Below are 54,903 nucleotides of genomic sequence, written 5' to 3' on the forward strand. Positions count from 1 at the left end.
CAGGCTCAGCGCGAGCGCGACGACGAGCACCGTCGCGCACCACACCATGACGCCGGTAGCCGGGTCGGTCATGGGACCACATCCCTCGTGCGGTAGTCGTATGGTGATCGACTGAGCACCGTCCGTTGATCACCGTCGCGAAGGACCGTCCCACAAGACGCGTCTTGCGGACAACGCAATGCGGCCTGCGTCCGGTATGTTGACCCGTATGGATGATCTCGGGTGTGGTGTCATCCGCGTGGCAGACTTCCTCCGCCGGTGATCACTGCTGTGGAGGTCCGCAACATGACGAAACGACCAGGTCCGAGCGTTCGTCGTCGACAGCTCGGCGCGATGTTGCGTCAGCTCCGCCAGGACTCCGGCAAGACGACGCGCGACGTGGCCGAATGGCTCGACATCGGCGACTCCGCCGTGAGCAAGATCGAGAAGGCGCGAACCACGATCAAGGCGCAGACGATCAGGGCGCTGTGCCAGCTCTACGACACGGACGCGAGTACAACGGACACGCTGCTGCGTATCGCGAAGGAATCGAACGAACGCGGCTGGTGGGCGGCATACCGCGACACGCTTCCGGAGTGGGCGCGCCAGCTCGTTGGGCTTGAAGCTGACGCGCTCCACCTCTGGAATTACGAAGCCGAATTCATTCCAGGGCTGTTGCAGACGCCTGCGTATGTTCGTGCGCTGATGCGGGCCAATCGTCCAGATATGGCGGAGGGCGATATAGAGAGGCAGGTCACGCTACGTCGAGAGCGGCAAGAGCGCCTTGGCGGGAGTCAGCCGCCGTGTCTGCACTTCTTCCTGAACGAAGCTGTGATCAGGCGTCCCATCGGTGATTCCGCCGTGTTCCGCGAGCAACTCGCACATCTCGTCGAAGCATCGAAGCTTGATCACATCACGCTGCGGATCGTACCGTTCTCCGCCGGGCCGCATCCGGCAATGTCCGGCTCGTTCGTGATGATGCAATTTCCGGATGAGGATGCTCCCGCCTTCGCGTTTGTGGAGAACTTGCGGGGCGCGGTTTACCAGGAAGATCCCGGTGACATCGAGCGCTATACGGTCGTGGTCGACGCACTTGACCGGCTCTCGTTGAGTTCGGAGGACACACGCGAGATGCTGGTCAAGACGGTCGATGTTCAGTGAGGCGAACCAGCAGGAGGGGGCGCATGATGCCCGCGCAGAGCTACAACGGATGGCGGAAGGCCCGCCGGTCGAACGAGTACGGCGGCAACTGCGTCGAGGTTGGCTTCGCCGACGAAGGCCGCGCCGTCCGCGACACCAAGCAGGTAGGTGATCCGAGCCGCCCGGTCCTGGAGTTCAGCGGTGCCGCGTTCGCGGCGTTCCTGGGCGGGGTGAAGTCGGGCGAGTTCGGCTGAACAGCGGTCAAGGCTCAGGCAGGCGTCCCCGTCTCCGTCCGGAGGCGGGGACGCTTCGTCATGGTTGAGTCGCGCGAACTGGTGCGGGAGGCTCGGCTCAAGGTGGAAGCCCGGCGACGCGGGCGGAGGAGAGGGGTACGCGATGCCCGAACAGTCCTACAGCCGTTGGCGCAAGTCCAGCCGATCCGGCCAGACCGGCGGCAACTGCGTCGAAGTCGGCTTCGCCGGTGAGGGCCGCGCCGTCCGCGACACGAAGCAAGCGGCCGCCTCGGACCGCCCCGTGCTTGAGTTCAGCGTTGCTGCGTTCGCGGCGTTCCTGGGCCGGGTGAAGTCCGGCGAGCTTGGCTGAGCACGGTCGACCACCGCTAGCGCCCGTCTCTGTCCGGAGGTGGGGACGCTTCGTCATGGTTGAGCGGCGCGAACTGATGCGGGAGGCTCGGCTCTAGGTGAGAGCCCGGTGACGCGGGCGGAGGAGAGGGGTACGCGATGCCCGGACAGCACTACAGCGAGTGGCGCAAATCCAGCCGTTCTGGTTCCAACGGCGGTAACTGCGTCGAGGTTGGCTTCGCCGGTGAGGGCCGCGCCGTCCGCGACACGAAGCAAGCGGCCGCCTCGGACCGCCCCGTGCTTGAGTTCAGCGTTGCTGCGTTCGCGGCGTTCCTGGGCCGGGTGAAGTCCGGCGAGCGGCTGTACCAACGCTGACGTCCCGGTCTTCGTCCTGAGGCGGGACGCTTCGTCCTGGTTGAGTCGCGCGACCTGTTGCGGGAGGCTCGGCTAAGGCGAACGCTCGGCGAAGCAGGCGTACGAGAGGTGCACGTGATGCCTGAACAGTTCTACAGCCATTGGCGCAAGGCCACTCGATCCAACAACCAGGGCGGGAACTGCGTCGAGGTCGGCTTCGCCGTGACCGGCCGTGCCGTCCGCGACACCAAGCAGGTAGGTGACCCGAGCCGCCCGGTCCTTGAGTTCAGCGGTGCGGCGTTCGCGGCGTTCCTGGGCCGGGTGAAGTCGGGCGAGCTCGGCTGAGCACACCGCGGAACAGCGCCCCCGCTTCCGTCGTGGAGGTGGGGGCGCTCGTGTCTGCTCCCGGCCGTGCGGTGACGTCGCGAGTACTCCGCTCCGGAGTTCCGGGGAGGGACCGGGCCGTCACGGCGTCCGGTTGGCGACCGCGGTGACCGTGCAGTGGCCGAGGGGACCGCTGGTGTCGTGCACGGTGCAGTCGCCGACCGCCACGCCGTCCTCGCTGATGTGCCCGGCCGCCTCCAGGCCGATCGCCTCGCCCTGCGGCGACCGGCCGAGCACCAGCGTGTAGTCGGCGTTGATGAACTCCAGCCCGCGGTCGCCGAAGTGGGCCAGCGGGCTGGCGAAGTCGGCGGCCAGCGCGGCCCGGACGAACGGGGACGTCGGTTCGCCGTCGACCAGCGGGTGCCGCTCGCGGAGCCAGGCGCGGCGGACCCGCCCGTCGTCCCAGGTCGACGGGACGCCCGCGTCGTCGAGCAACCACGCGTCGAACGGCACCGGCCATTCCCCGTGGCGCCGCGGCGCCGGGCCCAGCTCGTCCGGGGTGGGGGCGTCCCACGCCGGGGTGGCCCGCACCGCGCCGGCGGGTTGTCCGGTGCGGCGCAGCAGGACCGCGCTGGCGCGGGCGACGGGCCTGCCCCCGGCGTAGGCGGTGGCGTCAGCGACCCGGATGCGCCTGCCGTCGCGGACCCGCTCGCTGTCCACCCGCACCGGCACCATCCCGGTGTTGCGGAACAGGTCCACGGTCAACCGGGTGAAGTGCAGCTCCGGGTCGCCGTGCGCGCGTTCCAGCTCGCGGGCCAGCAACCCGCCGAGCAGGCGGCCGTGCAGCATCTCCGGCGCCCACGGGCTGTTCGCGTGCGCGGCGGGCACCAAGTGCTCCGCCTCGGCGGTGAAGAACGCCACCGCGTCGTCGGTTCCGGCCATCGGTCCTCCTCCTGCGCCCGTCGCCTGGACGATAGGCCGTGGGACCGGGAAGATCCAGAGCCGGTCAGCCCCGCGGGGTCACCGTCGTCTCCGGGTCGGCCTGCTCCGGCCCGGCCTCGGCCCAGCCGTCGCGCATCAGCAGCACCGCGATCCCGGCGGTCCGGAGCTCGGTCGGTTCGCCGGTGAGCAGCCCGGCCAGGTCCTCCAGCCCGGGGTTGTGGCCGATGAGCAGCGCGGTCATCGCGGTGCTCGGCAGCGCGCGGACCACCTGGAGGAGCTGTTCGGGCGAGGCGGCGTAGATCCGCTCGTCGTAGTCCACCTGCGGTGCGGCCGGGATCTCCGGGTGTGCCAGCCGCCAGGTCTGCTGGGCGCGCACCGCCGTGGAGCAGCGCACCACCTCGATCGCCGGGTCGTGCTGCGCCAGCCAGCGGCCGGCCGCCGCGGCGTCGGTCCGGCCGCGGTCGGTCAGCGGCCGGTCGACGTCGGCCACGTCGCGCGGCCACGCGGCCTTCGCGTGGCGGAGGAGCACCAGCCTGCGCTGCGGATCGGTCATCGCGGGTCACCCCGGGTCGTGCGGACGGCGTCGTCGTCCCCCACCGTACGGCGTCCACCGCTGCCGGGCGCGTCCGGCCGATTGAGTCGGCGAAGCTCTCACCCCGGCCCCGATTCCGTATTGGACAGCTCGCGTCCCGCGGTGGAAGCGTGCGTTCCCGGAACGACGCGGGAAAGGGCTGCCACCATGAACTTCGCCGATCCGGACCCGGCGCTGCGACCGCTGCTGGCCCGCTACGCCGACGTGGCGCGGGTGGAACCGGTGCTGCGCGACGTCGGCGCGGTGGCCGCCGGGGAACTCGACGAGCTGGCCGCGGTGGCCGAGGCGAACCCGCCGGAGCTGCGGCAGTACGACCCGCGCGGCGAGCGCATCGACGAGGTGCGGTACCACCCCGCCTACGCCGAGATGTCCCGGCTGGCCTTCGAGCGCTTCGGGTTCGCCGCGATGTCGCACCGCAGCGGCGTGCACGGCTGGCCGACGCCGGTGCCGCACGTGGTGAAGTACGCCCTGTCCTACGTGTTCGTGCAGGCCGAGTTCGGGCTGTTCTGCCCGGTGTCGATGACCGACTCGGCGGCCCGGGTGTTGCGCCGCTTCGGCGGCGGCGAGTTCGGCGCCGAGATCGACGGGCTCACCGCCACCCGGTACCCGGACCTGCGCACCGGGGCGATGTTCATGACCGAGCAGCAGGGCGGCAGCGACGTCGGGCGCACCGCCACCGAGGCGGTGCGCCGGGACGGGCGCTGGGTGCTGCGCGGCCGGAAGTGGTTCGCCTCCAACGTCGACGCCGACGTCGTGCTCACCCTGGCGCGCGTCCCCGGCGGCGCGTCCGGAACGCGCGGTCTCGGCATGTTCCTGGTCCCGAAGCGGCGGCCGGGCGGTGGCCGCAACGGCATCCGCATCGACCGGCTCAAGGACAAGATGGGCAGCCGGTCGATGGCCAGCGGCGAGGTGACCCTGGAGGACGCCGTCGCGACGCCGGTCGGCGAGCTCTCCCGCGGGTTCCTCCAGATGGCCGAGATGGTCAACGTCTCCCGGCTGTCCAACGCGATGCGCGCCGTGGCGCTGATGCGGCGGGCGGTGCACGAATCCACCGCCCACACCCGGGAGCGGGTGGCCTTCGGCGCCCCGCTGTTCGACCAGCCGCTGATGCGCGCCACCCTGCTGCCGATGCTGCTGGTCGCCGAAGCCGGTCTGGGCCTGGTGCTGGAGGCCGCCGCGGAGCTCGACCGCGCCGACGCCGGGGACGAGCGGGCGCGGCGGCTGATCCGGGTGCTCACCCCGATCGCCAAGCACCACCTGTGCAAGGCGGCGCGCACGGTGACCGGCGAGGCGATGGAGGTGCGCGGCGGCAACGGCTACATCGAGGACTGGATCAACCCGAGGCTGGTGCGCGACGCCCACCTCGGCTCGATCTGGGAGGGTTCCAGCAACGTCATCGCGCTGGACGTGCTGCGCTGCGTGCGCAAGGACGCCGCGCACGAGCTGCTCGCCGACACCGCCCGGGACAAGCTCGCCGGACTCGCCGATCCGCACGTGGCCGCGGCCGCCGAGCGGCTGCTGCCCGCGGTGGCGCGGTTGCGCGCCGAGGGCGCGGCCCTGCTGTCCGGCGGCGAGGAGCACGCCCAGGCCGCTTGCGGCGGGTTCACCACCCGCGCGGCGACCACGCTGATGGCCGCGCTGCTGCTGGAGCAGGCCGACCACGAGGCCCGCACCGGGCTGGGCTACCGCAAGCTGCTGGTCGCCACCGCCTACCTCCGCCACCTCGACGGGGACCCGGCCCCGGAGGTGCTGCCGCTGCTGGAGGTCCTCGTCGACGGCGGGCCGGTCGCCGCCGAGGACCTCGTCTGATCGCGGACTACGGCGCCGGGGCCATCGCGGTGAGCGCGGTGAAGTGGTCGTCGAGCAACCGCTTGCCCCGGCGGGACGGCCCCTGCCGGGACGTGCGCGCGGTGCCGTAGACCAGCCCGATCCCGGCGATCAGGGTGCCGATCCGCTCGGCCTCGTAGCGCAGGTCCGTCGTCCCCGGGAGCTCGCCGTCGGCGACGGCCTGGGCGAGCAGCGCGCCGAGCGACCGGCGCCACTCGTCCCAGCCCGTCGTGAGCCCGGACGGGGCGTCGGCTTCCACCCAGAACGCCAGCCAGACCCGCCAGATCGCCATGCCCTCGGCGCCGGTGGGCAGCAGCGCGAGCGCGTGCCGGTGCGCGGCGGTGAGCCCGCGCAGCCGCCCGACCGCCTTCTCGGTGCGCGCGAGCGCCAGCGCGTTGTTGTGGCGCAGCACCGCGTCCAGCACGGCGCCCTTGTCCTCGAAGTAGTGGGTGACCGCGCCGGTGGTCACGCCCGCCTCCGCCGCGACCGCCCGCAGCGTGGTGGCGCGCAGACCGTGCGCGGCCACCAGCCGCCGAGCTGCTTCGACGAGGTCCTGGCGGCGCTGCTCGTCCCGGATCTGCTTCGGCATCGCACTCCCGCATTCGTGCCCGAATCCTTGTGCCCGTAACGAATGGTACGCAACACTCGTTATGGATCGGACAGCACCGGCCTCGACGATGAGGAGTGCGCGGATGAGCCGAGCGACGCCGACGCATCGCGGCCCGCTGGCCGATGCCCTGGCGCAGGTGGGCGCGCTGCTGGACTTCGCGGTGCGCACCGCACTGGCCGTGCCCCGCGCCCTGCGCACCGCGCGCGGCCCGTGGTGGCGGGAATTCCTCGGCCAGGCGTGGTTCCTCGTCGCGGTGACGACCGGTCCGGCGCTGCTGGTGACCGTCCCGCTCGGCGTCCTCGTCGCGCTCAACGTCGGTTCGCTGGCCGGGCAGCTCGGCGCCGAGGGCTACACCGGCGCGGTCGTCGCGTTCATCGTCGTCGGCCAGGCCGCCCCGCTGGTGTGCGCGCTGATGATCTCCGGCGTCGGCGGGTCGGCGATGTGCGCGGACCTCGGCGCCCGCACCCTCCGCGAGGAGGTCGCCGCGCTGGAGGTGATGGGGGTGCCGGTGGTGGAACGCCTGGTGGTGCCCCGGGTGCTGGCGGCGGTCCTGACCACCGTCCTGCTGGCGTGCCTGGTGATGCTGGTCGGCATCGGCACCACCTTCCTGTTCCAGACCGGCCTGCTCGGCGCCAGCCCGGGGACCTTCCTGGCCACCTTCGTGCAGTACTCGCGGGCGCCGGACTTCGCGGTCGCCCTGGTCAAGGCGGCGGCCTTCGCCGCGCTGGCGGCGCTGGCCTGCTGCTTCAAGGGGCTGCGGGTCGGCGGGGGTCCGGGCGGTGTGGCCACCGCGGTCAACGAGGCGGTGGTGCTGGCCTTCATCCTCGTCTTCGTCGCCAACACCGCGATCAGCGAGCTCTACGCCGTCCTGGTGCCCGCGAAGGGCGAGTTCTGATGGCGCGGCGCGGACGCGGCGCCGCCGCGGTGGACCGGGTGGCCGTGCTGGGGCTGCACGCCACCTTCTGCGTCAAGGCCGTCGCGGCGATCCCGGGCGTGGTGCTGCGGTACTGGCGCGAGGTCGGCAGGCTCATCGGCGAGATCAGCTTCGGCTCGGCGTCGCTGCTGGCCGGTGGCGGCACCGTCGGCGTGGTGTTCGCGATGTCGTTCGTGGCCAGCACCCAGGTGGGGCTGGAGGGCTACCGCGGGCTGGAACTGCTCGGGCTGTCCCCGATGACCGGCCTGATGGGCGCCCTGATCAACACCCGGGAGATCGCGCCGATCGTGGCCAGCATCGCCCTGGCCGCCAAGGTGGGCACCGGGTTCACCGCGCAGCTGGGGACCATGCGCGTCTCCGACGAGATCGACGCGCTGGAGACGATGGGCGTGCGGTCGCTGCCGTACCTGGTCAGCACCCGGATGGCGGCGGCCTTCGTCTCGGTCGTCCCGCTGTACCTGGTGGGCCTGTTCGCCTCCTACATCGCCACCGAGGTCGCGGTGGTGGTGCTCAACGGCGACTCCCAGGGCACCTACGACTACTACTTCCAACTGCTGCTCACGCCGCAGGACGTGCTGCTCTCGCTGCTCAAGGCGGTGATCTTCGCGATGATCGTGACGCTGGTGCACTGCGCGCACGGCTACTACGCCAGCGGTGGACCGGAGGGCGTCGGCAAGGCGGCGGGGGCGGCGCTGCGCACCAGCATCGTCGCCATCGCGCTCGCCGACGTGGTGCTGTCCCTGGTGTTCTGGGGCGTGCGGCCCGACCTGCCCGGTCTGGGGTTGTAGGCCGTGGCCGCCGAGCGGGTGATCGGGCGCAGGCGCACCGCGCTGGCCCTGCGGGGGATCGCGGCGGTGCTCGTGGTGCTGCTCGGCGGCGCGGGCGCGGTCGTGGTCGGCACGCTCGACACCGCGCCCGCGGTGACCGCGCGCCTGCCCGCCGACGCCGGTCCGGTGCGCGCCCGCTCCGCGGTGCAGCACCGCGGGGTCCGGGTCGGCGAGGTCGCGGAGGTGCGGGCGGGCCCCGGCGGCGCCGACCTGCTCCTGCGGATCGACCCCCGGCACCTCGACGACATCCCCGCCGGGGTCCGGGTGCGGCTGCTGCCGCGCACCCTGTTCGGCGACCAGTACCTCGACCTCGTCCCCGGGACGCCGACCGGCGGCACGCTCACCGCCGGAGCCCGGCTGGAGCCGGACACCTCGACGCCGACGATCCGGCTCTACGACCTCTACTCCCGGGCGCACCGGCTCCTCGTCGCGCTGGAACCCGCCGAACTCCAGGTGGCGCTCGCCGCGCTGGCCGAAGCGCTGGCGGGCCGGGGCGAACGGCTCGGCGAGGTCCTCGACCAGGCCGCGGCGTCCGCACCGGTGCTGGCCCGGTTGGGCGCGGACCTGGCGACCGTCGCCGAGCTGGGCGCGGACCTGGCCGAAGCGGCCCCCGACCTGCTCGCGGCGATGGAGGACGCGACCGTGCTCAGCGGACCGCTGGCCGGGCCCGGGGCGATCGACGAGCTGCTCTCCGCCGGGCTCGCGACGACCGGCGCGTCGCGGCGGTTCCTGGACGCCCACGCCGAGCAGGCCATCCGGCTGGTCCGCAGCACCGAACCGATCGTCGAGGTGCTCGCCGAGCACCCCACCGCCTTCAGCGACGCCCGGCGCGGGATGGACCGGTTCCTCGACGGTGCCAACCGCGCGTTCGCCACCGGCTTCTTCCGGATCCGCGCGGCGGTGACGCTGGACGACCCGCACCCCTACGACGCCGCGGACTGCCCGCGCTACCCGGGGCTGGACGGGCCGAACTGCGCCGAGCCGACGTCGACCGAGCCGGCGTCGATCGGTCCGGTGGGCGGACCCGCCGAGCGGGACGCGATGCGCCGCCTCGCGCCGCTGCTGCCGCCCCCGGCGCCGCCCCGGCCCGGGGAGTCACGGCCCGGGCCACCACCGCCGGAGCCGTCGCCGGACCTGCTGGGCGTGCTGCTGGCACCGCTGGTGCGGGGGACCGAGGTGGTGGTGCCGTGAGAGCGCGACTGGTCGGACTGGCCCTGTTCACCGCGATCTCGGTGCTCTCCGGGGTCGTGGTGGTCAACACGATCACCCGGCCGCCGGTGGGCGAGACCCGGACCTACCACGCCGTGTTCGCCGACGTGGGCGGTCTGCTGCCGGGCAGCGACGTGTCGGTCGCCGGCGCCCGCGTCGGCCAGGTCCGGGAGGTGGGGCTGGCGGCGGGCCGCGCGCGGGTCACCTTCGAGGTGGCGGCGGCGCAACCGGTCCCGCGCGGGGCCGTGCTCGCGGTCCGCTACACCGACCTGCTCGGCGGGCGCCACCTCGCGCTGACCCGGGGCACCGGTGGTCCACCGCTGCCGAGCGGTGCCGTCATCCCCGTCGAGCGCACCCGGCCGCCGGTCGACCTCACCGCCCTGCTCAACGGGTTCAAGCCGTTGTTCGACGCGATCGACCCGGTCGAGGTCAACCAGCTCGCCGAGCACGTGGTCGCCGTGTTCCAGGGCGAATCGGCCACCGTCGGCGACCTGCTCGCCAGGGTGGTGTCGCTGACCTCCGCGGTCGCCGAGCGGGACGCGGTGATCGGCGAGACCATCACCCACCTCACCCAGGTCCTGACCGAAGTGGACCAGCACCGCGAGGACCTGGAGGTGCTGGTGCGGGGGCTCGGCGAGCTGACCGCGTCGGCCGCCGAGGACCGCGAGCTGATCGCCGAGGCGCTCGACAGCGGTTCGGGCCTGGCCCGCTCGCTGGCCGAACTGGTCGACGACGTCGGACCCGGGCTGAGCCGGGACCTCGCCTCGGCCCGGGCGGTGACCTCGACGCTGGTGGACCACCAAGGGGAGCTGGAGGCCACCGCGCGGGAGCTGCCGGGGCTGCTGCACGCACTCAACCGCGCCACCGACTACGGCTCCTGGGCCAACGTCTACCTCTGCAACCTGGGCGTGCAGGTGGGCGGGATCCAGGTGGACCTCGGTGGCGGACCGCACTCGGAGGTGTGCCGATGACCGGTGGACGCGGCGCCCTGGGGGCGCTGGCGCTGATCGCGGTGCTGGTGGTGGCCGTGCTCGCACCGCAGCTCTCGTTCGCCTCGCGCACCCGCGCCTACGCCGCGGAGTTCGCCAACGCGGCCGGGCTCGCGGCGGGCGACCCGGTCACCGTGGCGGGCGTGCCCGCGGGGCGGGTCACCGACGTCGCGCTGGCCGACGACCGGGTGCGGGTGGAGTTCCGGCTGGACCGGGGGCAACCGCTGGGCGACCGGACGACCGCGGCGATCGAGCTGCGCACCGTCCTCGGCGCCCGCTACGTCGACGTCACCCCCGCCGGGCGCGACCGGCTGGAGACCATCCCGCTGGAGCGCACCACCGTCCCGTACCGGCTGGACCGGTTGCAGGCCGACGCGGCCGGGACCACCGAGGAACTGGACCTGGCGGCCGTCCGGCGGATGATCGGCACGCTCACCGAGGTCGCCCCGGAGGACCCCGCGCTGCTCGGGGACGCGCTCACCGGGATCGCCGAGGCCACCAGGGCGCTCGACGAGCGCGAGGGCCGGATCCGGGACCTGCTCAGCGGCACCCGGTCGCTGACCGGATCGCTGGTCGAGCAGCAGGACGTGCTGGTGCGGCTGCTCGGCGACGCGCGGTCCCTCGCCGAGGTGCTGGAGCAGCGGCGCGCGGTGATCCGGTCGCTGATCGCCGACGTGGCGCGGGTGACCGACGTGCTGGCCGGGCTGCTGCACACCGACCGCGCCGAGATCGACGCGCTGCTCGCCGAGCTGGACGTGCTGACCGACTCGCTGGCGCGCATCGACGGGTCGCTCGCCGAGGTGGTGCGCCGGTTGGGGCCCACCTCGCGCTACATCGCCAACGCCACCGGGAACGGGCCGTGGGGCGACGTGTCCGCGCCCGCCGGTCCGATCCCGGACAACCTGCTGTGCGTCGCGGGACTGCTGGAGGGATGCCGATGACGACCCGGATCGCGGCCGCGTGCTGCGTGCTGGTCCTGGTGGTGGCGGGCGGCTGGTACGTGCTGCGACCGGCGCAGGCCCTGCGGGTGTCGGCGGATTTCGCCTTCGCCGACGGCATCTTCCCCGGCAACCGGGTCGCGGTGCTGGGCGTGCCGATCGGCGTGGTGGAGTCGGTGCGACCGCGCGGTGCCGCGGTGCGGATCACCATGACCGTGCCGCCGGAGACCGAGCTGCCCGCCGACGCGCACGCCCACATCATGACCCCGGCGGTGATCAGCGACCGCTACGTGGAGCTCGGCCCGACCCACCGCGACGGCCCGCTGCTGCGCGACGGCGCGGTGATCCCCCTGGAACGGACGCACGCGCCGATCCGCTGGGACCGGTTCAGCGCCGCCATCGCGGAGCTCCTGCGCGCCTTCGAGCCCGCGGGCGGCGACGGGCTGGGCGCGCTGCTGGACACCACGGCGCGGGCGGTGGAGGGGCGCGGCCCCGACATCCGCGCCGCGATCTCCGGGCTCGCCCGCGCCACCGACCTGGTGGTGGCCGCCGACGACGACATCGGCGCGGTGCTCGACGACCTGGACCGGCTGGTCGGCGTCCTGGTGGACAACCAGCACGCCATCGACTCGCTCAGCGCCGCGGCCGCCGACGCCGGGGCGGAACTCGCCGACCAGCGCGACGAGCTGGGCGCCGCGCTGGAGGGCATGTCCCGATTGCTGGTCGAGGTCGACCGGCTGCTGGAGCGCCACGGCGGGCGGCTCTCCGGGGACCTCGACCAGCTCGCGGGGCTGAGCACGACCCTGGCCGAGCACCGGCGCTCGCTCACCGAGGCCGTCGACACCCTGCCGCTGGCGCTGGACAACCTGGGCCGCACCATCACGCCCGACGAGCGGATGCGGCTGCGGCTGAACATCTCCACCAACCTCAGCCAGTTCGACACCACCGCCCGCCTGTGCGAGCGATTCCCGGTGCCGCTGTGCTCGGGCCCCGGCCTGGTCAACCCGATCCCGTTCCCGCCGGAGCTGGACTCCCCGCTGCTCACCGGAGGTGGCCGATGACCGCGACCAGGGCGCTGCTCGCCGCGGCGGTGGCCGGTGCCGCCCTGACCACCGGCGGCTGCGGGCTCAGCCTGCACGCGCTGGACGTGGGCACCTCGCCGGGCGGGCCGACGAAGCGGATCACCGCCGTGTTCACCGATGCCGGGCGGCTCCCGGTCGGCGGCGTGGTGCGCCGGGGCCCGCAGGTGGTGGGCCGGGTCGCCGAGGTGCGGGCGCGGGACTTCCGCGCGGTGGTGCGACTGGAGGTGCGCGCCGACGTGCGGTTGCCCGCGGACACCACGGCGCGGCTGGAGCTCAGCTCCGCGCTCGGCGAGGAGCAGGTCGTGCTGGAAGCCCCGGCGGGCGCGTCCCGCCGGCCACCGCTGGCCGACGGGGCGGTGCTCGGCGTGGACCGCACCAGCCGCGGACCGGCGGTCGAGGACACCCTCGCGGCGCTCGGCACGATGCTCAACGGCGCGGGCATCGACCAGGCCCGCACCGTCGTCACCGAGCTCAACGACGCCCTCGCGGGCCGGGAGGGCCAGGTCCGCACCCTGCTGGGCGAACTGCGCTCGGTGCTGGTGACCCTGGACGACCAGCGCGGCCGGATCATTGCCGCCCTCGACTCGATCCACGCGGCCTCCGGCAGGCTCGCCGCGAGCCGCGCGGCGATCGGCGAGTCCGCCGAACGGCTCCGGCCGGTGGTCGAGGGACTGGTGGCCGAACGCGACCGGTTCGGCGCGCTGCTGGCCGGGACCGCCGAGCTCAGCGGCGCGGCCGACCGGCTCGTCGCGGCGTCGGCGGACTCGGTGGCGCGCCAGGTCGAAGCGCTGCGCCCGGTGCTGGCCGACCTGCGGACCTTCGAGGGCACCCTCGGCGAAACCCTCACCGGGCTCCAGGAGTTCGCCCGGCTGTTCCAGCAGGCCACCCCCGGCGACTACGTGCTGTTCAACGGCACCGTCGACGTGCCCGGCAGCATCGCGGAGCTGTTCGCCCCCGGCAGCCCGACGCCGGTGCCACCGGACAACCCGCTGGGCCGGGTGCTGGGCGGTGGCGCATGAGGAATCCGCTGGCGCTGCTCCAGGTCCTGCTGTTCGCGGCGGTCAGCCTCGGGTGCGTGCACTACGTCGCCACCACGGTGCTCGGACCGCACGACGCCCGCGACCCGCTGCGGGTCCAGGTCCGGATGCCCGACAGCGCCGGTCTCGCGGTGACCTCGCAGGTGACCTACCGGGGCGTCCAGGTCGGCGAGGTCGCCGACGTCCGGCTCGACGGCGAGGAGGTGGTGCTCGACCTGGTGCTGGACCCGCGGCAGCGCATCCCCGCCGACGCCCGCGCCGTGGTCAGCGCCGACACCCCGATGGCGGTGCGGCACCTCGACCTGCAACCCGCCGACGCCGACCCGCCGTTCCTGCGGGACGGCGGCGTGCTCCAGCGCACCGCCGTCCCGCCGCCGCTGCACGAGGTCCTCGCCGCCGCGGCCGAGCTCGGCGCCGGACTCGACGAGCAGGACCTGGACGTCGTCGCCACGGCGCTGGCCACCGGGTTCGCCGACGCGGGACCGGAACTCGCCCGCGTCCTGGACAACACTTCGGCGCTGGTGGCCGAGCTCCAGCGCAGGCGGCCGCAGCTGGAGCGGTTGGCCGACGGGACCCGGACCCTGGCCGGGCCGGACGGCGCGGGCGGCGACCGGCTGCGGGGGCTGGCGGCCGACCTGCGCGCGGTGACCGGGAGCCTCCGGGAGCACGAGCCGGCGCTCCGGCACCTCGCCCAAGCCGCACCCGGCACCGCCCGGCGGATCACCGGACTGCTCGCCGAGAACGAGCCCGCGCTGACCACCCTGCTCGGCAACCTCGTCACCACCGGCCAGATCGTCAGCATGCGCACCCCGGCGCTGGAGCACGCGATCACCGTCTTCCCGGAGACCCTCGGCGCCCTCGGCGGCATCGTGCACGGCGGCACCGCCGACTTCTACCTGGTCGGCGCCCAGGGGCCGGTGTGCTACTCGGGCACCGAACGGCGCTCGCCGACCGAAACCGGCCCCCGCGAGCCCCGGCTGGACTGGCACTGCCCGGGCGACCGGCCCGGGGTCGGCCAGCGCGGCGCCGCCAACGCGCCCCGACCGGCGACCACCACCTACGACCCGGTCACCGGCGAGACCGCGGCGGGCTTCCGGCTCGCCGGGGGAAGCCCGCTGCTCGGGCCGAACCCCTGGTACGCGATCCCCCTGCACGGCACCCAGTGAAGCGAGGAGGCCCCGATGGCACCAGTGCCGGACCAGGACGCGGTGGAGCCGCGCAGCGACGAACCCCAACACGACGAACCCCAGCACGAGGAAACCCAGCGCGAGGAAGCCGCGCCTGAGGGGGCGCTCGCCGGTCCGGGCCCCGCGAGGGGTCGCAGGCGGGTGCGCCCGAGGACGATCGCCGTCGCGGTGGTGCTGCTCGCGCTGCTCGGCGCGGTCGGCCTCCTCGGCTTCCAGGTGCGGCAGGCGCAGGTCGCCGAGGGGCAGCGCGGTGCCGTCCTGGGAGCCGCGCGGCGCTACGCCGTCGACCTGTCCTCGTACGACCACACCGCGCTGGAGCGCAACTTCCAGAAGGTGTCGGCCAACGCCAGCGGACGGTTCGCCGAGCAGTACGAGCGGATCAGCACCGCGCTCACCGAGCTGATCCGGCAGCAGCAGGCGAAGTCGGAGGGGTTCGTCCTCGAAGCCGGGCTGGTGGAGATGACCGGGGAACGGGCCGTGGTGGCGCTGTTCGTCGACCAGAAGATCACCAACCTGAACAGCCCCGAACCCCGCATCGACCGGACCCGGATGCGGATGACCTTGCAGCGGGAGGGGGACCGCTGGCTGGTCGACGACATCAGGCTGGTGTGACCGCGTGCTCCCGCCCGGAACGGCCGCGCCGCACCGCGCTCGGACCGAGCTCGTCGATCCGGTAGCCGTCGGGGTAGGAGGGCGGTTCGGGCCGCACCGGGCGCTGCGCGGACCGGGGCGGCCCCAACCGCACCAGCCCGGCGCGCAGCCGCAGCGCCGCCCGGGCCAGCGCCCGCGGCCGAGGCGCCGGGACCGGCAGCCCCAGCGCCTCCAGCAGGTGCGGGTCCATCAGCAGCCGCGGCACCCGCCGGGCCAGCGGTGCCAGCGGTCGCGGGTACCAGGAGGCGAGCAGGTCGAGGGTCGCGTCGGCGACCCGCCGCCCGCCGGGGTCGAACCCGAAGCGGTCGCGCTCGTAGTCGTCGAGCAGCCGCTCGAACTCCGCGTAGTCGGCGGGGACGTCGTGCAGGCCCATGCCGTCGCCGAGCCGGCGCATCGTGTTGGTCATCGCGCGCACCTCGCGCGGGTGCAGCTCCCGCCAGCCGAATTCGGCCAGCCAGCGCACCGGCACCACGACGAAGGTCGCCAAGGTGTAGAGGTAGTCGTCGTTGCTGATCCGGTAGGCGCCGTGGATGGTGTTGAGCTGCGCCAGCGCCGCCGCGCCGCGCTCGCTGCCCGCGCCGCCGTGGAAGATCTCGTAGAGCACCAGCACCGTGTCGTCGTACCGGCGCTGCGGGCAGCCGGTGAACTGCCCGGTGCGGTCGAGCAGCCGGCCGATGCTGGGCACCGCGTAGGTGCGGAACAGCGCCAGTTCGAGCGCCCTGGTGATGTCCCAGGGGAATTCGAGCTCGGCGAGCAGCCGGTAGATCGTCTCGCAGTCGTCGTCCGGGTCGAGGCTGAGGATGTGCTCCAGCCGGTCGAAGCGCTTCATCGTCGTCCTCCGCGGGTCCGGGGTCACGCGGCGGAGATCGGTTCCCGTCCCCGCGCGATCAGGCGGCGCATCTGCCGCAGGTAGTGTTCCTTGGGCGCCTCCCGCAGCGCGGGCGGCAGCTTCGGGTAGATCCGGGCGGCGACCGCGAACAGCGCGTCGTAGCGGCGCTGCCTGCGCCGGTCCCACGTCAGCCCGAACTCGGCGCGCAGCCGGGGCGGGAGCATGCCCGCGGTGAGGAACCGCAGCAGCGGCATCGAGAGCCGCACCCACCACGGCGCCACCGACGGGTGCAGCAGGTCGTGCGCGACCGCGCGGGCGTCGTCGGTGACCTCGGTGGTGGCCACCATGTCGTCCCAGTACGCGCGGAACGCGGCGCGATCGGCGGGCCACAGCTCGGGCGGCACCTGCAGCGCGGTCCCGAGCACCGCGTACTCCTGGTAGACGCGGTCCGCGGTCTCCTCGTCGAGGGGCCCGAAGAGGCGTTCGTGGAGCAGCGTCGCGGTGTCGTAGAGGGTCGCGGCGACCCAGAGCTGCAACTCGGGGTCGATCGCCCGGTAGCCCGGTCCCCGCACCTTGCCGTGCACCCGGTTGACCAGCCGGGTGACCGTGCGGACCTCCTCGTCGGTGCCGTAGGTCATGCAGTAGACGTAGGTCAGCGTGGTGCGCAGCCGGTCCACCGGCCGGTAGGCGAAGTCGCTGTGCTCGTGGACGCCCCGCCCGACCCCCGGTACGGCGATCTGGAGCAGGATCGCCCGCGCCCCGCCGGCCAGGATGGCTCCCTCGCGCACGACCCGGTGCATCGCGGCGCTCTCGGCACGCGGTCTGGAAGACATGGGACCACTGTAAATCCGGATTAACTTGCGGGGAAGGCGGTGGTGGCTGAGCAGCGTGGACAACACCGGAATGGCCCAAGACCGCATCGAGAGCAGTGCGATGCCGGGTTCACCAGCGGCGAAGGTGGCCCGGCTCCGTCAGTCGGCGCACCGGAGGATCCGCAGCGCCAGGTGCGCCGCGTGCTCCGGCCCGGCCGCGCGGGTGCCCGCCATCGCCAGGTCGTTGATGACGTTGACCGCCGCGTACGCGGCGAGCTGCGTGCGCCCGGCCTGCCGGTCCCGCCGGACCTCGGTGGCGAGCGCGACCCAGCGCCGCAGGTGGTCGCGCTGCGCCCGGCGCAGCGCGTGCCGGTCCGGGGTGGGCAGGTTGCGGTACTCGGAGAGGTAGACCGCGGCGAGGTCGCGGTGCTCGAAGGCGAAGGCGGTGTAGGCCGAGACCAGCCGCTCCACGGCCAGGTCCGGGTCCGCGACGTCGCGCAGGGCGTGCTCGGTCAGCGCCGCGAGCCGTTCGGTCGCGCGGTAGTAGACCGCCGCCAGCAGGTCGCCCTTGCCGCTGAAGTGCCGGTAGACGCTGGATCCGTTGATCCCGGCCGCCGCGCCGATCTCCTCCATGCGCACGTCGTGGAAGCCGCGGGTGCGCAGCAGCGGCACCGCCGCCGCGAGCAGCTTCTCCCGGCGCGAGGCGTGCACCGCGACCGATCCCGCCGCGACCGGTTCGGAGGCAGGTGCCGGCGGGGAGGCGGGCAGCGGGGTGGTGAGCGCGGTCCAGGCCACCGCCAGCAGACCTCGCTCGGCCGCCCGGTCGGTGGCCGCGGCGTGGTGCGTCGACCAGCTCGCGATCCCGCTCAGCGCCACGGACGCCAGCAGCGCCGCCGCCCCGTCGTCCAGCTCCGGCCGGACCTGGCGCAGCGACCGGGCCACGGCGCCGATCAACGAGCGGATGGCGCGCCTGACCTCGGTGCGGTGCTCGGCGGCGAGGTGGCGGTACTCCCACTGGTAGAGCCGGACGCCGCCCCGGCGCCGGACCACCAGCCGCACCACCGATTCCAGCGCTGCGGTGAGCCGTTCCCGGGGATCGCCGGGATGCTCGGCGGCGCGTTCGACGCAGTCGGTCAGCGCGAGCGCGAAGTCCTGCGCGGCGTGCGCGAGGATCGCCTGCTTGTTGGGGAAGTGCCGGTAGATCGCCGGGCCGCTGATGCCCGCGCTCGCCGCGATCTCACCGAGCCCGACGCCGTGGTAGCCGCGCTCGCAGAACAGCTCCGCCGCGATGGCGGCGAGCTGGGCGCGCCGGTCGGCGGAGCGCCGCCGGGTCGCTGCCGAGGACGTCATGGTGATCCCTCCGTCGCGAGCGCAGGTCCTGCTCGTGGGACTCTACTCGCTCCGCACCGGGCTCCCGCGTGCGCGAACGCACTTGACAGGCCGGGCGCACCCTCGCATTGTTAACCAGGATTCGCACGGTGCGGACCGAGGTGGTGGCGATCGTGGACGATCCGGAACGCGCGGGCCTGCCCGGCCCGGAGTCGGAGACCTGGCGGCGGTTCGCCGCACTGCCCGGCGTCTTCGTCGCCGGCACCGGGCTGCTCCTGCAGGTGGCCCACCCGGTCGTGGGGGCCGGGGTCCTGCAGCACTCCGACTTCCGCAACACGCCCTGGTCGCGCGCGTTCCGCACGCACCTGTCCACGATGCGCTTCGTCTACGGGCTGGGCCACGGCGCCGAGGTCGAGGGCGACCGGCTGCGGCGGGTGCACCGCACCATCCGGGGCGTGGACGAGCAGGGCCGCGAGTACCACGCGCTGGACCCGGTGGCCTACGCCTGGGTGCACCTGACCCTGGCCCGCTTCATGGTCGACACCGCCGCCTGGTTCGGCACGCCGATGACCGAGGACGAGACCGAGCGGATGTGGCAGGAGTTCCGCGCGGTCGGGCGGGCGCTGCACGTGCGCGACCGGCACATGCCGCCGGACTGGGCCGGTGCCTCGCGGTGGTTCGACGAGGTCGTGCACGAGGTGCTGGAGTCCAACCAGTCCACCCGCGACGTGCTGGACAGCCTGGCCCACCCGGCCCCGCCGCACCCGCTGGTCCCGCGCCGCGCCTGGGACCTCGTCATGCGACCCGCCGGGCGGGTGGTCACCCTGACCAGCGTCGGAATCCTGCCCGAGGAGCTGCGGGACCGGTTGGGGCTGGTGTGGACCTCGGCCGACGAGCGGCGGCTGCGGCGGTTCGCCGGGGTGGTCCGGGCGGTGATGCGGGTGCTGCCGGAACCGCTGCGCTACCCGCCGCTGGCCTACGCCGTGATCCTGCGCGCCCGGTGGCGTCAGCGCACCGGGCGGGCCAACCAGTGCTCGGCGTAGCGGCCGGCGTTGAACGCGGGCACCTCGCGGAAGCCGTGCTTGGCGTAGAGCCCGCGCGCCTCCACCAGGTCGCCGCGGGTGTCCAACCGCAGCGTGCGCACCCCGAGCCGCTCCGCCCGCCGCGCGCAATCGGACAGCAGCGCCCCGCCGAGCCCGCGCCCGCGCAGCCCCGGCCGCACGTACATCCGCTTCACCTCGCCGATCGCCTCCGGGCACAGCCGCAGGCCGACGCACCCGGCGAGCCCGCCCGGATGCCGGGCGACCAGCAGGAACCCGGTCGGGGCGACCAGGTCGTCCGAACCGTCCTCGGCGAGCGCGGCGTCCACCTCGGCCGCGGTGGCGGGCCGGCCGTAGTAGCGGTCGGCCATCTCGCCGGTGTACTCCCGCAGCAGCAGGGCGCGGTCCGGGTCGGTGCGCTCGACCGCCTCGATCGTCCAGTCCTCCACGCGGTGCATTCTGCGCCGCGATCGGCTTCCGGGGAAGCCGCACCGCCTCCGGCATAGGCGCGGCCTACGGGACCGTTCGCCGAGCCGACTTTGACCCCCGCGCGCGGCGGCTCGTTGAATTGCCGGAAAGGATCGTTGCGGGAGGGAACTGCTCATGCGTCTGGACGGCATGTCGGCGGCGGTGACCGGTGGGGCCTCGGGCCTCGGGTTGGCGACCGCGGAGAAGATGGTCGAGGCCGGGGCCAAGGTGACGCTCATCGACCTGCCCTCCTCGCCGGGCGCGGAGCAGGCGCGGCGGCTCGGCGGGAACGCGCGGTTCGCCGCGGCCGACATCACCGACGCCGAGCAGTTCGCCGCCGCGCTCGACGCCGCCGACGAGTTCGGCCCGCTGCGCTCGGTGGTGCACTGCGCGGGCCGCGGCGCCCGGATCAGGCTGGTGGAGAAGGACGGCTCGCCCGGCGCGCTGGAACCCTTCGAGGACGTCGTCCAGCTCAACCTGATCGGCTCCTACAACGCGCTGCGGCTCGGGGCCGCCCGCATCGCCCGGCACGACCCGATCGACGGGGAGGGCGGTGCCATCGTGCTCACCGCCTCGGTCGCGGCGTTCGACGGCCAGATCGGGCAGATCGCCTACACCGCGTCGAAGGCGGGCATCGTCGGGATGACGCTGTGCGCGGCCCGGGACCTGGCGAGCAAGGGGATCCGGGTCTGCACCATCGCCCCCGGCATCATGGACACCCCGCTGCTGGGCAGGCTCCGCGAGGACGTGCGGACCTCGCTGGAGGAATCGGTGCCGAACCCCAAGCGGCTGGGCCGGCCCGCCGAGTTCGGCGCGCTGGCCTGCGGGATCGTGGAGAACCCGTACCTCAACGGCGAGACCATCCGGCTCGACGGTGCGATCCGGATGGCGCCGCGCTGACCGGGGGTGGTGGGGCGCCTCGCCCGGGCGCCCCACCGGCCGGTGCCTCAGCCCAGGCTGAACCCGAACACGTTGAGCAGGCTGTAGATCCCGACCAGGGTGATGGCCACGCTGCTGACCACCAGCAGCGCGTTGAACGCCTTCGACCCGTGCAGCCGCTTGTCGACCTGGGTGTTGCGCAGGTACCAGGTGGCGACCACGACGGCGGGCAGGAAGATCCCGGTCATCACGCCGCCGATCTGGACCATCACCACCGGCGAGTTGATGAACAGGAACGCCGCGCCCCACAGGATCGGCAGCAGCACGGTGAACAACCGGATCGACCGGGCGCGGGCCTTGGCGTCGGTCCAGTCCAGCAGGCCCATCGTGGCCATCAGGTTGGCGTACATCCGGGACCAGCTCGGGATCGAGGCCCACAGCGTCGAGCCGAGCACCGCGATGGCGCCGATCAGGAACGCGGTGCCGAACCAGTCGCCGATGACGTCGGTGTACATCTGCGAGAGGGTCACGATCATGTCGTTGCCCTCGAGCACCAGGCCCTGCGGGTTGAGCACCGCCGCGCCCATGATGAAGAAGGCCAGGGTGCCGACGGTGTAGACGACCCAGGACAGGAAGACGTCCTTGTACATCACCTTGATCCAGCCCTGCGCGCGGCGCGCCCACTCCTCGCTGCCGTCCGGCGGGCCGACCCAGCGGGCGTAGCCCTTCTCCACGCACCAGTAGGTGTAGAAGGTGATCTCGTCGGCGCCGACGCCGGTGATGCCGAACATCGCCACCGCCGCGCCGAGCGCGCCGACCGGGATGCTGAAGGTCAGGCCGGTCAGCACGTCCTCGCCGCCGTAGTTGAACGGCGTGAACGGCAGGCCCAGCGCGATCGCCACGGTGGCCACCGAGAACACCGCCACCAGGGCGAATGCGCCGCGTTCGATGACGGTGTAGCCGCTGGAGATCAGCAGCGCGATGCTGCCCGCGACGACGATCGCGGTCCACACCGCCAGGGAGGTGAAGCTCAGCGGTTCACCGCCGACCGGGACGAGCACGCTCAGGGCCGCCGCGGTGCCGCCGACGATCCCGCCGACCTGGAGCAGCTTGGACAGCGCCATCAGCGCCCACAGGACGTTGATCCAGCTCAGCCGCCCGATCTTCGGCGGCACGTCGTTGAACCCGGTGAGGGCGGGCTTGCCGGTGATGATCGTCCAGCGCGCGAGTTCGGCCTGCACCGCCACCTTCACGGCGGTGGACAGGATCACCATCCACAGCAGGACGAAGCCGACCTGGGCACCGAGCGCGGTGGTGGCGATGAGCTCCCCGGACCCGACGATGGAGGCGCTGACGATCAGGCCGGGGCCCAGGTAGCGCAGGCTGGCGCGCCAGCCCTTGGGAGGTTCCTTGATCCCGTCCGCGGTGAGCACGTACGGGTCGTCACTGGTAGCGACGGGTGTCCCCATCGAGCACTCCTTCGTGCTTGTCGGGCTGGGCCCGCGGTCACGCATTCGAGCAAAGTTTCACATGTGTGAAATCGTGGGCTCGTATGTGAAAACTACAGCGGTACTCCGGGTGGGTCAACGGACGATGCGCAGTCGAAACCCGCTCGTCGCGGGCCGGATGCCCGAGGCCGGGCGGTGCGGCCGACCAGCGCGATTCCGGCGCGCCGCGCCGGGAACGGGACGAACGTCCGCAGTGGACGGTCCGGGACCCGGTCGGGGGTGATCGCGCGAGGACGCTGACCGCGGCCGCCGGTGGCGATAGGCTGCCGATCATGGTGGGTTCATTGCTCGGAACCGAAGTCCAGCGGGTCGAGGACCCCGAACTGCTGCGCGGCGGCGGGACCTACGTCCCCAACTTCGCGGTGGACGGGTTGCTGCACATCGGCTTCGTCCGATCGCCGCTCGCGCACGCGACGATCAACGACATCGACACCTCGGCCGCGCGCGAGGCGCCCGGCGTGGTCGCCGTCTTCACCGCCGCGGACCTGGAACTGCCGGTCCCGCCTCCGTTCCTGGAGCTCAACCCCGCGTGCTCGCGCACGCCGCTGGCCACCGACCGGGTCCGCTTCGCCGGCGAGGCGGTGGCGGTCGTGGTCGGGCGGAGCGCGGCGGCGGTCGAGGACGCCGTGGAGCTGGTGGACGTCGACCTGGCGGAACTCCCGGTCGCCGTGGATCCGGAGCGGGCCCTGGAACCCGACGCGCCCCGGCAGTTCCCGGAGCTGGGCACCAACGTCGCCGCCGGGTTCCGCGATCCGGCCGGGGCCGACGTGCTCGACGGTTCCGACGTGGTGGTGCGGGCCCGGATCGAGAACCAGCGCGTCGCGGTGGTGCCCATGGAGGGCAACGCCATCGCGGTGGTGCCCGGCGGTCCGGAGGCCGAGCACGAGGTCGTCGTGCACGTCTCCACCCAGATGCCGCACGGCCTGCGCGCCGGGCTCGCCGCCGCGTTCGGCTGGCCGATCGAGCGGGTGCGGGTGATCGCCCCGCACGTGGGCGGCGGTTTCGGCGGCAAGGCCGGGGCGATCCCGGAGCACGTGGTCGCCGTCGCGGTGGCCCGCGAGCTCGGGCGCCCGGTGCGCTGGGTGGAGGGCCGCTCGGAGAACCTCCAGGCGATGCCGCACGGCCGGGCCCAGGTCCAGTACGCCGAGCTCGGGCTGCGCTCCGACGGCACCATCGTCGGCCTGCGCTGCCGGGTGGTCGGGGACTGCGGCGCCTACGCGGGTTTCGGCGGCGCGCTGGCGCTGGGACCGACCCGGATGATGGCCCAGGGCGTCTACCGGATCCCGCGGATCAGCTACGACGGCGTGGCGGTGCTGACCAACACCACCCCCGTCGGTGCCTTCCGCGGTGCGGGGCGCCCCGAGGCGGCGGCGATGCTGGAGCGGATGATCGACCTCGCCGCCGCGGAGCTGACGATGGACCCGGCGGCGCTGCGGCGGAAGAACTTCCTGGCGCCGGAGGACTTCCCGTACCGCACCGTGGTCGGCGCCAACTACGACAGCGGGGACTTCGACCTGCCCCTGACCGAGGCGCTCCGGCAGGCCGACTACGAGGCGCTGCGGGCCGAGCAGGCCCGGCGCGTCGAGGCCGGGGAGACCGTGCTGCTCGGCATCGGGATGAGCAGCTACGTCGAGATCACCGGCGGCGGCGACGGGGAGTACGCCGAGGTCGAGGTGCTCCCGGACGGCGCCCGCATCAAGGTGGGCACCTCCTCGCACGGCCAGGGCCACGCGACGTCGTTCGCGATGCTGGTCTCCGACGTGCTGGGCATCCCGATGGAGTCGATCGCCTTCGTCCAGTCCGACACCGCCGAGGTGCCGCGCGGATCGGGCACCGGCGGTTCGCGCTCGTTGCAGCTCGGCGGCAGCGCCGTGCGGCGGGCCGGTGAAGCGGTGCTCCAGCGGGCCAAGGAACTGGCGGCCACCCGGCTGGAGGCCGCCGTCGACGACATCGAGGTCACCGAGGACGGCGCGCTCGGCGTCGCCGGGGTGCCCACCGCGACGCTGAGCTGGTCCGAGGTCGTCGCCGCGGCGGCCGAGAACGACGAGCGCCTCGCCGCGCAGGTGGACTTCACGCCCGAGGGCGCCACCTTCCCCTTCGGCGCGCACGTGTCGGTGGTCGAGGTCGACGTCGAGACCGGGCTGGTCCGGCCGGTGCGGCACATCGCCGTCGACGACTGCGGCCGGGTGCTCAACCCGCTCATCGTGCGCGGGCAGCAGCACGGCGGCGCGATCCAGGGCATCGCCCAGGCGCTGTGGGAGCAGGTCACCTTCGACGCCGACGGCAACCCGGGCAACGCGACCCTCGCCGACTACGCGATGCCCTCGGCGGCGGACGTGCCGTCCCTGGAGGCCCACAACACCGAGACCGGCACGCCGCGCAACCCGCTGGGGGCCAAGGGGATCGGGGAGTCCGCGACCGTGGGGTCCACCCCGGCGGTGCAGAACGCCGTGGTCGACGCGCTGCGCCACCTCGGGGTCCGGCACGTCGACATGCCCGCCACGCCGGAGCGGGTGTGGAGCACGATCAGCGCCGCGCGCGAGGGCGCGCTGCCCGACCCGTGGCAGGAGCCGCCCGCCGCGTTCGCCGCGCTGCCCGAGCGCGGCGCGGACACCCCGGACGACCCGGACGAGGCCGTCGTCTGAGCCGTCCGCGTCCCGCCGCGAGCGCCTGCAACGGATCGCGGCGGGACCGCGTCGGCCCCGACTTTCCTGGGTGAGGGGCACCTTCGTCCGGCATAGTCGGATGAGGTGCCCCTCACTCCTGTCCGCGAGCGCCCGGTCGGTCGATGATCGGGCGTGTCGAGCGCCGCCCGTGGCTCGGGAGCGGAGCGGGTGCCTTCCGCCGCTGGGTTCAGCCGGTGCCGCGGCGGGAGCGGTAGGTCCGCATCTTGTGCCGCGCGCCGCAGATGTCCATGCTGCACCAGGTCGCGTTGCCCGCCGGGGAGCGGTCGTAGAACACCCACCGGCAGTCCTCGGCGCGGCAGACCTTGAGCCGGTCGGCACCGGCCAGTTCCGCCTCCGCCAGCGAGCGCACCACCTCGCCGAGCACCCGCCGCACCGGATCGGCGGCGAGCACCGCGATCCGGGGGCCACCGTCCCGCCACTGCGGGGCGCCCAGCAGCCGCCGGGACGCCGCGTCGAGCTCGGCCGCCGATCGCCCGCCGAGGTGCGCGCGCAGCGCCTCCCGGAGTCCCACCATCTCCTGCCGCCCGGTTTCGTCGAGGGCCGCGGCCGCCGCCTCGCATCCCCGGCCGCGCAGCCACGCCACCGCGCCGCCGAGGTCGGCGAGCTGGTCCTCCTGGCGCAGGAAGCGGGCCGTGTTGGCGAAGGCCTCGACGGCTTCGAGCGGTCCGGGGGCGGCGGGGCGGTCGTAGCTCATCGTCGAGCAGCTTACCGCTTGGGCCTTGTTGGGGGTAACGGCGGCTGTTACCGTCATACCGATCAAGACGGTAACTGGAGGTGTCCATGAGCTGGGAGTTGCCGGAGCGGCACGAGACCGAGGGCGGCACGGTCCGCTGGGCGCGGCTGGGGCGGGGGAGCCCGGTGGTGCTGCTGCACGGCACGCCGTTCTCCTCGGTCGTGTGGCGGGAGGTCGCCACCGCGCTCAGCCGGGACCACGAGGTGTTCGTCTACGACCTGCTCGGCTACGGCAGGTCCACCATGCGGGACGGCCAGGACGTCTCGCTGGTCGGGCAGCAGCGGATCTTCGCCGAGCTGCTGGAGCGCTGGGGCCTGGCCGAACCGGCGGTGGTCGCCCACGACATCGGGGGCGCGGTGGCGCTCCGCACCGCGCTGCTGGGCGGTGCGCGCTACGGGCGGCTGGCGCTGCTCGACGCGGTGGCCGTCCGGCCGTGGGGATCGCCGTTCTTCCGGCTGGTCCGGGAGCACGCGGCGGTGTTCGGCGCCCTCCCCGCGCACCTGCACGAGGCGCTGGTGCGCCGCTACGTGCGCAGCGCCGCGCACCGCGAGCCGACTCCCGCCGTGCTCGACGAGCTGGTCGGACCGTGGCTCGGGGAGGCCGGCCAGCAGGCCTTCTACCGGCAGATCGCCCAGGCCGACGAGCGGTGGACCCGCGAGTTCGAGGACCGGCTCGGTGCGCTGGGCTGCCCGGTGCTGGTCGGGTGGGGCGAGCACGACGACTGGCTGCCGCCGGAGCGGGGCGCCCAGCTCGCGGCGGCGATCCCGGGGGCGCGCCACGAGCGGCTCTCCGGTGCGGGCCACCTGGTGCAGCACGACGCCCCCGCCGAGCTCGCCGTGCTGCTGGCGCGGTTCCTGCGGCCGTGACCTCGTCCACCATCCGGGAACCCGGTCCCGGAGATTGGTAGCTGTCGGGTTAGAGTCCTCTAGTCCGTTCGTATGAATGAGGAGGCTCGGCCATGTCTGTCGGCCACGCTCCGCCAGCAGGGGTGGAGGGGAGTCCCGGTGGGTCCCCGCGGAACTCGACCAAGAAGGTCGTGGTGGCGAGCCTCGTCGGGACCTCGATCGAGTTCTACGACTTCTACGTCTACGCCACCGCGGCGGTGCTGGTCTTCCCGCACCTGTTCTTCCCGGCGGGCGACGACGTCGCCGCCACCCTGCAATCGCTGGCGACCTTCGCGATCGCCTTCGTCGCCCGCCCGGTGGGCTCCGCGCTGTTCGGCCACTTCGGGGACCGCATCGGCCGCAAGTCCACGCTGGTGGCCTCGCTGCTGACGATGGGCATCTCCACGGTGCTGATCGGGTTGCTGCCCGGCTACGCCCAGATCGGCGTGCTGGCCCCGCTGCTGCTGGCGCTGTGCCGCTTCGGCCAGGGCCTCGGGCTCGGCGGCGAGTGGGGCGGCGCCGCGCTGCTGGCCACCGAGAACGCCCCGCCGGGACGCCGCGCCTTCTTCGGCACCTTCCCGCAGCTCGGGGCGCCGATCGGTTTCTTCATGGCCAACGGGCTGTTCCTGATCCTGTCCGGGACGATGAGCGACCAGGCGTTCCTGTCCTGGGGTTGGCGGATCCCGTTCCTGGTCTCGGCGGTCCTGGTGCTCGTCGGGCTGTGGGTGCGGCTGAGCCTGCACGAGTCGCCGGCCTTCGCCGGGGTGGTGGAGCGCAACGAGCGCGCCAAGGTGCCGTTCGTGCAGGTCTTCCGCACCGACTTCACCGCGCTGGTGCTCGGCACCTTCATCATGCTGGCGACCTACGTGCTGTTCTACCTGATGACGGTGTTCTCGCTGTCCTACGGCACCGCCGACACCGGCCTGGGCTACGAGCGCTCCGAATTCCTGGTGCTGCTGCTGGTCGGCGTGGTGTTCTTCGGGCTGACCGTGCCGATCGCGGGCCTGCTGGCCGACCGGTACGGGCGCCGCCCCACCCTGATCGTGACCACGGTGGCGATCATCGTCTTCGGCGTGCTGCTCGGCCCCTGGTTCGGCGCCGGTTCCACCGCGTCCTCGCTGAGCTTCCTGATCGTCGGGCTCGGCCTGATGGGGCTGACCTTCGGTCCGATGGGGGCGGTGCTGCCGGAGCTGTTCCCGACGGCGGTCCGCTACACCGGCGCCTCGGTGTCCTACAACGTGGCCAGCCTGCTCGGCGCCTCGGTGGCGCCCTACATCGCCACCTGGCTGGCCAGCTCGCACGGGCTGGGCTGGGTCGGCGTCTACCTGGCCGCGATGGGTGTGCTGACGCTGATCGCGCTGCTGGTCAGCAAGGAGACCAAGGAACGAGCGCTGGAGGACTGAGCGCCGCCCACCACCCGGAAGTGTGCTGAGTGAGGGGCACCTTCATCCGACTATGCCGGATGAAGGTGCCCCTCACCTCCGATCGGATCACCCGTACGGGAAGTAGGTGAGGGGCACCCTTGTCCAAGCAACTTGGGCAAGGGTGCCCCTCACCTGCGATCGGATCACCCGGTCGGTGGTGGGGTTCAGCGGTCGATCCGGTGGGCTTCGGCTAGGAGGTCGGACAGGCGGTCGAGGAACGCCACCTGGGCCGGTAGCAGCTTGTCGCGGGCGGTGTCCGGGGTGCACCACAGCGCGCGGTCGACCTCCGGGAACCGCTGGACGCGGCCGGAGCGCGGTGGCCACGCCAGCTCGAACTCGTTGCTGCGCAGCGCGGTGACGTCGAAGTCGCCCTCGGCGGCGAAGGCGGTGACGACCTTGCCGCCGCGCTGGCGGACCTCGCCCAGACCGGTCAGCTCCGCCGCGTCGAGCACCAGCCCGGTCTCCTCGGCGAACTCCCGGACCGCCGCCGCCTCCGGGCGCTCCTCGGGGTCGTGCTCGCCCTTGGGGATCGACCACGCCCCGGCGTCCTTGTTCCGCCAGAACGGCCCGCCGGGGTGCACCAGGAGCACCTCCGGCGCCCGGTCGGCGATGCGGAACAGCATGATCCCCGCGCTGCGCGTGCCCATCCCGCCAGTCTGGCGCATCCGCCCGGTTGCCCGCCCCACCCGGTGCCGACGATGCTGGAGCGGTGGAGCGGGTGGTGCTGCATGCCGACCTCGACCAGTTCATCGTGGCCGTCGAGCTGCTGCGCCGTCCCGAGCTGCGCGGGCGTCCGGTGCTCGTCGGCGGCTCCGGCGACCCCACCGAGCGCGGCGTCGTGGCCGGGGCGTCCTACGAGGCCCGCGCGCACGGGGTGAGCTCCGGGACGCCGCTGCGCACGGCCGCCGCCCGCTGCCCGGACGCGGTGTTCCTGCCCACCGACCGGGAGACCTACCTGGCCGCGTCGGCGGAGGTGATGGCGGTGCTGGCCGGGACCGGCGGCGTGCTGGAGGTCGCCGGGTGGGACGAGGCGTTCCTGCTGGTGGACACCGACGACGCCGAGCGCACCGCCGAGTCGCTGCGGGCCCGGGTGCTGGCGGCCACCGGGCTGGTCTGCTCGGTCGGCATCGGCGACAACAAGCTGCGCGCCAAGCTCGCCTCCGGCTTCGCCAAACCCGCCGGGGTGTTCCGGCTGGAGCGGGCGAACTGGGTCGAGGTGATGGCCGACCGGCCGCCGGAGGCGTTGCCGGGCATCGGCGCCAAGACGGCGAAGAAGCTCGTCGCCCGGGGCATCACGACCGTCCGGGCGCTGGCCGGGACGCCGATGGCCGATCTGGCCGGGGAGTTCGGGCCGAACATCGGTCCGTGGCTGGTGGCGCTGGCCCACGGCTACGACTCCAGCCCGGTGACCGATGCGCCGCACCAGGCCCGCTCGCACGGCCGCGAGGTCACCTTCCAGCGGGACGTGCGGGACGCCGAGCTGATCCGCGCCGAGGTGCTGCGGCTGTGCCAGGTGGTCGCCGCGGACCTCCGGGAGGCCGACGAGCTGGCCCGCAGGATCGTGGTCACCGTCCGCGACTCCCGGTTCGCCACCCGCACCCGCGGCGCCGGGCTGGACGCGGCGACCCGCGATCAGGACGCGATCGAGCGCGCGGCGCTCACCGCGCTGGAGCGCTTCGAGCTGGCCCGGCCGGTGCGGTTGGTCGGCGTGCGGGCCGAACTCGCTCGCTGAGCACCTTCTCCAGCAGCGGGGTGAGCCGGAAGTCGACCAGCCGGCGCATCGCCAGCGCGGTGCTGGTTCGCTCGACGCCCGGTGCGTCCAGGATCTGCCCGGCGATCCGGTAGAGGTCGTCGGTGTCGGTGGCGACCACCCGCACGTGCAGGTCGGTCTCCCCGGCGACGCCGACGACCTCCACCACCTCCGGGATGGTGCGCAGCGCCGAGGCGAGCTGGTCCAGCAGCCGCTGGGTGGCCTGCACCGTGATGAACGCCGTCAGCGGGTAGCCCAGCACCGCCGGGTCGATGCGGTTCTCGAAGGAGGCGAGGACCGCTTCCAGCTTGGCCAGCCGCGCCTGCACGGTGTTGCGGGACAGCCCGACGCGCTCGGCCAGCGCCACGGCCGTGGCGCGGGGTTCCTCGGTGAGGGCGCGCAGCAGCCGGATGTCCAGCTCGTCGAGCGCATCGCTGGGCACAATGCTCACCTCCGGGCGCGCACCCCGGGCCGCGGGGTGCATCCTGCGCGATTTCAGGCCGTCGTCTTGTGCGGTGATTGTGCTCTTGGTCTGCTCTCGGGAGCAATGTGGCGGCGGCGAGGAGGAACGATGACCAGCGCGGTGGTCCGCACCGGCACCGAGGTGCTGCGCGAGGTCGAGCAACGGGTGCTGTGGTTGTCGACGGCGATCGTCGACCACGCCAACCGGGTGCGGCCCAACCCCTCCGGGATGAAGGTGGGCGGCCACCAGGCCTCCAGCGCCTCCATGGTGTCGATCATGACCGAGCTGTGGTTCCGCCACCTCACCCCGGCCGACCGGGTGTCGGTCAAGCCGCACGCCTCGCCGGTGCTGCACGCGATCAACTACTTGCTGGGCGCGCTCGACCAGTCCTCCCTGACCACCTTGCGCGAGTTCGGCGGGTTGCAGAGCTACCCGAGCCGCACCAAGGACCCGGTCCCCGCCGACTACTCCACCGGTTCGGTCGGCATCGGTGCCACCGCCCCGATCTGGGGCGCGGTGGCCCGCCGCTACGTGGACAGCCACTTCCCGGGCAGCGGTCCCGCGGGCAGGCAGTTCTCGTTGCTCGGCGACGCGGAGCTCGACGAGGGCGCCTGCTGGGAGGCGATCCTGGACCCGACCGTCGCCGGGCTCGGCGAGGTCGTCTGGGTGGTCGACCTCAACCGCCAGTCGCTGGACCGCGTGGTGCCCGACATCGCCGCGAACCGGTTGCAGGGCATGTTCGCCGCGGCGGGCTGGCAGGTGCTCGCGGTGAAGTACGGCCGGGAGCTGGAGGAGCTGTTCGCCCGGCCCGGCGGCGCGGAGCTGCGGGACCGCATCGACGGCATGAGCAACCCGGAGTACCAGCGGCTGCTGCGCTGCTCCGCGGCCGAGCTGCGGGAACGGCTGCCCGGCGCGGACGGCACCGGCATCGCCCGGGTGCTGTCCGACGTGGACGACGACGCGCTGCTCGCCGCGATCCGCAACCTCGGCGGCCACGACCTCGACGCGCTCGACGGGGCGTTCCGCGCCATCGACGACACCCGGCCGACGGTGATCTTCGCCTACACCGTCAAGGGTTACGGCCTGGCCTCGCAGGGCCACCCGCAGAACCACGCGTCGCTGCTCACCGCCGACCAGCTCGCCGAGCTCGCCGACCGGATCGGCGTCGACCCCGACGCGCCGTGGCAGCGCTTCGCCGAAGGCAGCCCGGCCGGACTGCTGTGCCGGGACACCGCGCGGCGGCTGCGCCGCGAACCCGCCCCGGTGGCGGCCCCGCCGGAGCTGCCCACCGACATCGGGCGCACGCCCACCGGCACCACCACCACGCAGGCCGCGCTCGGCCGGGCGCTGCTGGACCTGACCCGCAGCGCGCCGGAGGCGGCCGAGCGGGTGGTGACCCTGGCGCCGGACGTCAGCTCCTCGACGAACCTCGGCGGCTGGCTGAACAAGGTGGGGGTGTGGTCGCCCGCCGAGCGGGTGGACTGGTTCGCCGACGACGCCGACACCATCCTGCACTGGCGGGAACGCCCGGCGGGCCAGCACGTCGAGCTGGGCATCGCCGAGACCAACCTGGTGGGGCTGCTCGGCGAGCTGGGCAGCACCTGGAGCCGGTGGGGCCGGCCGCTGCTGCCGATCGGCGTGGTCTACGACTGCTTCGTGGGACGCGCCCTGGAACCGTGGGCGTTCGGCCTCTACGGCGGCGGCCAGTCCATCCTGGTCGGCACCCCCTCCGGGGTGAGCCTGGCGCCGGAGGGCGGCGCGCACCAATCGGTGACCACCCCCTCGATCACCCTGGAACAGCCCGGCTGCGTGTCCTACGAACCGGCGTTCGCGGTGGACGTCGAGTGGTGCCTGCTGGCCTCGCTGGCGCGGCTCGGCAGGCCGGACGGCACGTCCTCCTACCTGCGGTTGTCCACCCGGCCGGTGGACCAGGCGCTGGCCGCGGTACCGGCCGACCCCGCGGCGCGGGAACGGCGCAGGCGGCAGGTGGTGGCCGGGGCCTACGCGCTGCGCCGCCCGGACGCCCCGCAGGTCACCCTGGTCGGGATGGGCGCGGTGCTGCCCGAGGTGCTGGCCGCCGCGGACCGCCTCGACGACCTCGGCGTGCGCGCCGACGTGGTGTGCGCGACCAGTCCCGGACTCCTGTTCGAGGCGCTGCGCACCGGGACCGATCGCGGTGTCCTGGACCAGGTCTTCCCGGCCCACCGCGCCGCCCCGATGGTCACCGCGCTCGACGGGCACCCGCACACGCTGGCCTTCCTGGCCGGGATCAACCAGGTCCGCGCCGCGCACCTCGGCGTCACCGGCTTCGGGCAGTCCGGTGCGCTGCCCGACGTCTACCGGCACCACGGCATCGACGCCGACAGCGTGCTGTGCGCCGCCCTCGACCTGCTCGGCAGCCCGTGATCGGTGCGGGTCGTCCTCGGACTCGTCTTGCTTGGCGGTGCGGGTGGCGGAACCTCAGCGGCCTTCTCGCTCCGGGCGCCCTTCCTCATGTACCAAACACGTACACAGCGTCAGGGCGTCCTCGCGAGAAGACCGCTGAGAACCCGCGGCGGTGCAAGCTGCTTAGGTAGGGCAAAGCGGAAGCGGCTTCGCCGCTTGCCTGACGGTGGTTGCGGGACTCAGAAGGAGATGTAGCCGCCGTCGACGGTGAGCGCGTCGGCGGTGTGGAACGCGCTGGCCGGGCTGGCCAGGTACACCGCCAGCGACCCGAAGTCCGAGGGTTGGCCCCAGCGGCCCACCGGCATCCGGGGCAGCACCTTGCGCTGGAACCCCTCGGAGTTCAGCGCCGGATCGGCCAGCGGGGTGCTGACCCAGCCCGGCAGCACCGCGTTGGCCCGCACGTGGTGGCGGCCCAGTTCGACCGCGATCGACTTGATCATCGAGATCAGCGCGCCCTTGCTCGCCGCGTAGGCCTCCCCGCGCGGCTGGCCCTGCCGGGCGGCCAGGCTGGAGGTGCCGACGAGGCTGCCGCCCTCGCCCTGCTCGACCAGCACCCGCGCCGCCGCGCGCAGCGTCAGGAACGCGCCCTCCAGGTTGGTCCGGGTGACCCGGCGGAACTCGGCCAGGTCGGTGTCGACGAAGCGGGTGCCACCGCCGCCCACCCCGGCGTTGGCGAAGCAGGAGTCCAGCCGCCCGAACCGCTCCGCGGTGCGGGCCATCGCCGCCTCCACCTGGTCCTCGTCGCCGACGTCGCAGCGCAGCGCGAGGACACCGGGCCCGTGCCGCTCCAGTTCGGCGGCGGCCGCGGCGTTGCGCTGCTCGTTGGTGCCCCAGATGCAGACGTCGGCGCCCGCCGCGGCCAGCGCGTTGGCCATCGCCAGGCCGATCCCGGAGTTGCCGCCGGTGATCACGCTGACGTGCCCGGTGAGGTCGAACGGGTTGCCGACCACCATGGGAACCTCCTCGCCGCCCGCGCGAACGCGCGCGATCACCAGTCCTACCCGAATTCCCGGGCACCGGGCAAGGGCCGGACGGTGGAGGTCCGCAGTGGACGGTCAGCTCGCGGCGAGGGCGCGCACGGCGTCGGGCACCTCGCGCACCTCGCCGAGCACCCGGTGGCTGCGGTCCAGCGCGTCCTGGGCCGGCGGGAAGTGCGGGTTCGGGATCGCGAACACGGTCGCGCCCGCCGCCGCGGCGGCCCGGATGCCGTTGGCCGAGTCCTCCACGGCGGCGCACTCGGCGGCGGGCACCCCGATCCGCCGGGCCGCCTCCAGGTAGACGTCCGGGGCGGGTTTGCCCGCGCCCACCTGCTCGCTGGAGACCGTCCCGCGCACCACGTCGACGAGGCCGGTGATCTCCAGGAACGCCAGGATGATCCGGGGCGGGGCGGAACTGGCGATCGCTGTCGGGTAGTCCGCGGCGACCGCGCGCACCGCCTCCTCGGCGTGCGGCAGCACCGGCGGGTCGGTCGCGTACCGCTCGGCCATCCGGTCGATGACGGTGTCGGCGGCCTGCTCCGGGGTGAGGTCCGCGCCGAGCTCCTCGACGAGGTAGCGCGACCACTCCGGGGTGCTCATGCCGATCATCGCCTCGGTGGCGCCTTCGGCCCAGTGGCCGCCGGAACCGGTGGTCACCTCGCGCCGGATCCGGTCCCAGAGCTGCTCGGAGTCGGCCAGCACGCCGTCGAGGTCGAAGATCACTCCTGCCAGTCGCACGGTCCCACCGTAGAACGCGGCCCGCCCCGGCGCTGAGCGCCCCGGGGCGCGCGGCCTTCTGGGTCGGGACCGCCACGCGCTACATTCCTCCTCGCGCAGCGCACGGGCGGGCCGAGGAGCAGGGGTGAAACGACCGACGATCATCGACATCGCGCGGGAGGTCGGGGTGTCGAAGGCCGCGGTCTCCTACGCGCTCAACGGCAAGGGCGGGGTGTCGCCGGAGACCCGGGAGCGCATCCTCGACGTGGCCGCCGCGCTCGGCTGGCGGGCCAGCACCGCCGCCCGCGCGCTGTCCAGCGACCGGGCGGCCAGCGTGGGCGTCGTGCTGGCCCGGCCGCCCGAACTGCTGGGCACCGAGCCGTTCCTGATGCGGCTGGTGGCCGGGCTGGAGCGGACCCTGTCCGCCTACGGCGTCTCGTTGCAGCTCGCGCTGACCTCCGACACCGAGACCGAGCTGGCCACCTACCGGCAGTGGTGGGCGGAGCGGCGGATCGACGGCGTGGTGCTCACCGATCTGCGCACCGCCGATCCCCGGCCCGGCCTGGTGCGCGAGCTCGGCGTGCCCGCGGTGCTGTTCGGCACCGCCGGACCGGTGCCCGGGATCACCGCGCTGCGCTCCGACGACGAGCGGACCGCGCGCAGCGCCGTGGCGCACCTGGTCGAGCTGGGGCACCGGCGGATCGCGCACGTGCAGGGCCCGGACAACCTGCGGCACACGCTGCGCCGGGCGGCGGTGCTCGGCGACACCGCCCACGAGCTCGCCGGGATCGAGCTGCACCGGGAGGTCGGCGGCTACACCGAGGACGGCGGGCTGCGGGCGACCCGGCGGCTGCTGGCGGCGCGGCCGAGGCCGACCGCGGTCATCTACGACAACGACGTGATGGCGGTGGCCGCGGTGGCCCACGCCGACGAGCTCGGCGTCCGCATCCCGGCGGAGCTGTCCGTGCTGGCCTGGGAGGACTCCATGCTGTGCCGGGTGGTCCGGCCCGCGGTCACCGCGTTCGACCACGACGTCACCGCCGACGGGGCGCAGGCGGCGCGGGTGCTGCTGGAGCTGATCGAGACCGGGGTGGGCGTGGACGGCGACCTCGGCGACCGCACCCTCGTCGTGCGGTCGAGCACCGGCCCCGCGTAGCGCCGATCCGGACGCACCGCCCGTAACGACCCGGTAACCCACGCCCGCGCGCTCTTCTGGTTAACCGGTTAAGTCCCTAGCTTGGGTTCCCACGGACCCAACGGAGGGTCCGGCGGGATACGAGGAGTTCTGTCGTGTTCAAGCGGCCTCTCGTGCTATCACTCATCGCGGTGCTGCTCGCAGGCGCGTTGGCCGGCTGCGCGAGCAGCGAGCCGGCGGACGGGTCCGGCGGCACCCTGACCTACTGGGCGAGCAACCAGGGCAAGAGCGCCCAGCAAGACCTGGAGATCCTCGGCGTGGAACTGGCCGAGTTCACCGAACGCACCGGCATCGAGGTCGACGTCGAGGTGATCTCCTGGGCCGACCTGCTCAACCGCATCCTGGCGGCGGCGACCTCCGGCGTCGGCCCGGACGTGGTCAACCTCGGCAACACCTGGGCGGCCTCGTTGCAGGCGACCGGGGCCTTCGTCGAGTTCGACGACCGGCTCATGCAGCGCTTCGGCGGCCGGGACCGGTTCCTGGCCAGCAGCATGACCTCGGCGGGGATGGCCGGTCGGCCGCCGAGCTCGCTGCCGCTCTACGGCCTGGCCTACGGGCTCTTCTACCACAAGGAGCGCTTCGCCGAGGCCGGGCTGGAACCGCCGCGCACCTGGGCGGAGTTCGTCGAGACCGGTCGGCGGCTCACCGATCCGGAACGGGACCGGTGGGGCCTGACCATCGCCGGGGCCAGCTACACCGAGAACGCGCACTTCGCGTTCATGTTCGGCCGCCAGAACGGCGTGCACCTCATCGACGAGCGCGGCCGGGCCACCTTCACCTCCCCGGGCGCGGTGTCGGCGGTGCAGCGCTACCTCGACCTGATGGGCCCGGGCGGGATGGTCAGCCCGGAGGACGCCGAGGAGGGCAACGCCTCGGCCGCCGCGGCCAACTTCACCGACGGCAGCGCGGCGATGCTCATCGCGCAGAACAGCATCATCCCCACGCTGGAGAGCAGCGGGATGTCCGCCGAGGAGTGGGGCGTGGTGCCGATGCCGGTGCCCGAGCCGCTCCCGCCGGGCGGCGCGGTGGTGCGCAGCCACGTCGCGGGCTCCAACATCGCGGTGTTCGAGGACAGCCCGCGCCGCGAGGAAGCGCTCCAGCTGGTCGAGTTCCTGACCAGCGCCGAAACCCAGGCCGACCTCAACATCGCCTACGGCACGCTGCCCGTGGTCACCGACGCCTACCGCGATCCGGCCTTCGACAACCCGGTGGACCACGTGTTCCGGCAGGTGCTGGAGCAGGATTCCGAGACGGTGCCGATGATCCCCAACGAAGCCCACTTCGAGACCACGGTCGGCGCCGCGATGCGCGACCTGTTCGCCCGGATCGCCACGGGTCAGGACGTCACCCGCGACGACGTGCGCGCCGCCCTGGACGACGCCGAGCAGAAGATGCGGGGGATCGGAGGATGACCGACACCGCCGCGGTGCGCACCGCGCCCGCCGAATCCCCGAGCACCCCGCCGCGCGGCCGGTGGCGGCCCGGCCGCCGCTGGTTGCCCTACCTGCTGGTGCTGCCCGCGCTGCTGTTCGAGCTGCTGGTGCACCTGGTCCCGATGGTCGGCGGGCTCTGGATGAGCCTGCTGGAGCTGACCCAGTTCTGGCTGCGGGACTGGCTCAACGCCCCGTTCGCCGGACTCGCCAACTTCCGGTTCGCGCTGGACTTCGACAGCGCGGTCGGCACCCAGCTGCTCACCTCCTTCGGCATCACCCTGGCCTTCGCGGTGCTCACCGTGGGGATCTCCTGGGCGTTGGGCATGTTCGCGGCCACCCTGCTGCAACGCTCGTTCCCCGGCCGGGCGGTGCTGCGGGCGCTGTTCCTGGTGCCCTACGCGCTGCCGGTCTACACCGCCGTGATGATCTGGAAGTTCATGCTGGACCAGGGCGACGGCATGGTGAACTCCGTGCTCGCGTCGCTGGGCGGCAGCGGTGAGACGTTCTGGCTGCTCGGCGACAACGCGTTCCTGAGCCTGGTGGTGACCGCGGTGTGGCGGCTGTGGCCGTTCGCGTTCCTGGCGCTGATGGCGGGGATGCAGTCCATCCCGACCGACGTCTACGAAGCCGCGACGGTCGACGGGGCCGGGGTGTGGCAGCAGTTCCGGTCGATCACGCTGCCGATGATGCGGCCGGTCACCCAGGTCCTGCTGCTGGTGCTGTTCCTGTGGACCTTCAACGACTTCAACGTCGCCTACATCCTGTTCGACAAGTCGGTGCCCAGCGCGGCGAACCTGCTGTCCATCCACATCTACAACAGCTCGTTCCTGACCTGGAACTTCGGCCTCGGGTCGGCGATGTCGGCGCTGCTGCTGCTGTTCCTGCTGCTGGTCACCGCGGGCTACCTCGCGGTCACGTCCCGGAGGTCGAGCGATGTCTGAGCCGAACTGGTACCGCGTGCTGCGGGTGGTCGGTCTGGTGCTGCTCGGGCTGTTCACCACGCTGCCGCTGGTGACGATGGTGACCACGGCGGTCAAGCCGCTCTCCGACGTGCAGGACCGGTTCCAGTGGATCCCGTCGGAGATCACCTTCCAGCCCTTCGTCGACATGTGGTCGACCATCCCGCTGGCGGACTACTTCATCAACAGCGCGGTGGTCTCGCTCGGCGCGGCGGCGCTGTCGCTGCTCGTCGCGATCTTCGCGGCCTACGCGATCAGCCGGTACCGGTTCCGCGGCCGGGACTCGTTCCGGATGGTCGTGCTGTCCACCCAGATGTTCCCGGGCATCCTGTTCCTGCTGCCGCTGTACCTGCTCTACGCCACCATCGGCCAGGCCACCGGGATCGTGCTCTACGGCAGCCACCTCGGGCTGATCATCACCTACCTGACGTTCTCGCTGCCGTTCTCGATCTGGATGCTCGTCGGCTACTTCGACACGATCCCGCGCGAGCTCGACGAGGCGGCGCTGATCGACGGGGCGGGACCGGTGCGGGCGCTGGTCCGGGTGGTGCTGCCCGCGGCGCGGCCGGGCATCGCGGCGGTCGGGGTCTACGCGTTCATGACGGCGTGGGGCGAGACGCTGTTCGCCTCGATCATGACCACCTCGGACACCCGGACGCTCGCCGTCGGCCTGCGGGAGTACTCCACCCAGACCTCGGTGTACTGGAACGAGGTGATGGCGGCCTCGCTGGTGGTGAGCATCCCGGTGGTCATCGGGTTCCTGATGATGCAGAAGTACCTGGCGCAAGGGCTCACCGCGGGCGCGGTGAAGTGATCGGGCACCGCCGGGCGGGGCGCCGCCCGGCGGGAACCTTTTCGAGGAGGGCACTACCGATGCGACGCGACTCGGCCAAGCTGGTGGTGGGCGGCCGACCGGCCGTCTGGCTCGGGGCCAACTTCTGGTCCCGCACCGGCGGGCCGCTGATGTGGCGGAACTACGACCCGGAGGTGGTGCGCGAGGAGCTCCGGGTGCTGCACGAGCACGGTCTGCGGCAGACCCGCTCGTTCTTCTACTGGCCGGACTTCATGCCGACGCCCGGGACGATCGACGAGGACGGGTGCGCGCACTTCGCGGACTTCCTCGACGCGCACCGCGAGCTGGGCATGGCCTCGATCCCGACCTTCCTGGTGGGGCACATGTCCGGGGACAACTGGGATCCGGCGTGGCGCGGCGACCGCGATCTCTACGCCGACGTGTGGCTGGTGTCCCGGCAGGCCTGGTTCATCCGCGAGATGACCCGGCGCTTCGCCGCGCACCCCGCGGTGGCGGCGTGGCTGATCAGCAACGAGATGCCGATCTACGGGCGGTTGCGGCACCAGCCGCCGGCGCCCACCGAGCAGGTCACCGCCTGGGCCGAGCTCGTGGTGCAGGCGGTGCGCGCCGGCGGCGGGCACCAGCCGGTGTCGCTCGGGGACGGCGCCTGGGGCATCGAGGTGACCGGCGTGGACAACGGCTTCTCGGTGCGCGAGACCGGTGCGCTGGTGGACTTCGTCGGCCCGCACGTCTACCGGACCGACAGCGACCCGGTCCGCCAGCACCTCGGCGCCGCCTTCGTCTGCGAGCTGGCGGCGGTGGCGGGCAAACCCGTGGTGCTGGAGGAGTTCGGCCTGTCCAGCGACCAGGTCGGCGAGGACGGCGCCGCGCACTACTACCGGCAGACCCTGCACACCTCGCTGCTGGCCGGGGCGACCGGCTGGCTCGCCTGGAACAACACCGACTACGACGACCTGATCGGGCAGCCGCCCTACTCGCACCACCCGTTCGAGATGCACTTCGGCATCACCGACCACCGGGGACGGCCGAAGCCGCCGCTGCACGAGCTCGCCGCGTTCGCCGAGGTGCTCGACGCGGTGGACTTCGCCCGCTGCGAGCGGGTCCCGGCGGAGGCGGCGCTGGTGGTCAGCGAGTACCTGGAGCGCGGCTACCCCTTCGCCCAGGACGACGACCGGCCGCTGATCTTCGGCTCGCTGCACCAGGCCTACGTCGCGGCCCGGGAAGCCGACCTGGCCCTCGGGTTCAGCCGGGAGCGCGACGGCGTGGCCGAGGACTGCGCGCTGTACCTGCTGCCCTGCGTCAAGCAGCTCCAGGGCCCCACGTGGCAGCGGCTGCGGCAGCGGGTCGCCGACGGCGCGGTGCTGTACCTGTCCTACACCTCCGGCGAGGTCGGCCACCACCGGCAACCGTGGCTGCCCTACCTCGACGAGACCTTCGGGGTGCGCAAGCAGCTCACCTACGGCGTGGTCGACGAGGTCGGCGACGAGGTCGTGGAGCTGACCTTCGGCACCGACTTCGGCGGCATCGCCGCGGGCGAGGTGCTGCGGTTCCGCGCGGGCGGCAACGCGCACAGCCGGACCCACCTGCCGGTGGTGCCCGACGGCGCCGAGGTGATCGCCACCGACGCGCACGGCAGGCCCGCGCTGCTGCGGCACCGGGTCGGCGCGGGGCAGGCGGTGCTGTGCGCCTACCCGCTGGAGCACTTCGCCGCGGTCACCCCGCGGGTCAACCCGGAGGACACCCACCGGCTCTACGCCGCGCTGGCCGAGGTCGCCGGGGTGCGCCGCCCGGTCGCGGTCGACGACCCGCGGGTGCTCGTCGACGTCCTGGCGCACGAGGACGGCAGGCGGTTCTGCTGGCTGGTCAGCCAGCACGAGCAGGAGCGCGCGGTGCGCCCGGAGGTCACCGGGGGAGCGCTGCACGAGCTGGGCACCGGAGCGGACGCGTCGACGATCGTGCTGCCCCCGTTCGGGGTGCGGGTGGTCGAGTGGAAGGAGCAGGGCTGACATGGACGGAGTCGCCGGATTCCCGGTCTTCCCGCCCGATTTCCGGTTCGGGGTGGCCACCGCGGCCTACCAGGTCGAGGGCGCCGTGGCGGCAGGCGGCCGGGGGCGGTCGATCTGGGACACCTTCGCCGCCACCCCGGGCCGGGTGCACGGCGGGGACACCGGGGAGGTCGCCTGCGACCACTACCACCGGTACCCCGAGGACATCGGGCTGATGCGCACCCTGGGCGTGGACGCCTACCGGTTCTCGATCGCCTGGCCGCGGATCCAGCCGGAGGGCAGCGGGCCCGGGCTGGCCGCCGGGCTGGACTTCTACTCCCGGCTGGTCGACGAGCTGCTCGCGGCGGGCATCGAGCCGTTCCCGACGCTGTACCACTGGGACCTGCCGCAGGCCCTGGAGGACCGCGGCGGCTGGCGGGAGCGCGACACCGCGCAGCGCTTCGCCGACTACGCCGCGCTGGTGCACCGGCGGCTCGGCGACCGCGTCGGGCACTGGACGACCCTCAACGAGCCGTACTGCACCGCGTTCGTCGGCCACGCCGAGGGCAGGCACGCACCCGGCACCCGGGAGGGCGCCGGGGCGCTGCGGGCCGCGCACCACCTGCTGGTGGCGCACGGCCTCGCGGTGACGGCCATGCGCGAGCAGCGGCACGGCGACGAGCGCTTCGGCATCACGCTGAACCTCAACTCGGTGCGCCCGGCCGGCGACGACCCGGCCGACCTCGCCGCCGCCCGGCGCCAGGAGTGCCTGTCCAACCGGGTGTTCACCGACCCGGTGCTGGCCGGCCGCCACCCGGAGGCGGAGCAGGAGACCTGGGGGGAGCTGACCGACTTCGGGTTCCGCCGGGACGGCGACCTGGCGCTGGCGAGCACCCCGCTGGACTTCCTCGGCGTGAACAACTACTTCCCGGAGTACGTGCGGGCCGCGCCGCACGAACAGCCCGATCCGGTGCGCCGCGACGCCGCCGACATCGGGGCGGCGAAGGTGCACCCGGAGTGGGCGGGCGCGACCACGATGGGCTGGCCGGTGGAACCGGCCGGGCTGGGCCGGGTGCTGCGGTGGCTGCGCGCCGAGTACCCGGGACTGCCGCCGATCCACGTCACCGAGAACGGCACCTCGGGCTTCGACGAACCGGACGAAGCGGGCCGGGTGGCCGACCCGCACCGGATCGGCTACCTCGACGGGCACCTGCGGGCGGTGCGCGAGGCGATCGCCGACGGGGTGGACGTGCGCGGCTACTTCTGCTGGTCGCTGCTGGACAACTTCGAGTGGGCGCACGGCTACCGGCAGCGCTTCGGCCTGGTGCACGTCGACTACGCCGACCAGCGGCGCACGCCGAAGGACAGCTTCGACTGGTACCGCCGGGCGATCCGGACCGCCCGGGGCTGATCCGCCCGGCCGCGGGCGGGCCCCACCCCGCGGGCGATCCGGCCCGCCCGCGGCCGGAGATGACCACAGTGGACGGACGGCGGCGGGTGTGCTCCTGGTCGCACTTCCGCCCCGTCCGGGCCGCCGTGCCCTAGGATTCAGGGGCAGCGGAACTCTTCTTCGGAGTCGGCGGAACATGTCCACTTCCCGGAACCCGGTACCCGGCGCCACCGTCCACGGTGGACTCACCGGCGCGACGTCGTGAGCGGGGTGCTCACCGGCTTCGGCGTCATCGCGGTCATCATCGTCGTCGGTTACGCGCTGGGCAGGCTCGGCACGCTCGGCGATTCCGGCCGCGAGGTCCTGACCAGGCTCTCCTTCTTCGTCGCCACCCCGGCGCTGCTGTTCGCGATGCTGGCCGAGTCGGACCTGTCGGTGCTCATCTCGGCGCCGCTGGTGGTCTCCGCGCTGAGCACCTTCCTGGTGGCCGGGCTGTTCGTGCTGGTCGCCGCCCTGCGGCGGTGGAACATCCGGCGCGCCACCATCGGGGCGCTGTGCTCCAGCTACGTCAACGCGGGCAACCTGGGCATCCCGATCGCGGTCTACGTGCTCGGCGACGCCTCGCTGATCGCACCGGTGATGCTCTTCCAGCTCCTGGTGCTCACCCCGATCGCGCTCACCGTGATGGACGCCGCCCGCGAGGGGCCGCCCCCGCCCTGGTGGCGCCGGGTGCTCGCGCCGTTCAGCAACCCCATCGTGATCGCCTCGCTGGCCGGGGTCGGCACGGCCGCCCTGGGCTGGCGCGTCCCGACCGCGCTCGCCGAGCCGCTCACCCTCATCGGCCAGCTCGCGGTGCCCTCGGTGCTGCTGGCGTTCGGCATCTCGCTGCACGGCAGCCCGCTGCCCGGCGTCGGCGAGGAGCGCGGCCCGGTGCTGGTGTCGGTGGTGCTCAAGTCGTTCGGGCACCCGGTGGCCGCGTGGGCCATCGGGGCCGGGCTGTTCGGCCTCACCGGCGCTTCGCTGTTCGCGGTGGTGGTGATCTCGGCGCTGCCCGCGGCGCAGAACCTGTTCACCTACGCCTCCCGGTACCAGGCGGGGGTGCGCCTGGCCCGGGAGTCCATCCTGCTGTCCACCGTCCTGTCGGTCCCGGTGATCTTCACCGTCTCGGCCCTGCTCGGCGTCTGAAGGCCGTTCCCGCGGGGTCGGACTACCCGGCCGCGGTCAGGTGGAAGCCCCGGTAGCCCTGCCGCGCGACCTCGTCGCACAGCTCCCGGTACACCCCGACACCGCCGATGTAGGGCATGAACACGCGCGGTTTGCCGGGCACGTTGGCCCCCATGTACCAGGAGGCCGCCTGCGGGAACAGCGTCTCGTCGGCGACCTCGTTGACGTGCTCGGCCCACTCCCGCTCGGCGGCCGGGTCGGCCTCGCAGCGCCGGGTCCCCGTCTCGCGCAGGTGCTCCAGGTGCTCGGCGATCCACTCCACGTGCTGCTCGATGGACACGATCATGTTGCTCAGCACCGACGGGCTGCCCGGCCCGGTGATGGTGAACATGTTCGGGAACCCGGCGTTGGCCACGCCGAGGTAGCTGCGCGGCCCGTCCCGCCACTTGTCCCGCAACCGCAGGCCGTCCACGCCCCGGATGTCGATCCGGGTCAGCGGCCCGGTCAGCGCGTCGTAGCCGGTGGCGAACACCAGCACGTCGAACTCGTGCTCGCGGTCGCCGACCCGCACCCCGCGCGGGGTGATCTCCGAGATCGGCTGCTCCCGGAGGCTGACCAGCTCGACGTGCTCGCGGTTGTAGGTGGCGTAGTAGTCGGTGTCCACGCAGATCCGCTTGGTGCCGATCGGGTGGTCGTAGGGGCACAGCAGCTCGGCGGTCTCCGGGTCGTCGACGGTGGCCCGGATCTTGTCCCGGACGAACTCCGCGGACAGGGCGTTGGCGTCGGGATCGCGCAGCGTGGCCTCGTAGGTGGCGGTGAACGTGGTCCCGCCGATGGCCCAGCGCCGTTCGAGCTCGGCGCGCACCTGCTCGGCGGGCAGCTCCAGCGGGTCCTCCTCGCGCTGCTCGGACAGGATGCCCGAGTGCGACATCCGGGCCTCGGCGCGGAGCCTGCCGTAGTCGGCCTTCACCCGCCGCTGCTCCTCGTCGGAGAGCGGGTGGTTGTGCGCCGGGATGCTGAACTGCGCGGTGCGCTGGAAGACGGTGACCGACGCGGCCTGCTCGGCGATCACCGGGATGGCCTGGATCGCCGAGGAGCCGGTGCCGATCACGCCGACCCGCTTGCCGCCGAAGTCGACGGGCTCGTGCGGCCAGCGGCCGGTGTGGTAGGCCTCGCCCGCGAAGGAGTCGCGGCCCGGCAGGTCGGGCAGCTGCGTCGCCGACAGGCACCCCACCGCGGTGATCAGGAAGCGGGCCCGGGTCCGCGCGCCGTCCTCGGTGGTGAGCACCCACTCGTCGGCGTCCTCGTCGTAGGCCGCCGAACGCGCGGTGGTGCCGAAGCTGATGTCGCGCCGCAGGTCGAACCGGTCGGCGACGTGCCGGGCGTAGCGCAGGATCTCCGGCTGGGAGGGGTAGCGCTCGGTCCACCGCCACTCCTGCTGGAGCTCCTCGGAGAAGGAGTAGCAGTAGTACAGGCTTTCCACGTCGCAGCGGGCGCCCGGGTACCGGTTCCAGTACCAGGTCCCGCCGACGTCGTCGCCCTTCTCGTACACGTGCGCCCGGAAACCGCGCTCCCGCAGGGTGTGGAGCATGTACATGCCGGCGAACCCGGCTCCGATGATGATCGCGTCGTGGCTGTCGTCGGTCATCCGGCTGACTCCTCATCGTCGTCGGCGAGGTGCGTGACCGCGGAGCGAACTGATCGTTCGCTCAGTTGAGCGTGCCGCGCTTTTCCCCGTACGACAAGGGAGACCACCGGTCGGAGCAACGCCCGCGCCGCCGCGGGGGGCCGGTGGCGTCCGTCCAGCGGAAGGCGGATCAGGCGGCGGGCACCGCGAGCCCCTTGGCGCCGAGCGCGGAGGTGGTGGCCGCCGGGGCGTGGCGGGCGAGCAGGTCCAGGCCGATCCGGGCCCGGCGCACCCGCTCCCGGCCCAGCGCGATCGCGGTGGGCGTGAGGTGGGTGCCCGCCGGGTAGATGTTCGGGGCGTTGCGCAGCCCGAACTTGACGTGGACCGGGGCGGCCACCCGCACGATCTCGGCGATCTCGAAGTGCCGCACGAAACCGCCCATGTCGTCGGGGGCTTCGACGTAGACGTCGAGCGGCAGGTCGGTGGCCTGCCGGATGGCGGCGAGCTGCCCGATGCTGAGGTCGGTGGGCACGTTGTAGGTGTCGGCCCCGAGGTCCTCGGCGATGCGCACCGAGGCGGGGTTCGCCAGCCCCATCTGCACGCTGATCTTGAACTGCAGGTCGGGCGGCAGGTCGCCCGCGGTGCGCATCCGCGCGGCGATGGCCAGGACGCCGAGATCGGTGATGAGCACGCTGCGGATGCCGGCCTCGGCGGTGCGGCGGATGTCCTCCAGCACGTGCACGACCTGTTCGGTGCCGCGCGCCTGGGCGGCGACCGAGCCGCCCGCGGGGGCGGTGGCCATCGCCCCGGTGTCCCAGCCCGCGACCGGCCGGGCGAACAGGCTCAGCTCGACGTCGTGCGCCGCGCCGGTGGCGGCCATCCGGGCCAGCTCGTCGTCGGTGAGCAGCATGCCGCCGCTGCCCTGGGAGATCCGGTGCACCACGACCTGCCGGGCGGCGATCTCGTCGAGCACCGCCGCCAGCACCTCGGGGCCCTCGGTGCTGGGGATCTCGACCCGGTACTGGGCGCCGTCGGGGAAGCGCTTCGCGCTGGTCACCGGGCTGTCGTCGGCGGGGAGTCCTTGCGAGCGCAGGAATTCGCGGGTCTGGTGCACGATGGCTCCGTTCGAGATGCCGAACAACGTTCGGACAATACTACGATCACCGGAAATCACCGGTCAAGGTGCCCGGCGCCTGTCTCACGAAGCCCTTCCCGGTGGCGCCGCGGATTGCGACGGTGGAGCGGCGGCCCGGAGGTCCCGGGGCGCGGAGAGGAGTGCGCCGAGCATGGAGCACGCAGCACCGCACCGACCGCTTCCGCTGGTGGGCATCACCGTCGTCTCGCTCGAACAGGCGGTGGCCGCCCCGCTGGCCACCCGGCACCTGGCCGACCTCGGCGCCCGGGTGATCAAGGTGGAGCGGCCGGGGGCGGGGGACTTCGCCCGGGCCTACGACACCACCGTGCACGGCCAGTCCAGCCACTTCATCTGGCTCAACCGCAACAAGGAGAGCGTCGCCCTCGACCTCAAGGACGACGCGGACCTGGCGGTGCTGCGGCGGTTGCTCGCCGAGGCCGACGTGCTGGTGCAGAACCTCGCGCCCGGGGCGCTGGAACGGCTCGGGCTGGTCCCCGACGAGCTCCGCGCGCAGCACTCCGGACTGATCGTGGCGGGGATCTCCGGGTACGGCGGCGACGGCCCCTACCGCGACAAGAAGGCCTACGACCTGCTGGTGCAGTGCGAGGCGGGCGTCGTGTCGATCACCGGGACCCCGGAGGTGCCGAGCAAGGCCGGTCTCCCCGTCGCCGACATCGCCGCGGGCATGTACGCCTACTCGACGATCCTCGCCGCGCTGTTCGAGCGGACCCGCACCGGGACCGGTCAGGTGCTGGAGATCTCCATGCTGGAGGCGCTGTGCGAGTGGATGGGCTACCCGCTGCACTTCGCCGCCTACGGCGGTGAACCGCCGCGGCGCACCGGCGCCAGCCACGCGGCGATCGCGCCCTACGGACCGTTCCGCACCGGCGACGGCGAGCGGGTCTTCCTCGGCGTGCAGAACCACCGGGAGTGGGAATCCTTCTGCGGGCTCGTGCTCGGCAGGCCCGAGCTGGTCGCCGACGCGCGCTTCGCCGACAACAGCAGCCGGGTCGCCGCCCGCGACGAGCTGACCGCCGTGGTCGAGGAGGCGTTCGCCGCGCTGTCGGCGGACGAGGTGGTCGAGCGGCTGGAGCGGGCCCGGGTGGCCAACGCCCGGCTGCGGTCGGTCCCGGACGTCGTCGACCACCCGCAGCTCGCCGCCCGGGACCGGTGGCGGGAGGTGGGCACCCCGCGCGGTGCCGTCCGCGCGCTGCGGCCGCCGGGCCTGGCCGCCGACCGGGAGCTGCGGATGGACCCGGTCCCGTCGGTGGGGGAGCACACCGGGTCGGTGAAGGCCTGGCTGGCGGAGCTGGACCGGCGCTGACCGTCCGGAACACCTCCTCGGTGCACTAGGTTCTCCGGCAGCGACAGGTTCTCCGGCAGCGACGGCCGGTGCCCGAGGAGGAACCCGATGACGGCGGTGCAGAGCGCGGTGCTGGTGCTGGCGACCCTCGCCCACGGCCTCGTGGCGGGCCTGTTCTTCGGCTTCGCCTGCGCGGTGATGCCCGGGCTCCGCGGCGTCGACGACCGGACCTTCGTGCGGGTCATGCGGCGGATCAACGCCGCGATCCTCAACGCCTGGTTCGGCGCGGCGTTCGCCGGGGCGCCGGTGCTCACCGCCGTGGCGCTGCTGCTCGCGCTGGTCTCCGGCGACGCCACGGCGCTGCCGCTGGTGCTCGGCCTGCTGGGCTCGCTGGTGGTGCTCGTGGTGACCCTCCGGGTCAACGTCCCGCTGAACGACGGGCTGGAGGCCGCGGGTGAACCGGCCGCCGCGGCGCGCGCCCGGTTCGAGCGGCCGTGGGTGCGGTGGAACGCGGTGCGGGCGGTCGCGGGCACGGCGGCGATCGGGTGCGCCTGCTGGGCCTGCATGCTCCAGTTCGCCTGACGGTCCGCGGCCCGCGGACCCGCTCGGCGCCGGGCGGAATACGGCGGGCGCCGCCGGGAGTTGCTGCCGACATGAAGGCGATGACGTACGAGCGCTACGGCGCACCGGGTGACGTGCTGGAGCTGCGGGACCGGCCCAAGCCGAAGGTGGCGCCGGGCGAGGTGCTCGTCCGGGTCAGCACGGCGGCGGTGAACCCGGTCGACTGGAAGCTGATGGCCGGGTACCTCGACGAGATGATGCCGACGTTCTTCCCGGTGACCCCGGGCTGGGACGTGGCCGGGGTGGTCGAGGAGGTCGGTCTGGACACCCCCGAGTTCCGGCCCGGGGACGAGGTCCTCGCCTACGCCCGCAAGGACTTCCTGCACGACGGCTCCTTCGCCGAGTACCTGTCGGTGCCGGTCCGCGCCGTCGCGGGCAAGCCCGCCTCGGTGGACTGGAACCAGGCCGCGGGACTGCCGCTGGCCGGGCTCACCGCCTACCAGCTCCTCACCCGGCTGGGGCTCAGCGGGGCCGACACCGTGCTGGTGCACGCGGCCTCCGGTGGGGTGGGCGTGCTCGCCGCCCAGCTCGCGCGGGCCGAGGGCGCGCGGGTGATCGGCACCGCGTCGCCGGCCAACCACGAGTTCCTGCGCGGCTTCGGGGTGGAGCCGGTCAGCTACGGCGACGGGCTGCCCGAGCGGGTCCGCGAGCTGGCGCCCGACGGGGTGGACCTGGTCGCCGACTTCGTCGGCGGCGTCGTCGACGACACGCTCGCGGTGCTGCGCGAAGGCGGCAGGCACGGGTCGGTGGCCGATCCCTCGGTCGCCGAGCGCGGCGGGCGCTACGCGTGGGTGCGGCCCAGCGGCGCGGACCTGTCGGTGCTGGCCGGGCTGGTCGCCGAGGAGTCGGTGGTGGTGCCCATCGCGGAGACCTTCCCGCTCGACCGCGCGGCCGAGGCGCTGGAGCTCAACCAGGGCGGGCACGTCCGGGGCAAGGTGACCGTCCGGGTCGCCGCCTGAGCAGGCGCGTGCGGCACGCCCCGAGGTGCGGGAATCGGCTCGCCCGGGACGGGTATCCGGTGGCGGTGGGACGACTCGGACGTCCCGCGATGATCTGTGACTCAGGTCACAAAATGATCTCGATAGCGCCGGGTTTCCGCCTGATTACCCTCGGGAATTCCGCCAGGTGAGCCGGGAGCACCGGTGAACTGGAGCAGTACGAGGGGGTATGGCGATGCGCGGCGGAAACGCCAATCGCCGGTGGGCGACGACCCGCCGGGCGAGCACCGAGCAGGTCGAGGTGCCCGTCGAAGTGGACGTACCGGTGCAACGCGGCCCGCAGGACCGCTTGCTGCGGTGCGGGCCGGGGGCTCCGGACACGTTGCGCGCGTTCGTCACCAGGCGGCGCGTGCACGTGGGGAGCCCGGACCGTTAGCGGTTCTCCCGCAGCGCTGGGGCGGCCGGAGCGATCCGGCCGCCCCACGTGCGTCAGCGCCTGGTGAGACGGGCGCTCGCCCGCTTCGTCCGGTGCCGCATCCGCCAGGACCAGGGTCCGACGCGCACCGACCACGAACGCGCTCCGCCCGGCCCGCGCCGCCAGCGCAGCGGCCCGAGCCGCTTGGTCCGATAGCTCCGCAGCGGTGAGCCCAGCACGACCGTCCTCCTTCGGCGTTCGGCAGCGGTTCCCGCCGGGGTGGGTTCCCCGTCGCGGCGGATCTCAACCCGCGGCGGCCCGCAGCGCGGGCAGCAGCTCCTCCTCGGCGAAGGCGAAGAAGCCTTCCCGGTCGTCGTCGACCCCCGCCTGCACCAGGCAGATGTCGGTGAACCCTGCCTCCCAGTAGGACTGGAAGGCGGCCACGATCGGCTCCACGTCCGGGCCGCAGGGGATGGCCGCCTTGACGTCCTCCACCCGCACGTACTGGTTCGCCGCGGCGAAGGCCGCGGTGCCCGGCAGCTCGGCGTTGGCCTTCCAGCCGGCGGCGAACCAGCGCATCAGCTCCCACACCCGCTGCGCCGCCCGGTCGCGGTCGCGGCCCCAGGAGATCGGGAGCTGGCCGATCTTGCGCCCCGCGTCGCCGCGCGCGGCGTCCCAGCCGGAGCCCAGCTCGGGGTTCGGCTCGGTGGCGATCATCGCGTCGGCCGCCCCGGCGAACCGGCGGACCGACTGCTGGCCGGACACGGCCACGCCGATCGGGACCCGGCGGTCCGGCAGGTCCCAGAGCTTCGCGGAATCGACCCGGTAGTGGTCGCCGACGTAGTTGACGTAGCCGCCGTCGAACAGCGCCGAGATGATCTCCAGCGCCTCGGAGAACATCTCGTGCCGCACGTTCACCGGCGGCCAGCCCTCCCCGATGACGTGCTCGTTGAGGTTCTCGCCCGCGCCCAGCCCGAGCAGGAACCGGTCGTCGGAGAGCAGCCCGATGGTCGCGGCCTTCTGCGCCACGACCGCCGGGTGGTAGCGCATGATCGGCGCGGTCACGTAGGTCATCAGTTCGACGCGCTCGGTGACCTGGGCGACGGCACCCAGCACGCTCCAGGCGTACGGCGCGTGCCCCTGCTCGTCCAGCCACGGGAAGTAGTGGTCGCTCATCACCTCGAAGTCGAAGCCGGCCGCTTCGGCCGCCGTCGCCTGAGCCACCAGCTCCTTCGGTCCGGACTGCTCGGTCATCAGCGTGTACCCGAATCGCACCATGCGTACCAGGCTGGCACGTTCCCCGTGCCGTCGCCGCCTGAGCGGGCGGCGGTTTCGCCGGAGCGCGAGCGGGGAACACGAGGTGATGCCCGGATGAGCTCGACCGAGGAGGCGGACGTGTCCGCAGAGAACCTGCCGCTGCCCGACTACGACCACCTGCCGATGGGCTCGTTGCAGCACCGCATCCGCTCGCTGACCAGCGACGAGCTGGCGCAGGTCCTCGACTACGAGCGCGGCCACAACGACCGCCCGCAGGTGGTGGAGCTGCTCAACCGGCGGATGGCCGAGCTGGAGGCCGGCGCCGAACCCGCCCCCGGGGCGCAGGACGAGGAGGACCCGGTGGAACTCGGCCGGTCCTCGGGCGGCTCCCCGGTCGGACCCGGCGGATCACCGGAGCCGATCCACCCGCCGCGCCACGGCGTCCAGGGCCCCGGCAAGCCGAAGGGCAACCGCGCCCGCTGATGAGCGGTGTCCAGCCCCCGGCCCCCATGACCGGTCCCACCGGTCCCGGGGGCTGGACCCGGGTGCCTCGGCACCGGTACGACCATAGGACGGGCGGGCCCGCTCCGCCCGTCGTCCGCTGTGGACCCCGCGAGGCGGGGTCACCGGTGCGCCCTCACAGCATCAGCGGCACGACGGTGTGCGCGGCGGCCACCACCAGCAGCAGTCCCACCAGGTCGAGCGCGCCGCCCGCCCTGGCCATCTGCCCGGTGGTGACGTGCCCGCTGGCGAAGGCGATCGCGTTCGGCGGAGTGGCCACCGGCAGCACGAAGCCCACGCTGGCGGCCATCGTGATCGCCACCGGAAGGACCACCGGGTCCGCGCCCAGGGCGATCGCGACCCCGCCGGCGATCGGCAGGAACAGCGCGGTGGCGGCGGTGTTGCTCATCAGCTCGCCGACCAGCACGACCACCACGGCCATCGCCGCCACGACCGCCACCAGCGGCAGCGCCGAGAGCGAGCCGAAGAACTCCGCCACCCAGTCACCCAGGTCGGTGGCGCTGAACTGGGCGGACAGCGACAGGCCGCCGCCGAACAGCAGCAGCACGCCCCACGGCACCTCGCGGGTGTCCGACCAGGTCATCAGCCGCTGGCCGGGCCGCTGCCCGCTGGGCACCAGGAACAGCGCCACGATCACCGCGATCGCCACGGTGGCGTCGGACATGCGGGACAGCCACGGCACCACCTCGACCAGCGGGGTCCGCGCCAGCAGCGGGAACACCACCCAGGACAGCGCCCCGGCGGCGAACACCGCGAGCAACCGCGCCTCACCGCGCGACATCCGGCCCAGCGTCGCGCGCTGCTCGGCGATCAGCTCGGCGCCGCCGGGCAGTTCCGGCGTCCGGATCCGGAAGATCACCCGGGTCAGCAGGAACCAGGCCACCACCAGGAACACCAGCACCACCGGCAGCATGGTCAGGAACCAGTCGAGGAAGGTGACCTCGATGCCGTGCGCCTCGCCGAGGTAGGCGGCCAGCATCGCGTTCGGCGCCGCGCCGATGGTGCTGGCCATGCCGCCGATCGTGGCCGCGTAGGCGATGCCCAGCACCACGCAGGTCGCGAAGTTGCGGTCGGGTTCGCCGCCGCGCGCGCTCAGGTGCACCAGCGACAGTCCGATCGGGACCATCATCATGGTGCTCGCGCTGTTGCTCACCCACATCGTGATGAACGTCGTGGCGATCATGAACCCGGCGATGATCCGGGTGGTGCTGGTGCCCATCACCGCCACGATGGCCAGCGCGATGCGGGTGTGCAGGTTCCACCGCTGCATCCCGGCGGCGAGCATGAACCCGCCCATGAACAGGAAGATCGTGTCGTTGGCGTAGGGCGTGGCCGCGGTGTCGAACTCGGTCACGCCCAGCAGCGGGAACAGCAGCAGCGGGAGCAGGGCGGTGGCCGCGAAGGGCAGCGCCTCGGTCATCCACCACACCGCCATCAGCGCGGCCACGGAGGCCACCAGGCGCCCGTCGGCGGACAGGCCCGGCTGCCCGACGGCCAGCAGCAGGTGGACGGTCGCGGCCGCGACCGGTCCGGCGACGAGGCCGATCCGCTTCGCCCGGGACGGCGGTGGCTCTGGGTGGTCCACGTCGACGGAGGCCGACTGCGGTGCGGTGGTCATGCGGGCTCCTCGATCGACGTTGATGGGAGTTCCGGGGACTTCCGCCGGTGCGGGGCGGAGTTCGGCGGCGCGCTGCGCGGCGCGGCAGTGCCGGAGTGATCGGACGGTATTACCGCTCCCCGAGGACGTCAATACTCGATCGTTCTCGAAACCCCTTGGCACGGACCGGGATTGACTGGACCGTATTACTGTCATACGTTCCGTCGCGTTCGCAGCGGCGACGAGCGGTCCCGCGGCGCCGCGCTCGACGGAAGGCGGAGACCCCGATGGACGAAGCCCAGCAGTACATCGACGACATGGCCCGCGCTCGCGGTTACGTGCTCGACTACCACAAGGTGATGGCCAAGCACGATTTCGACGTGCTGCGCGCCGCCAACGGCATGGTCGCCGCGGCCTACCTGGACCAGCGCACGCTGGACCGCCGCACCAAGGAACTGATCTTCATCGTCAGCCTCACCGTGATGCGCGCGTCGAAGGGCCACATCCAGAGCCACATCCGGGTCGCGCTGGACCTGGGCGTGTCACCCCGCGAGATCCTGGAGGCCATCGAGATCGCGCTGCCCGAAGCGGGGATCGTGGCGTTCCAGACCGGGTTCGACGCCTGGCGCGAGGTCGTCGGGGCGGAGGGGATCGAGCCGAGCGTGCAGGTCCACGAAGGCGGTGGCGGCGCGAGCTGAACGGGCGAGGTGCAGGAGCCAGCTGAAGGAGGAAGGTGCAGCCGTGGAAACCACGTTCATCGGCCTCGGCACGATGGGACGGCCGATGGTGGCCAACCTGGTCCGCGCCGGCGTCGCCGAGGTGTCCGTCCACGACGCCGATCCCGCCGCGCTCGCCGAGGTGGCCGCGGCAACCGGTGCCCGGCCGCTGGCGGAGGCGGCCCGCGCCGCCGATTCCGACGTCGTGATCCTGATGCTGCCCGACGCCGGGGTGGTCCGCGCGGTGCTCGGCGATCCCGCCGACCCGGGGAGCCTGGCGGCCCGGCTGGCGCCGGGCGCGCTGGTGGTCGACATGGGGTCGTCGGCGCCGCGGTCCACCGCGGCCCTGGCCGCCGCGCTCCGGGAGCGCGACGTCGGCCTGGTCGACGCGCCGGTCTCCGGCGGCCCGCGCAAGGCGGCCACCGCCGAGCTGACCATCATGCTCGGCGGTGCCGACGAGGACTGCGCGCGGGTCGAGCCGCTGCTGCTGGCGATGGGCGGCCCGCCGACCCGGACCGGTCCGGTGGGCTCGGCGCACGCGCTCAAGGCGCTCAACAACCTGCTGTCGGCCATCGGGCTGGTGGGTGCGCTGGAGGTGCTCACCGTCGGCAAGGACTTCGGGCTCGACCCCGCGGTGATGCTCGACGTGATCAACCGCTCCACCGGGCGCAACCAGTCGACCGAGGTCAAGATCGGTCCGCAGGTGCTCGGCGGCGGCTTCGACGTCGGATTCTCGCTGGCGTTGACGGTCAAGGACATCGGCACCGCGCTCGACCTGGCCCGCGCCCAGGGCATCGACAGCCCGCTGGCCGAGACCTGCGTGCGGGTCTGCCGCGAGGCCCTGGACTCGTTGCGCGGGACCGAACCCGACCAGTCCGAGGTGGTCCGCCACCTCGAACGGCGCTCCGGGGTCCGGCTGACCCCGGAACCGGGATGAGCCGCACCGGTGGTCGCGGGCCTGCACTACCATCTGCGCTCGGCGGACATGATCGGGAGGCGGGATGCCGGGGCAGGTGAGGCGGGTGGCCGCGCCGCTGCGCGAACAGGTCCTGGAGCTGCTCCGGGCCGACATCCTGGCCGCCGAGTTCGCTCCGGGGCAGCGCCTGGTGGAATCGCGGCTGTGCGAGCGCTTCGAGGTCTCGCGCACCGTGATCCGCGAGGTGTTGCGGCAGCTGGAATCCGAGGGCTTGGTCGCCCTGGTGCCGCACCGGGGCCCGGTGGTCGCCGAGCTGACCCGGGCCGACGCCAAGGCGCTCTACGAGGTGCGGGGCGCGCTGGAGGGCCTGGCCGGGGCGCTGTTCGCCGAACGCGCGGACACCGGGCAGCGCAACCGGTTGCGCGCGGCGATGCGGGTGGTGCGGCGCGACTTCACCGGCGCCGACCTGACCCGGAGGTTGGCGATCAAGGACGAGTTCTACGGCGCGCTGATCGACGGCGCCGACAACGAGATCGTCCGCTCGACGCTGCGCGGCATCCACGCCCGGGTCCAGCTCCTGCGCGGGATGACGGTGCAGGCCGAGGGCCGGGCCCGGCGCAGCGTCCGGGAACTCGCCCAGATCACCGATGCGGCGGCGGTGCGGCGCGACGTCGACGCGGCGCGGGAGGCGTGCGAGCGGCACGTGCGCAACGCCGCCGTGGTGGCGCTGGCGGAACTGGACGCCCGCGCCACCGACCCCGCGCCGTG

54 protein-coding genes (2 of these 54 running past the window's edge) are annotated in these 54,903 nt (G+C 73.3%); 36 read left to right on the top strand and 18 right to left on the bottom strand.

Annotated features, from left to right (window positions below; translation table 11 throughout):
* Nucleotides 1–72: the start of a hypothetical protein gene (locus tag ABD976_RS20670; protein ID WP_345365690.1), read on the bottom strand. It extends 114 nt beyond the left edge of the window; the window shows 72 of its 186 coding nt (coding positions 1–72); it begins with the start codon at nucleotides 70–72; its stop codon lies off the left edge, out of view.
* Nucleotides 73–258: 186 nt separating this feature from the next.
* On the opposite strand from ABD976_RS20670, the gene ABD976_RS20675 reads away from it, so the two are divergent.
* The 5 genes from ABD976_RS20675 (at nucleotide 259) to ABD976_RS20695 (ending at nucleotide 2,399) form a co-directional block, all read left to right on the top strand.
* Nucleotides 259–1,140: a helix-turn-helix domain-containing protein gene (locus ABD976_RS20675; RefSeq protein ID WP_345365693.1), complete on the top strand. Its 882-nt coding sequence runs from the start codon at nucleotides 259–261 to the stop codon at nucleotides 1,138–1,140.
* 23 nt (nucleotides 1,141–1,163) lie between these two features.
* Entirely contained in the window at nucleotides 1,164–1,373 is a 210-nt protein-coding gene (locus ABD976_RS20680; RefSeq protein ID WP_345365695.1) for a DUF397 domain-containing protein, read from the top strand.
* A gap of 142 nt (nucleotides 1,374–1,515) precedes the next feature.
* Entirely contained in the window at nucleotides 1,516–1,722 is a 207-nt protein-coding gene (locus ABD976_RS20685; RefSeq protein ID WP_345365698.1) for a DUF397 domain-containing protein, read from the top strand.
* Between the two features lie 137 nt (nucleotides 1,723–1,859).
* Complete coding sequence (locus tag ABD976_RS20690; protein ID WP_345365700.1) at nucleotides 1,860–2,075, top strand: DUF397 domain-containing protein; 216 nt, start codon at nucleotides 1,860–1,862, stop codon at nucleotides 2,073–2,075.
* 117 nt (nucleotides 2,076–2,192) lie between these two features.
* Entirely contained in the window at nucleotides 2,193–2,399 is a 207-nt protein-coding gene (locus ABD976_RS20695; protein WP_345365702.1) for a DUF397 domain-containing protein, read from the top strand.
* Between the two features lie 120 nt (nucleotides 2,400–2,519).
* On the opposite strand, the gene ABD976_RS20700 is transcribed toward ABD976_RS20695, so the two are convergent.
* Both ABD976_RS20700 and ABD976_RS20705 read right to left on the bottom strand, forming a co-directional pair.
* Complete coding sequence (locus ABD976_RS20700) at nucleotides 2,520–3,320, bottom strand: acyl-CoA thioesterase domain-containing protein (protein WP_345365704.1); 801 nt, start codon at nucleotides 3,318–3,320, stop codon at nucleotides 2,520–2,522.
* Nucleotides 3,321–3,384: 64 nt separating this feature from the next.
* Nucleotides 3,385–3,873: a SixA phosphatase family protein gene (locus tag ABD976_RS20705; protein WP_345365706.1), complete on the bottom strand. Its 489-nt coding sequence runs from the start codon at nucleotides 3,871–3,873 to the stop codon at nucleotides 3,385–3,387.
* A 186-nt stretch (nucleotides 3,874–4,059) separates the two neighbouring features.
* On the opposite strand from ABD976_RS20705, the gene ABD976_RS20710 reads away from it, so the two are divergent.
* A complete protein-coding gene (locus ABD976_RS20710) occupies nucleotides 4,060–5,721 on the top strand; it encodes an acyl-CoA dehydrogenase family protein (RefSeq protein ID WP_345365708.1) in 1,662 nt (553 codons plus the stop codon).
* A 7-nt stretch (nucleotides 5,722–5,728) separates the two neighbouring features.
* Here ABD976_RS20710 and ABD976_RS20715 read toward each other — a convergent pair whose 3' ends face one another.
* On the bottom strand, nucleotides 5,729–6,328 hold the full coding sequence (locus ABD976_RS20715; RefSeq protein WP_345365710.1) for a TetR/AcrR family transcriptional regulator: 600 nt from the start codon (nucleotides 6,326–6,328) through the stop codon (nucleotides 5,729–5,731).
* 103 nt (nucleotides 6,329–6,431) lie between these two features.
* Here ABD976_RS20715 and ABD976_RS20720 point away from each other — a divergent pair, with 103 nt between their 5' ends.
* The 9 genes from ABD976_RS20720 to ABD976_RS20760 are packed head-to-tail and all read left to right on the top strand — an operon-like array spanning nucleotide 6,432 to nucleotide 15,164.
* Nucleotides 6,432–7,244, top strand: coding sequence for an MlaE family ABC transporter permease (locus tag ABD976_RS20720; RefSeq protein WP_345365712.1), 813 nt, complete (start codon nucleotides 6,432–6,434; stop codon nucleotides 7,242–7,244).
* Nucleotides 7,244–8,071 carry an MlaE family ABC transporter permease gene (locus tag ABD976_RS20725; RefSeq protein WP_345365714.1) on the top strand — a complete coding sequence of 276 codons (828 nt, stop codon included), beginning with the start codon at nucleotides 7,244–7,246 and terminating at the stop codon, nucleotides 8,069–8,071. The genes ABD976_RS20720 and ABD976_RS20725 overlap by 1 nt, the downstream gene beginning before the upstream one ends.
* A gap of 3 nt (nucleotides 8,072–8,074) precedes the next feature.
* Entirely contained in the window at nucleotides 8,075–9,301 is a 1,227-nt protein-coding gene (locus ABD976_RS20730) for an MCE family protein (protein WP_345365715.1), read from the top strand.
* A complete protein-coding gene (locus ABD976_RS20735; protein ID WP_345365716.1) occupies nucleotides 9,298–10,290 on the top strand; it encodes an MCE family protein in 993 nt (330 codons plus the stop codon). Before ABD976_RS20730 ends, ABD976_RS20735 begins: the two co-directional genes overlap by 4 nt.
* Nucleotides 10,287–11,249, top strand: coding sequence for an MCE family protein (locus ABD976_RS20740; RefSeq protein WP_345365717.1), 963 nt, complete (start codon nucleotides 10,287–10,289; stop codon nucleotides 11,247–11,249). Before ABD976_RS20735 ends, ABD976_RS20740 begins: the two co-directional genes overlap by 4 nt.
* Nucleotides 11,246–12,307 (top strand): MCE family protein, encoded by a 1,062-nt coding sequence (locus tag ABD976_RS20745; RefSeq protein WP_345365718.1) that lies wholly within the window; start codon nucleotides 11,246–11,248, stop codon nucleotides 12,305–12,307. Before ABD976_RS20740 ends, ABD976_RS20745 begins: the two co-directional genes overlap by 4 nt.
* On the top strand, nucleotides 12,304–13,347 hold the full coding sequence (locus tag ABD976_RS20750; protein ID WP_345365721.1) for an MCE family protein: 1,044 nt from the start codon (nucleotides 12,304–12,306) through the stop codon (nucleotides 13,345–13,347). The genes ABD976_RS20745 and ABD976_RS20750 overlap by 4 nt, the downstream gene beginning before the upstream one ends.
* Nucleotides 13,344–14,531: an MCE family protein gene (locus ABD976_RS20755; RefSeq protein WP_345365723.1), complete on the top strand. Its 1,188-nt coding sequence runs from the start codon at nucleotides 13,344–13,346 to the stop codon at nucleotides 14,529–14,531. The genes ABD976_RS20750 and ABD976_RS20755 overlap by 4 nt, the downstream gene beginning before the upstream one ends.
* Before the next feature lie 15 nt (nucleotides 14,532–14,546).
* The gene (locus tag ABD976_RS20760; RefSeq protein WP_345365725.1) at nucleotides 14,547–15,164 is read left to right on the top strand and encodes a hypothetical protein; all 618 of its coding nucleotides are present in this window, start codon (nucleotides 14,547–14,549) and stop codon (nucleotides 15,162–15,164) included.
* Here the strand turns inward: ABD976_RS20760 and ABD976_RS20765 are convergent.
* The 3 genes from ABD976_RS20765 to ABD976_RS20775 all read right to left on the bottom strand — a co-directional run bounded on the left by ABD976_RS20765 (nucleotide 15,151) and on the right by ABD976_RS20775 (nucleotide 18,194).
* Nucleotides 15,151–16,032 (bottom strand): oxygenase MpaB family protein, encoded by an 882-nt coding sequence (locus ABD976_RS20765; RefSeq protein WP_345365727.1) that lies wholly within the window; start codon nucleotides 16,030–16,032, stop codon nucleotides 15,151–15,153. The genes ABD976_RS20760 and ABD976_RS20765 overlap by 14 nt on opposite strands.
* Before the next feature lie 23 nt (nucleotides 16,033–16,055).
* Nucleotides 16,056–16,865 (bottom strand): oxygenase MpaB family protein, encoded by an 810-nt coding sequence (locus ABD976_RS20770; protein WP_345365729.1) that lies wholly within the window; start codon nucleotides 16,863–16,865, stop codon nucleotides 16,056–16,058.
* A 138-nt stretch (nucleotides 16,866–17,003) separates the two neighbouring features.
* Entirely contained in the window at nucleotides 17,004–18,194 is a 1,191-nt protein-coding gene (locus tag ABD976_RS20775; RefSeq protein WP_345365731.1) for a TetR/AcrR family transcriptional regulator, read from the bottom strand.
* Nucleotides 18,195–18,322: 128 nt separating this feature from the next.
* Between ABD976_RS20775 and ABD976_RS20780 the strand changes: the two genes are divergently transcribed.
* Entirely contained in the window at nucleotides 18,323–19,216 is an 894-nt protein-coding gene (locus ABD976_RS20780) for an oxygenase MpaB family protein (protein ID WP_345365733.1), read from the top strand.
* On the opposite strand, the gene ABD976_RS20785 is transcribed toward ABD976_RS20780, so the two are convergent.
* A complete protein-coding gene (locus tag ABD976_RS20785) occupies nucleotides 19,180–19,662 on the bottom strand; it encodes a GNAT family N-acetyltransferase (RefSeq protein ID WP_369775079.1) in 483 nt (160 codons plus the stop codon). The genes ABD976_RS20780 and ABD976_RS20785 overlap by 37 nt on opposite strands.
* A gap of 154 nt (nucleotides 19,663–19,816) precedes the next feature.
* On the opposite strand from ABD976_RS20785, the gene ABD976_RS20790 reads away from it, so the two are divergent.
* Nucleotides 19,817–20,581, top strand: coding sequence for an SDR family NAD(P)-dependent oxidoreductase (locus tag ABD976_RS20790; protein ID WP_345365737.1), 765 nt, complete (start codon nucleotides 19,817–19,819; stop codon nucleotides 20,579–20,581).
* A 47-nt stretch (nucleotides 20,582–20,628) separates the two neighbouring features.
* Here ABD976_RS20790 and ABD976_RS20795 read toward each other — a convergent pair whose 3' ends face one another.
* Nucleotides 20,629–22,029, bottom strand: coding sequence for an Nramp family divalent metal transporter (locus ABD976_RS20795; protein ID WP_345365739.1), 1,401 nt, complete (start codon nucleotides 22,027–22,029; stop codon nucleotides 20,629–20,631).
* 311 nt (nucleotides 22,030–22,340) lie between these two features.
* Between ABD976_RS20795 and ABD976_RS20800 the strand changes: the two genes are divergently transcribed.
* The gene (locus ABD976_RS20800; protein ID WP_345365741.1) at nucleotides 22,341–24,713 is read left to right on the top strand and encodes a xanthine dehydrogenase family protein molybdopterin-binding subunit; all 2,373 of its coding nucleotides are present in this window, start codon (nucleotides 22,341–22,343) and stop codon (nucleotides 24,711–24,713) included.
* A gap of 208 nt (nucleotides 24,714–24,921) precedes the next feature.
* Here the strand turns inward: ABD976_RS20800 and ABD976_RS20805 are convergent, their stop codons facing one another.
* Nucleotides 24,922–25,449 carry a CGNR zinc finger domain-containing protein gene (locus ABD976_RS20805; protein ID WP_345365743.1) on the bottom strand — a complete coding sequence of 176 codons (528 nt, stop codon included), beginning with the start codon at nucleotides 25,447–25,449 and terminating at the stop codon, nucleotides 24,922–24,924.
* Between the two features lie 86 nt (nucleotides 25,450–25,535).
* Here ABD976_RS20805 and ABD976_RS20810 point away from each other — a divergent pair, with 86 nt between their 5' ends.
* Nucleotides 25,536–26,354, top strand: a complete 819-nt coding sequence (locus tag ABD976_RS20810) for an alpha/beta fold hydrolase (protein ID WP_345365745.1) — start codon at nucleotides 25,536–25,538, stop codon at nucleotides 26,352–26,354.
* Nucleotides 26,355–26,527: 173 nt separating this feature from the next.
* Nucleotides 26,528–27,775 carry an MFS transporter gene (locus ABD976_RS20815; RefSeq protein ID WP_345365747.1) on the top strand — a complete coding sequence of 416 codons (1,248 nt, stop codon included), beginning with the start codon at nucleotides 26,528–26,530 and terminating at the stop codon, nucleotides 27,773–27,775.
* 185 nt (nucleotides 27,776–27,960) lie between these two features.
* Here the strand turns inward: ABD976_RS20815 and ABD976_RS20820 are convergent, their stop codons facing one another.
* On the bottom strand, nucleotides 27,961–28,443 hold the full coding sequence (locus ABD976_RS20820; RefSeq protein WP_345365749.1) for an NUDIX hydrolase: 483 nt from the start codon (nucleotides 28,441–28,443) through the stop codon (nucleotides 27,961–27,963).
* A 74-nt stretch (nucleotides 28,444–28,517) separates the two neighbouring features.
* Here ABD976_RS20820 and ABD976_RS20825 point away from each other — a divergent pair, with 74 nt between their 5' ends.
* A complete protein-coding gene (locus ABD976_RS20825) occupies nucleotides 28,518–29,528 on the top strand; it encodes a DNA polymerase IV (RefSeq protein WP_345365751.1) in 1,011 nt (336 codons plus the stop codon).
* Here ABD976_RS20825 and ABD976_RS20830 read toward each other — a convergent pair.
* The gene (locus ABD976_RS20830) at nucleotides 29,455–29,988 is read right to left on the bottom strand and encodes an Lrp/AsnC family transcriptional regulator (RefSeq protein ID WP_345365753.1); all 534 of its coding nucleotides are present in this window, start codon (nucleotides 29,986–29,988) and stop codon (nucleotides 29,455–29,457) included. The genes ABD976_RS20825 and ABD976_RS20830 overlap by 74 nt on opposite strands.
* A 129-nt stretch (nucleotides 29,989–30,117) precedes the next feature.
* Here ABD976_RS20830 and ABD976_RS20835 point away from each other — a divergent pair, with 129 nt between their 5' ends.
* The gene (locus tag ABD976_RS20835) at nucleotides 30,118–32,415 is read left to right on the top strand and encodes a transketolase-like TK C-terminal-containing protein (RefSeq protein ID WP_345365755.1); all 2,298 of its coding nucleotides are present in this window, start codon (nucleotides 30,118–30,120) and stop codon (nucleotides 32,413–32,415) included.
* Between the two features lie 218 nt (nucleotides 32,416–32,633).
* Here the strand turns inward: ABD976_RS20835 and ABD976_RS20840 are convergent, their stop codons facing one another.
* Nucleotides 32,634–33,407, bottom strand: a complete 774-nt coding sequence (locus tag ABD976_RS20840; RefSeq protein ID WP_345365757.1) for an SDR family NAD(P)-dependent oxidoreductase — start codon at nucleotides 33,405–33,407, stop codon at nucleotides 32,634–32,636.
* A 102-nt stretch (nucleotides 33,408–33,509) separates the two neighbouring features.
* Nucleotides 33,510–34,163 carry an HAD family hydrolase gene (locus ABD976_RS20845; RefSeq protein WP_345366839.1) on the bottom strand — a complete coding sequence of 218 codons (654 nt, stop codon included), beginning with the start codon at nucleotides 34,161–34,163 and terminating at the stop codon, nucleotides 33,510–33,512.
* Between the two features lie 130 nt (nucleotides 34,164–34,293).
* Between ABD976_RS20845 and ABD976_RS20850 the strand changes: the two genes are divergently transcribed.
* The 7 genes from ABD976_RS20850 (at nucleotide 34,294) to ABD976_RS20880 (ending at nucleotide 43,109) form a co-directional block, all read left to right on the top strand.
* Nucleotides 34,294–35,304, top strand: coding sequence for a LacI family DNA-binding transcriptional regulator (locus ABD976_RS20850; RefSeq protein ID WP_345365759.1), 1,011 nt, complete (start codon nucleotides 34,294–34,296; stop codon nucleotides 35,302–35,304).
* A gap of 134 nt (nucleotides 35,305–35,438) precedes the next feature.
* Nucleotides 35,439–36,755 (top strand): ABC transporter substrate-binding protein, encoded by a 1,317-nt coding sequence (locus tag ABD976_RS20855; RefSeq protein WP_345365761.1) that lies wholly within the window; start codon nucleotides 35,439–35,441, stop codon nucleotides 36,753–36,755.
* Nucleotides 36,752–37,717, top strand: a complete 966-nt coding sequence (locus ABD976_RS20860; RefSeq protein ID WP_345365763.1) for a carbohydrate ABC transporter permease — start codon at nucleotides 36,752–36,754, stop codon at nucleotides 37,715–37,717. Before ABD976_RS20855 ends, ABD976_RS20860 begins: the two co-directional genes overlap by 4 nt.
* The gene (locus ABD976_RS20865; RefSeq protein ID WP_345365765.1) at nucleotides 37,710–38,549 is read left to right on the top strand and encodes a carbohydrate ABC transporter permease; all 840 of its coding nucleotides are present in this window, start codon (nucleotides 37,710–37,712) and stop codon (nucleotides 38,547–38,549) included. The genes ABD976_RS20860 and ABD976_RS20865 overlap by 8 nt, the downstream gene beginning before the upstream one ends.
* 59 nt (nucleotides 38,550–38,608) lie before the next feature.
* Nucleotides 38,609–40,555 (top strand): cellulase family glycosylhydrolase, encoded by a 1,947-nt coding sequence (locus ABD976_RS20870; protein WP_345365767.1) that lies wholly within the window; start codon nucleotides 38,609–38,611, stop codon nucleotides 40,553–40,555.
* 1 nt (nucleotide 40,556) lies between these two features.
* On the top strand, nucleotides 40,557–41,945 hold the full coding sequence (locus tag ABD976_RS20875; RefSeq protein WP_345365769.1) for a GH1 family beta-glucosidase: 1,389 nt from the start codon (nucleotides 40,557–40,559) through the stop codon (nucleotides 41,943–41,945).
* Nucleotides 41,946–42,185: 240 nt separating this feature from the next.
* A complete protein-coding gene (locus ABD976_RS20880; RefSeq protein ID WP_345365771.1) occupies nucleotides 42,186–43,109 on the top strand; it encodes an AEC family transporter in 924 nt (307 codons plus the stop codon).
* A gap of 22 nt (nucleotides 43,110–43,131) precedes the next feature.
* Here the strand turns inward: ABD976_RS20880 and ABD976_RS20885 are convergent, their stop codons facing one another.
* Nucleotides 43,132–44,736 (bottom strand): flavin-containing monooxygenase, encoded by a 1,605-nt coding sequence (locus ABD976_RS20885; protein ID WP_345365773.1) that lies wholly within the window; start codon nucleotides 44,734–44,736, stop codon nucleotides 43,132–43,134.
* A gap of 169 nt (nucleotides 44,737–44,905) precedes the next feature.
* Nucleotides 44,906–45,829, bottom strand: a complete 924-nt coding sequence (locus ABD976_RS20890; RefSeq protein WP_345366841.1) for a U32 family peptidase — start codon at nucleotides 45,827–45,829, stop codon at nucleotides 44,906–44,908.
* A 172-nt stretch (nucleotides 45,830–46,001) separates the two neighbouring features.
* Here ABD976_RS20890 and ABD976_RS20895 point away from each other — a divergent pair, with 172 nt between their 5' ends.
* The 3 genes from ABD976_RS20895 (at nucleotide 46,002) to ABD976_RS20905 (ending at nucleotide 48,733) form a co-directional block, all read left to right on the top strand.
* Nucleotides 46,002–47,174 (top strand): CaiB/BaiF CoA transferase family protein, encoded by a 1,173-nt coding sequence (locus ABD976_RS20895; RefSeq protein WP_345365775.1) that lies wholly within the window; start codon nucleotides 46,002–46,004, stop codon nucleotides 47,172–47,174.
* Nucleotides 47,175–47,261: 87 nt separating this feature from the next.
* Nucleotides 47,262–47,735 carry an anthrone oxygenase family protein gene (locus tag ABD976_RS20900; protein ID WP_345365777.1) on the top strand — a complete coding sequence of 158 codons (474 nt, stop codon included), beginning with the start codon at nucleotides 47,262–47,264 and terminating at the stop codon, nucleotides 47,733–47,735.
* A gap of 71 nt (nucleotides 47,736–47,806) precedes the next feature.
* The gene (locus tag ABD976_RS20905) at nucleotides 47,807–48,733 is read left to right on the top strand and encodes an NADP-dependent oxidoreductase (protein WP_345365779.1); all 927 of its coding nucleotides are present in this window, start codon (nucleotides 47,807–47,809) and stop codon (nucleotides 48,731–48,733) included.
* Between the two features lie 697 nt (nucleotides 48,734–49,430).
* Here ABD976_RS20905 and ABD976_RS20910 read toward each other — a convergent pair.
* Nucleotides 49,431–50,402, bottom strand: a complete 972-nt coding sequence (locus ABD976_RS20910) for a TIGR03557 family F420-dependent LLM class oxidoreductase (RefSeq protein ID WP_345366843.1) — start codon at nucleotides 50,400–50,402, stop codon at nucleotides 49,431–49,433.
* 120 nt (nucleotides 50,403–50,522) lie between these two features.
* Between ABD976_RS20910 and ABD976_RS20915 the strand changes: the two genes are divergently transcribed.
* The gene (locus ABD976_RS20915) at nucleotides 50,523–50,867 is read left to right on the top strand and encodes a DUF8129 domain-containing protein (RefSeq protein WP_345365781.1); all 345 of its coding nucleotides are present in this window, start codon (nucleotides 50,523–50,525) and stop codon (nucleotides 50,865–50,867) included.
* Between the two features lie 154 nt (nucleotides 50,868–51,021).
* On the opposite strand, the gene ABD976_RS20920 is transcribed toward ABD976_RS20915, so the two are convergent.
* A complete protein-coding gene (locus ABD976_RS20920; RefSeq protein WP_345365783.1) occupies nucleotides 51,022–52,524 on the bottom strand; it encodes an SLC13 family permease in 1,503 nt (500 codons plus the stop codon).
* Nucleotides 52,525–52,790: 266 nt separating this feature from the next.
* Between ABD976_RS20920 and ABD976_RS20925 the strand changes: the two genes are divergently transcribed.
* The 3 genes from ABD976_RS20925 to ABD976_RS20935 all read left to right on the top strand — a co-directional run.
* Complete coding sequence (locus tag ABD976_RS20925; protein WP_345365786.1) at nucleotides 52,791–53,201, top strand: carboxymuconolactone decarboxylase family protein; 411 nt, start codon at nucleotides 52,791–52,793, stop codon at nucleotides 53,199–53,201.
* A gap of 43 nt (nucleotides 53,202–53,244) precedes the next feature.
* Complete coding sequence (locus ABD976_RS20930) at nucleotides 53,245–54,156, top strand: NAD(P)-dependent oxidoreductase (protein ID WP_345365788.1); 912 nt, start codon at nucleotides 53,245–53,247, stop codon at nucleotides 54,154–54,156.
* A gap of 64 nt (nucleotides 54,157–54,220) precedes the next feature.
* Nucleotides 54,221–54,903, top strand: partial view of a GntR family transcriptional regulator gene (locus ABD976_RS20935; RefSeq protein WP_345365790.1) — the 5' portion only. 1 nt of this gene lie beyond the right edge of the window; the window shows 683 of its 684 coding nt (coding positions 1–683); the start codon lies at nucleotides 54,221–54,223; only part of the stop codon is in view: it crosses the right edge, with 2 bases visible at nucleotides 54,902–54,903.

Origin of the sequence: Saccharopolyspora cebuensis (assembly GCF_039542665.1) — a bacterium.
Taxonomy (GTDB): Bacteria; Actinomycetota; Actinomycetes; order Mycobacteriales; family Pseudonocardiaceae; genus Saccharopolyspora; species Saccharopolyspora cebuensis.

Excerpts from the sequence above, each read along its gene's own strand:
- ABD976_RS20680 (WP_345365695.1), top strand. The coding sequence starts at position 1,164 with ATGATGCCCGCGCAGAGCTACAACGGATGGCGGAAGGCCCGCCGGTCG.
- ABD976_RS20685 (WP_345365698.1), top strand. The coding sequence starts at position 1,516 with ATGCCCGAACAGTCCTACAGCCGTTGGCGCAAGTCCAGCCGATCCGGC.
- ABD976_RS20690 (WP_345365700.1), top strand. The coding sequence starts at position 1,860 with ATGCCCGGACAGCACTACAGCGAGTGGCGCAAATCCAGCCGTTCTGGT.
- ABD976_RS20695 (WP_345365702.1), top strand. The coding sequence starts at position 2,193 with ATGCCTGAACAGTTCTACAGCCATTGGCGCAAGGCCACTCGATCCAAC.
- ABD976_RS20700 (WP_345365704.1), bottom strand. The coding sequence starts at position 3,320 with ATGGCCGGAACCGACGACGCGGTGGCGTTCTTCACCGCCGAGGCGGAG.
- ABD976_RS20705 (WP_345365706.1), bottom strand. The coding sequence starts at position 3,873 with ATGACCGATCCGCAGCGCAGGCTGGTGCTCCTCCGCCACGCGAAGGCC.
- ABD976_RS20710 (WP_345365708.1), top strand. The coding sequence starts at position 4,060 with ATGAACTTCGCCGATCCGGACCCGGCGCTGCGACCGCTGCTGGCCCGC.
- ABD976_RS20715 (WP_345365710.1), bottom strand. The coding sequence starts at position 6,328 with ATGCCGAAGCAGATCCGGGACGAGCAGCGCCGCCAGGACCTCGTCGAA.
- ABD976_RS20720 (WP_345365712.1), top strand. The coding sequence starts at position 6,432 with ATGAGCCGAGCGACGCCGACGCATCGCGGCCCGCTGGCCGATGCCCTG.
- ABD976_RS20725 (WP_345365714.1), top strand. The coding sequence starts at position 7,244 with ATGGCGCGGCGCGGACGCGGCGCCGCCGCGGTGGACCGGGTGGCCGTG.
- ABD976_RS20740 (WP_345365717.1), top strand. The coding sequence starts at position 10,287 with ATGACCGGTGGACGCGGCGCCCTGGGGGCGCTGGCGCTGATCGCGGTG.
- ABD976_RS20745 (WP_345365718.1), top strand. The coding sequence starts at position 11,246 with ATGACGACCCGGATCGCGGCCGCGTGCTGCGTGCTGGTCCTGGTGGTG.
- ABD976_RS20750 (WP_345365721.1), top strand. The coding sequence starts at position 12,304 with ATGACCGCGACCAGGGCGCTGCTCGCCGCGGCGGTGGCCGGTGCCGCC.
- ABD976_RS20755 (WP_345365723.1), top strand. The coding sequence starts at position 13,344 with ATGAGGAATCCGCTGGCGCTGCTCCAGGTCCTGCTGTTCGCGGCGGTC.
- ABD976_RS20760 (WP_345365725.1), top strand. The coding sequence starts at position 14,547 with ATGGCACCAGTGCCGGACCAGGACGCGGTGGAGCCGCGCAGCGACGAA.
- ABD976_RS20765 (WP_345365727.1), bottom strand. The coding sequence starts at position 16,032 with ATGAAGCGCTTCGACCGGCTGGAGCACATCCTCAGCCTCGACCCGGAC.
- ABD976_RS20770 (WP_345365729.1), bottom strand. The coding sequence starts at position 16,865 with ATGTCTTCCAGACCGCGTGCCGAGAGCGCCGCGATGCACCGGGTCGTG.
- ABD976_RS20775 (WP_345365731.1), bottom strand. The coding sequence starts at position 18,194 with ATGACGTCCTCGGCAGCGACCCGGCGGCGCTCCGCCGACCGGCGCGCC.
- ABD976_RS20790 (WP_345365737.1), top strand. The coding sequence starts at position 19,817 with ATGCGTCTGGACGGCATGTCGGCGGCGGTGACCGGTGGGGCCTCGGGC.
- ABD976_RS20795 (WP_345365739.1), bottom strand. The coding sequence starts at position 22,029 with ATGGGGACACCCGTCGCTACCAGTGACGACCCGTACGTGCTCACCGCG.
- ABD976_RS20800 (WP_345365741.1), top strand. The coding sequence starts at position 22,341 with ATGGTGGGTTCATTGCTCGGAACCGAAGTCCAGCGGGTCGAGGACCCC.
- ABD976_RS20805 (WP_345365743.1), bottom strand. The coding sequence starts at position 25,449 with ATGAGCTACGACCGCCCCGCCGCCCCCGGACCGCTCGAAGCCGTCGAG.
- ABD976_RS20810 (WP_345365745.1), top strand. The coding sequence starts at position 25,536 with ATGAGCTGGGAGTTGCCGGAGCGGCACGAGACCGAGGGCGGCACGGTC.
- ABD976_RS20820 (WP_345365749.1), bottom strand. The coding sequence starts at position 28,443 with ATGGGCACGCGCAGCGCGGGGATCATGCTGTTCCGCATCGCCGACCGG.
- ABD976_RS20835 (WP_345365755.1), top strand. The coding sequence starts at position 30,118 with ATGACCAGCGCGGTGGTCCGCACCGGCACCGAGGTGCTGCGCGAGGTC.
- ABD976_RS20840 (WP_345365757.1), bottom strand. The coding sequence starts at position 33,407 with ATGGTGGTCGGCAACCCGTTCGACCTCACCGGGCACGTCAGCGTGATC.
- ABD976_RS20860 (WP_345365763.1), top strand. The coding sequence starts at position 36,752 with ATGACCGACACCGCCGCGGTGCGCACCGCGCCCGCCGAATCCCCGAGC.
- ABD976_RS20865 (WP_345365765.1), top strand. The coding sequence starts at position 37,710 with ATGTCTGAGCCGAACTGGTACCGCGTGCTGCGGGTGGTCGGTCTGGTG.
- ABD976_RS20870 (WP_345365767.1), top strand. The coding sequence starts at position 38,609 with ATGCGACGCGACTCGGCCAAGCTGGTGGTGGGCGGCCGACCGGCCGTC.
- ABD976_RS20875 (WP_345365769.1), top strand. The coding sequence starts at position 40,557 with ATGGACGGAGTCGCCGGATTCCCGGTCTTCCCGCCCGATTTCCGGTTC.
- ABD976_RS20885 (WP_345365773.1), bottom strand. The coding sequence starts at position 44,736 with ATGACCGACGACAGCCACGACGCGATCATCATCGGAGCCGGGTTCGCC.
- ABD976_RS20895 (WP_345365775.1), top strand. The coding sequence starts at position 46,002 with ATGGAGCACGCAGCACCGCACCGACCGCTTCCGCTGGTGGGCATCACC.
- ABD976_RS20900 (WP_345365777.1), top strand. The coding sequence starts at position 47,262 with ATGACGGCGGTGCAGAGCGCGGTGCTGGTGCTGGCGACCCTCGCCCAC.
- ABD976_RS20905 (WP_345365779.1), top strand. The coding sequence starts at position 47,807 with ATGAAGGCGATGACGTACGAGCGCTACGGCGCACCGGGTGACGTGCTG.
- ABD976_RS20920 (WP_345365783.1), bottom strand. The coding sequence starts at position 52,524 with ATGACCACCGCACCGCAGTCGGCCTCCGTCGACGTGGACCACCCAGAG.
- ABD976_RS20925 (WP_345365786.1), top strand. The coding sequence starts at position 52,791 with ATGGACGAAGCCCAGCAGTACATCGACGACATGGCCCGCGCTCGCGGT.